Source organism: Polaromonas sp. P3_B4, assembly GCF_056402835.1.
The window spans coordinates 954,213-1,011,662 of record NZ_JBFUGQ010000001.1 but is presented as its reverse complement, the minus strand read 5'-3'; the positions used below and the strand labels follow the sequence as shown (position 1 = coordinate 1,011,662).

Genomic DNA, 57,450 nt, shown 5'->3' with positions numbered 1-57,450 from the left:
TATTGAATGAGCCCCTCACGCCCCTTTATCCTGCGCCCGGTAGCCACTTCGCTGCTGATGGTGGCCATCGTGCTGGCCGGCCTGGTGGGTTTCAAGTTTTTGCCGCTGTCGGCGTTGCCGCAGGTCGACTACCCCACCATCCAGGTGCAGACGCTGTATCCCGGCGCGAGCCCGGAAGTGATGGCGCAGACCGTGACAGCGCCGCTGGAACGCCAGTTCGGCCAGATGGCCGGCCTCTCGCGCATGAGCTCCACCAGCGCCGCTGGTGTCTCCATCGTCACGTTGCAGTTCGGCCTGGGCCTGGCGCTGGACGTCGCCGAGCAGCAGGTGCAGGCCGCCATTAACGCCGGCGGTTCCTTGTTGCCGGCTGACCTGCCCGCCCCGCCCGTCTATGCCAAGGTCAACCCGGCCGATGCCCCGGTGCTGACACTGGCCATCACCTCCGACACCATGCCGCTGACGGAGGTGCAGAACATCGTCAACACCCGGCTGGCCCTGAAGATCAGCCAGGTCAATGGCGTGGGGCTGGTGTCACTCAGTGGCGGGCAGCGTCCCGCAGTGCGCATCCAGGCCGACACGCGGGCGCTGGCTTCCTACGGCCTCGGGCTTGATTCACTGCGCACTGCGATCTCCGCAGCCAATGCCAACGGCGCCAAGGGCAGCATCGACGGACCCACGCGGTCCTATTCGATCAATTCCAACGACCAGCTGGTCGCCGCGGCCGACTACAAAAACCTCATCATTGCCTTTCGCAACGGCGCGGCGGTACGCGTGTCCGACGTGGCACAGGTGGTGGACAGCGCCGAGAACATCAAGCTGGGCGCATGGTCTGGTCTGAAACCAGCCATCATCCTCAATGTGCAGCGCCAGCCCGGCGCCAACGTCATTGCCACGGTGGATGCCATCAAGGCACGCCTGCCCGAACTGCAGGCCGGCCTGCCCACCTCCCTCAGGGTCGATGTTCTGAGCGATCGCACGACCGGCATACGCGCTTCGGTGATGCATGTGGAAATTGAACTGCTGCTGGCCGTGCTGCTGGTCGTGCTGGTGATCTTTGCTTTCCTGCACAGCCTGCGCGCCACCGTGATCGCCAGCCTTGCCGTGCCGATTTCACTCGTCGGCACCTGCGGCCTGATGTACCTGCTGGGCTACAGCCTCAACAACCTGAGCCTGATGGCGCTCACGATCGCCACCGGCTTTGTGGTGGACGACGCAATCGTGATGATCGAAAACATCTCGCGCTACATCGAGGAAGGTGAAGAGCCGATGGCTGCCGCCCTCAAGGGTGCGACGCAGATCGGGTTCACCATCATCTCGCTGACGGTGTCGCTGATCGCGGTTCTGATTCCGCTGCTGTTCATGGGCGATGTGGTCGGCCGGCTGTTCCGCGAGTTTGCCGTGACGCTGGCCATCACCATCCTGATCTCGGCCGTGGTGTCGCTCACCCTCGTTCCCATGATGTCGGCGAGATGGCTCAAGCACGTGCCGGAAACGGCGGGCGAAGGCCGCATGGCCCAGGCGGGCGCGCGGCTCCAGCTTTTTTTTGACGACGTGATCGCACGCTACGACGTGTGGCTCACCTGGGTGCTCAAACGCCAGGGCGCCACGCTGCTGGTGGCGCTGGCCACCCTGCTGCTCACGGTGTTGCTGTATGTACTGATCCCCAAGGGCCTGTTCCCGACGCAGGACACCGGCCAGCTGCAGGCTCGCGTGGAAACCGCACAGTCGGTGTCCTACGACCGCATGGCCGCGCTGCAGCAGGCCACGGCCAAGGCCATCCTGGAAGACCCCGACGTCGAGACGCTGAGCTCCTTCATTGGTGTGGATGCGGCCAACAACACCATGCTGCATACCGGCCGCATGCTGATCAACCTGAAAAAAGAGCGCACCGGCAGCCAGCAGGAAACCATGGACCGGCTGCAGCGGCGAGCCGCCGCGGTAGCCGGGGTTACTCTGTACCTTCAACCCACGCAAGACCTGACCATCGACGCTGAAACCGGGCCCACGCAGTTCCGCGTATCGCTCGAAGGCTCGAACAACGCCACCGTAGTGGAATGGGCCAACAAACTCACGCAGCGCATGCGGCAGCTCGAAAGCCTGCGCAACGTGTCGTCCGATGCAGGCTCCAGCGGCGCAGGGGCCTACATCACGGTAGACCGCGATACCGCGTCGCGCCTGGCCGTCACGACCTCGTCCATTGACGACGCGCTTTACAGCGCATTCGGCCAGCGCATTGTCTCGACCATCTTCACCGAGACCAACCAGTACCGCGTGATCCTCGAAGCCATGCCCGACTCCTTGCGCACGCCCGCATCGCTGGGCAGCCTGCAACTCAAAACCGGCTCCGGCACGCCAACACCGCTGTCGGCCATTGCCACCATCACGGAGCAAGCGGCCCCGCTGCAGGTTACCCGCGTGGCCCAGTACCCGGCCACCACACTGGGTTTTGACACGGCGCCCGGCGTCTCGCTGGGCAAGGCGGTCGACGAGATCCGGGAGGCCGCCAAAGACATCGCCATGCCAGCCAGCGTGACCATGACCTTTCTGGGCGCGGCGGGCGCCTACCAGGCCTCGCTGTCCAACCAGCTCTGGCTCATCCTGGCGGCCGTGATCTGCGTCTACATCGTGCTGGGTGTGCTGTATGAAAGCTACATCCACCCGCTGACGATCCTCTCGACCCTGCCCTCCGCCGGCGTGGGCGCGCTGCTGGCGCTGATGATCAGCGGGTCAGGCCTCGGGGTGATCGGCATCATCGGCATCATCCTGCTGATCGGCATCGTGAAGAAGAACGCCATCATGATGATTGACTTCGCGATCGACGCCGAACGCAACCAGGACAAGTCACCGCAGGACGCCATCCACCAGGCCGCGCTGCTGCGCTTTCGGCCCATCCTGATGACGACGCTGGCGGCGCTGTTTGCTGCCGTGCCCTTGATGCTGGGCTTCGGCGAAGGCGCTGAATTGCGGAGGCCTCTGGGGTTGGCGATTTTTGGCGGGCTGATTGTGAGTCAGGTGCTCACGCTGTTTACGACGCCGGTGATTTATTTGGCGTTTGACCGGTTGGGGCGGAGGTTTCGGGGGAAAGGGAAAGAGAAGGAGGTTTCCGCGTGAGGCCTGTTGCTCTTTCGTTCTTTCGGGGTGTGCTTTGTCCCGGGGCCGGGGTTGCCGGCGGCAACTCACTTTCTTTTGCTTCGCCAAAAGAAAGTAAGCAAAGAAAAGGCGACCCTGGTTCCTGCGTCCCCTGCGCTTCGCTCCGGGGCAACCTGCGGTACTCGGTCCAGCCGGGGTCAAAAACAACTCGCCTTCGGCTCAAACAAGTTTTTGCCCTGATCCGTCTGGCCCTGCGCTCCTCGGCGCATCCACAAGGGGGTGGAAACAGAAATACCGAACAGCCCACTGCCGAATGCCGGAATCCGAACACCAGAAGAAACAAGGACACGCCATGGCGTGTCCTTGTTGGTATTTGTCTTCGGTCCCCGTTCCCGATCGCCCCTTCTGTATGCGCCGAGGAGCGCAGGGTCAGGCGGATCAGGGATCGCGATTGTCTGAGCCGAAGGCGAGTTCGAGCGAGACCCCGCCTGGACCGAGCACCGCAGGTTGCCCGTAGCGAAGCGGAGGGACGCAGACAGCAGGGTCGCCTTTTCTTTTGCTTACTTTTCTTTTGGCGAAGCAAAAGAAAAGTGAGTAGCCGCCGGGCTACCCCCGGCCAGCTACCCTCAGCAAAAATTCCCGCCGTTCGAACAAAAGTCACCTTCGTCACGGCCAGCGTGGGAGCCACGCCATGAACCTCTCCGAACCGTTCGTCCGCCGCCCGGTAGCCACAGTCCTCCTCACCATAGGCCTGGCCTTGGCGGGCATCGCCGCATTCTTCGTCTTGCCGGTCTCACCGCTGCCGCAAGTCGATTTCCCGGTGATCTCGGTCAGCGCCTCGTTGCCGGGGGCCAGTCCCTCCACCATGGCCAGCAGTGTGGCGACGCCGCTGGAGCGGCGCCTCGGCGTGATCGCGGGCGTCAATGAGATGACGTCCAACAGCAGCAACGGCTCAACCCGTGTCAGCCTGCAGTTTGACCTGAACCGCAAGATCGACGCGGCAGCGCGCGAGGTGCAGGCCGCCATCAACGCCTCGCGCGCCGACCTCCCTGCCACACTGCGCAGCAACCCGACCTACCGCAAAGCCAACCCGGCTTCGGCGCCGGTCATCATCCTGGCGCTCACGTCAAAGACTCGCTCACCGGGCCAGATCTATGACGAGGTCTCCAACCTCGTGCAGCAAAAAATCGCCCAGGTACCCGGGGTCGGCGACGTGGAGCTTGGCGGCGGCTCGTTGCCGGCGGTGCGCGTGGAACTGCTGCCGTTTGCACTCAACCGCTATGGTGTCGCCATGGAAGACGTGCGTGCAGCCCTGCAGGCATCGAACGCCAACCGGCCCAAGGGTGCGATCGAAGGCAACGGCCAGCGCTTCCAGATTTACTCAGGCTCCAACACCGCCAGCGGCGGGCTCAAGGCCGCCGACTACCGCAATCTCGTCGTAGCCTGGCGCAACAACGCCGCCATCCGGCTGCAGGACGTGGCCGAGGTACAGGACGGCGTGGAAAACATCAACACGCTCGGCCTTTTCAACGGCGAGCCGGCGGTGATCGTGCTGGTCACGCGCCAGCCCGATGCCAATGTGATTGCCACTGTCGACGGCGTGCGCGCCCTGATTCCCGAGCTGCAGGCCGCCCTGCCGCAGGACGTGCAGTTGCAGGTGGCATCCGATAGCACCAACTCCATCCGTGCCTCGCTGCACGAGATCGAAGTCACGCTGCTGATTTCCATCGTGCTGGTGGTGCTGGTGGTCAGTGCATTCCTGCGCAGCGCCCGTGCCACCATCATCCCGGCCGTGGCCACTGTCGTCTCCTTGCTGGGCACCTTCGGCGTGATGTACCTGCTGGGCTTTTCACTCAACAACCTGAGCCTGATGGCACTCACCGTGGCCACCGGCTTCGTGGTGGACGACGCCATCGTGGTTCTGGAAAACACCAGCCGACACATCGAGGCCGGCATGGACCGCTTCAAGGCCGCGTTGCTGGGTGCGCGCGAGGTCGGCTTCACCGTGCTGTCGATCAGCCTGTCGCTGGTGGCCGTCTTTATCCCGCTGCTCTTCATGGGCGGGCAGGTAGGCCGGCTGTTCCGCGAATTCGCAGTCACGCTGTCTGCTGCGGTGATGATTTCGCTGGTCATCTCGCTGACCACCACACCCATGATGTGCGCCTGGCTTCTGAGGCCCGACGCGCACGAGAAGAAGACCGGACGTTTTGCTTTTATGGCGCGCTGGTTCGAGCGTGCCTTCAACCGCGTGCACCGCAGCTACGAAGTGAGTCTGGACTGGGCCCTGCACAGCAAACTGCTGGTGATGCTGATTTTGCTGGCGGTGGTCGGGCTCAACGGGTTTCTCTTCGTCAAAGCGCCCAAGGGCTTCTTTCCGCAACAGGACACCGGGCAGATCAACGGCGGCCTGCGCGCCGACCGCAGCATTTCGTTCCAGGCGCTGCAGGGCAAGCTCAAGCAGCTGGTCGACATCATCCGCGCCGACCCGGCCGTGGACACGGTGGTGGGCTTTACCGGTGGTTCCCGTGCGGGCGGAGGCTTCATGTTCATCAACCTCAAGCCGGTGGGGCAACGCGACGTAGCCGGCCAGGCCGTGATTGCGAGGCTGCGCCCGCAGCTGGCACGGGTGACCGGGGTCAGCCTTTTCCTGAACCCCGTGCAGGACCTGCGCGGAGGTGGCCGCCAGACCAACTCGACCTACCAGTACACGCTCAAAAGCGACAACGCGGCCGACTTGCGCGTATGGGCCACACGCCTGGCAGACCAGATGAAACTGCAGCCCGCCCTGACCGACGTGGACACCGACCAGCAGGAAAACGGCGTGGAAACCATGGTCACCGTGGACAAGGAAAGCGCGGCACGCCTGGGCATCAGCTCACGCGATGTGGACAACGCACTCTATGACGGCTTCGGCCAGCGCCAGGTGGCCACGATATACGCCGAGCTCAACCAGTACCACGTGATCATGGAAGTGGCGCCGCGCTACACCCGCAGCCCCGAGTCGCTGAAAGATATTTACGTACCGGCCAAGGGGGCTGGAGGCAGCACAGCCAACAGCACCGGCACCCAGGCTGCAACCACGGTGGCCACCGCCACCTCTGTGGCCAATCCATCCCTGCGTGACTCTTCGTCGGGCCAGGTCCTGAGCGCCTCGGCCAGCACGATGGTGCCCCTGTCGGCCATCGCCACCTTCAGCGAAAACCCCACCGCCGCTTCGGTCAGCCACGAAGACGGCGAGCTTTCCACTACGGTTTCCTACAACCTCGCCGATGGCAGCACGCTGAGCGACGGCCAGGCCGCGGTGCACCAGGCGGAAGCCGACATCCGGCTGCCCAACAACGTGCGCGGCAGTTTTTCCGGCACGGCGCTCAATGCGCAGCAATCGCAAAACGAGCAGCCCCTCCTGATCCTCGCGGCGCTGGTGGTGATCTACATTGTGCTGGGCATCCTGTACGAAAGCCTGGTGCACCCCATCACGGTGTTGTCCACCCTGCCCTCGGCCGGTGTGGGCGCTGTGCTGGCCTTGCTGCTGTTCAAGCTGGATTTTTCCATCATCGCGCTGATCGGGCTGTTCCTGCTGATCGGCATCGTCAAGAAGAACGCCATCCTGATCATCGACTTCGCCCTGGAAGCCGAGCGGGCTCGTGGCCTTTCCGCGATTGAGGCTGTGCGCGAAGCCTGCCTGCTGCGCTTTCGCCCCATCCTGATGACCACGCTGGCCGCCATTCTGGGCGCGCTGCCGCTGGCCATCGGCTTCGGCGAAGGCGCCGAGCTGCGCCGACCGCTGGGCATCGCCATCATCGGCGGCCTGATCGCCAGCCAGCTGCTGACATTGCTCACCACACCGGTGGTCTATGTGCTGATGGACAAGCTGCGCCGGCGCAGTCCTTCCGAGCGCCAACTCAGCCGTCACCCGGACGAGTCCGATGCGCCGCCGCCCGGCGCCCCGCTCCAACTGCAATGACTGACAACGCCATGAAACACTTTTCCGACACTCACCCCGCATACCGTTCACGCTTTCAGCTTCGCCTGCTGTGCGCTGCGCTGGTGCTTGCCGTTGGCGGCTGCGCGGTCGGCCCCGACTACCAGCGCCCGGCCACGGTCGACGTGAGCACCTACAAGGAAGCGCAAGGCTGGGTCGCGGCAATGCCCGCCGATACGTTGGAGCGCGGCCCGTGGTGGTCACTCTTCAAGGACCCGGTACTGGACCAGCTGGCATCGCGTGTGGAAGTGTCCAACCAGAACGTGGCGGTGGCTGTTGCCGCCTACGCGCAGGCGCGCGCCCTGGTGCGCGAGCAACGGGCATCGCTGTTCCCGACGGTTTCGCTGGATGGCAGCGCCAGCCGCTCGGGCAGCAGTAGCAGCAGCACGACGGGCAACAATGTCGGTGGCCGCGTGGGCAACAACTACCAGCTCAGCATTGGCGGCAGCTGGGAACCCGATGTATGGGGCCGCCTGGGCCGCACCGTGGACGGCGCGAAAGCCAGCGAACAGGCAAGCGCCGCCGACCTGGCTTCGGCCAAACTGTCGGCGCAGGGTGAACTGGCGACCAATTATTTGTCCTTGCGCCAGACAGACGCACAAAAGGCGCTGCTCAAGGACACGATTGACGGCTACAAGCGCGCGCTGGACATCACGCAGAACCGCTACAACGCCGGCATTGCCGCCAAAACCGATGTGCTGCAGGCGCAAACACAGCTGGCCAACGCGCAGGCCGACGACGCCGGCCTGGTGCGCCAGCGCGCCCAGCTGGAGCACGCCATCGCGGTGCTGGTCGGCGAAGCACCTGGCAATTTTTCGATTGCCCCTGTGGCCTGGAACCCTTCAGTGCCTGACGTGCCGGTCGGCATACCGTCCGAGCTGCTGCAGCGCCGCCCCGACATTGCCGCCGCCGAACGCCGCGTGGCCTCTGCCAATGAACAGATCGGCATCGCCAAGAGTGCTTATTACCCCAGCCTGTCGCTGAGCGCATCGGCCGGCCAGGGCGCCAGCCGGGTGGCGGACCTCTTCAAGGCTTCCAGCAGCGTCTGGTCCATCGGCATCTCGGCCGCGCAAGTCCTCTTCAATGCGGGAGCCACCGGCGCACGCGTGGAAGGCGCCGAGGCATCCCACCAGCAGGCAGTGGCGCGCTACCGCCAGGCCGTGCTGGCCGCCTTCCAGGACGTGGAAGACCAGCTGTCGGCTACACGCGTGCTGCTGACCCAGCAGGAACTGCGCCGCCAGGCGTCACAGGCCGCCGACCAGGTCGAGCAGCAGGTGCTCAACCGCTACCGTAGCGGCCAGGTGAGCTACACCGAAGTCATCACCGCCCAGGCCACCGCGCTGAGCGCGCGCCGCGCACTGGTGCAAGCCATGGCCGACCGCCAGACCACGGCGGTGGCGCTGATTCAGTCGCTGGGCGGGGGTTGGCAAACGGGGCAATAAATTGCATGACCCAGCGGACCCAACAGCGTGCCGCGTTTATGCGGTGTGTTAAAGCGCCTGGCCATCAGAACAGCTCAGGCCACCGCAACCGTGTATGGTGTCCCTGGGCAAAGCTTGCGGCATGCTCACCACTCCCGTTAGCGGGTCGTAGCCAATACCGCGCAGATGCAGGGCCAGCGCGGCATCCATGGTCTGCGCATGCTGCGGAAACCACAGAGCGAGCTCCCTTGCCATATGGCGCAAAGACGTGAAATCCCCGGCCTGGGCCATGAGCAAGCCTTCTCGCATGACCTGCAGCACCACCTTGTGCTGCACAGTGTGGCAATTGGAGGATGAAAACCGCGTGTCCAGCATCCACCGGTCTTCGCGGCTGAAGTGCTCATCGGTGTGGTCCACCAGCGCTCGCCAGTGGCCCGGCAACGCATCGTCCGCCGCGTTTTCTGCCAGCGCAAGCAACTCGACAAACTCCCGGTGAGTGTCATCCATCAGGGGGAGTCCGAGCACGAGGGCGTCTGACCATTGAAGATTCGGCATGTGTGCTTCCAATGTTGGCAATACGCCAAGCGTAAGCAATGGCACGGGGCAAAAGCTTGATCCAGGTCATGGAGTGTTCATCCATGACCACACACGCCGATTTCAATTTCTGTTCTTCGCCGGCATTGACGCATATCTCATAGCGGCCGGCGCTCACTCCGTGGACCAAGGCCCGCAATTTTCAGGAAATTTCTCCGCAGCGGATTGCCATCGGCCTCCGGCGGCTATTTCTGGTGCAGCGCCGCCAGGAAAAACCGTGCCGCGTCGCTCATCGGCCTGTCCTTGCGGGTGATGGAGCCAAACGCTTCCATCTTGTGCTGGATGAAGCAGGGCAGGATCTTGAGCAGGCCATGCCGGGCGTAGTTCTCGGCAATCGACTGCGGCATGACGCCCACCATGTCGGTTTCGGCAATCAGGTTGGTCGTCGTGAGGATGGACGCGGTTTCGATCAGGCCCTTGGGCGTGGGCGCCTGCAACATGCGGAACTCCTGCTCCAGCACCTCACGCATCGGGCTGCCTTTGGGCTGCAATATCCATGGGTAGTCCAGCAGGCTGGCAAACTTCACCGCCTTTTTTTGCCCCAGCGGATGGTGCACGCCAGCCACCACGGCCAGCGCCTCATTTTCAAGCGGGGTGAAGGCGTAGTCAGCCCGGTGCTCGTCGCGAATGCGCCCGATGGCAACGTCAAGCACGCCTTCGCGCAGCAGCTCGAACAGCCGGTCGCTGGTGTCCAGCATGACATCGACCGACAGCAGCGGGTAAGCTTTTTTGAGCGCGATGATCGCGTGTGTCAACAAGTTTGGCGACGGCGCCATGATGCTGCCGACCGACACCCGACCGGAGCTGCCCAGCTGCAGCTCGGCCAGCTCACGGGTCATGGACTCGATGGAACCGCGCATGCCGCGGAAATAGCGCAATGCGCTGGCGCCGGCCGGCGTGAGCTTTTGCCCGCGCCCCACCCGCTCGAACAGGCGCTGGCCCAGCGCGGACTCCAGCTCCTGGATCATCTTGGTGGCGGCCGGCTGGGTCATGCCCAGTTCCGCAGAAGCTTTGCGCAAGGTACCGTGTTCACCCACGGCCAGGATGAGTGCGACCTGGCGCATGCGCAGACGGTTGAGCAGCTGGGGAATGGAGGAGCCAGGTGAAGTGTCGGGCATCGGCGGTCTTTCAGGGGGTCAATTCAATTGATCACCATAGGTTATCAAATAATCAGGTATTTTCAATTTACGTTAAGTGTTGCCATCCCTACCATCGAGGCATTCGTTCAAGCTTTCCCGCACAAAGACCCGGAGACAAAGACAATGCCCCGCCTGAAACCCTTTACATTCCTCCCGGCGCTGCTGGCGGCTGCCGCGATGGCCGCCGCCTTCCCCGCGCTGGCGCAAGACTGGCCCAGCAAGCCGGTACGCATCCTGGTGGGATCGGCCCCCGGCGGCGGCACCGACGCCATGGCCCGCGCGGTCGCAGACCGGCTGGGGCCCCTGCTCAAGCAGCCGGTGGTGGTCGAGAACCGCCCCGGCGCCTCCAACACGCTGGCGGCCGACCTGACGGCCAAGGCGACCGACGGCCATACCCTGCTGATGGGTGTTTCGACCGCGCATGCGATTGCCCCGCACCTGCTGAAACTCGGCTATGACAACAACAAGGACCTGGTGCCCGTGGTGTTTGTCGGCGCGGTGCCCAATGTGCTGGTGGTCAACAACGCCCTGCCGGTAGATTCGGTGCAGTCGCTCATCAAGCTGGCCAAATCAAAACCCGGCCAGCTCAACTACGCCACCAGCGGCTCGGGCAGCACGCAACACATCGCGGCCGAGCTCTTCAAGGACCAGGCCGGCGTTTTCATCACGCACATCCCCTATCGCGGCAGCGGCCCGGCGCTGATCGACCTCGTCGGCGGCCAGGTGCAGCTGAGCTTTGACACCATGCCCTCGGTGATCGGCCAGATCAAGAACGGACGCATCAAACCATTGGCGGTGGCCAGCGCGAAACGCAACCCGCAGCTTCCCAATGTGCCCACCATGGCCGAAGCCGGCGTGAAGGGTGTCGAGATGAGCGCCTGGTACGGCATCTACATGCCGGCAGCCACGCCCAAGGCGGTGCAGGAACGTGTCTACGCCGAGGTCACCAAGGTCCTGGCGATGCCGGAAACACAAGCCCGGCTGGGTGCGATCGGCGCGGACCTGACGCCCATGACGCAGGCGCAGTTCGCGCAATTTCATAATGACGAGAACAAGCGCTATGGTGACCTGATCGCCAAGAAAAACATCAAGCTGGACTGATTTTGATGATCCTGAACAAGGAAAAGATGACATGAGCAAGCAGCAGACAACAGAACCGGTGCCTGTCGTCGCACTGACACTGGGCGACGCGGCCGGCATAGGCCCCGAGCTGATTGCCCGGCTGCTGAGTCAGCCCGGCATCACGGCGGGCGCCAACATCGTGCTGGTGGGCGACGCCTGGCTCTGGCAACAAGGCCAGGCCACGGCCCAACAGGCGGTGGCAACGCAAGCCGTGAGCAGCTTGGCCGAAGTGCGCAACCGTGCCGACAGCAGCCTGCCCGCCTTCCTGGCCACAGACACGATTCAGCCAGCGCAAGTACAGCGCAGCCAGGCGCAAGCCGCCTGCGGCGCCGCAGTGCTGCAGGTACTCAACCTCTGCATGGACGGCGCCAAACGCGGCGAAGTCGACGCCATCTGCTTTGCCCCGCTGAACAAGCAGGCCATGAAGCTGGGCGGCCTGAAGCATGAAGACGAGCTGCACCACTTTGCCGAATACCTGGGCGTGACCGGCTACTTCTGCGAGTTCAATACCCTGGGCGACTTGTGGACCGCGCGTGTGTCTTCGCACATTCCGCTGAAAGACGCAGCGGCCATGCTCAGCAAGGAGCGCATCGTCGACGCGACCCGCTTGATTTACGCATCGCTCAAGGCCAGCGGCAACAACAGCCCAAAAGTAGCGGTGGCGGCGTTCAACCCACATGGTGGCGACGGCGGTGTCTGCGGCCGCGAAGAAATCGACATCATCGAACCGGCGGTGGCCGAACTGCGAGCCGGCGGCGTGCCGGTAGACGGCCCCTTCCCGGCCGACACCATCTTCCTGAAAGCGCAGGCCGGCCAGTACCAGGCCATCGTCACCATGTACCACGACCAGGGCCAGATCGCCATCAAGCTCATGGGCTTCAGCAAGGGCGTCACCGTGCAGGGTGGCCTGCCGGTGCCCATCACCACGCCGGCGCATGGCACAGCGTATGACATCGCCGGCCAGGGCGTGGCCGATGTCAACGCCACGCTCAACGCTTTTCGCATCGCCTGCCGCATGGGAGGACGCCTGGCGGCGCCTCCCCAAAGGGAGTAATACGGCTCACCCCACCCCAACCCTCCCCTTCCAGGGGAGGGCTCGAAAGATTCATCTCACACAGGACCTTTAAATGAAGATCAAATCAGTCCGCGCACGTGTATTCGAGTGGAAAGGCAAGACCGTTCCACCGCAAGGCAATTTCTGCTCCAACGCCATGGACCTCGTCTACTCAAAGACAGAGTCCATGAGCACCTTCCGCTTCCATTCGTGGACGGTGGTCGAGATCGAAACCGACGACGGCATCGTCGGCCTGGGCAACGTCGCGCTGGCGCCGCACATCGCCAAAGCCATCATCGACCAGTACCTCACGCCGCTGGTGCTGGGCCAGGACCCCTGGGACTACGAATACCTGTGGCAGCGCATGTACCGCAGCACCCACGCCTGGGGCCGCAAGGGCGTGACCATGGCCGCGATTTCGGCAGTCGACCTCGCCATCTGGGACATCCTGGGCAAGTCGGTCAACAAGCCGGTGTTCAAGCTGCTGGGCGGCCGCACCAAGGAAAAAATCCCCTGCTACTACTCCAAGCTCTACCGTACCGACATCAAGGCCATGCAGGACGAAGCGCAGAAATACCTGGACCAGGGTTTCACCATGTTCAAGTCGCGCTTTGGCTACGGCCCGGCGCACGGCACCAAGGGCGTAGCTGAAAACCTGAAAGCCGTCGAGGCGATCCGCGAAGTCATTGGTTACGACAACGACCTGATGATGGAGTGCTACATGGGCTGGAACCTGGAGTACGCCAAGCGCATGCTGCCCAAGCTGGAAAAATTTCAGCCGCGCTGGGTGGAAGAACCTGTCATTGCTGACGACATCGACGGTTATGCCGAGCTCAATCAGCTCACCAGCATCCCGATCTCAGGCGGCGAGCATGAATTCAGCCTTTATGGCTTCAAACAGCTGCTGGACAAGAAAGCCGTGTCGGTCGTGCAGTACGACACCAACCGTGTGGGCGGCATCACGGCGGCGCACAAGATCAACGCGTTGTGCGAGGCGTACAGCGTGCCGGTGATTCCGCACGCCGGGCAGATGCACAACTACCACCTGACCATGAGCACCCTCGCCTCGCCCATGAGCGAGTACTTTCCGATGTTCGACGTGGAAGTTGGCAACGAGCTGTTCTATTACATCTTTGACGGAGAACCGGTGGCGGAGAACGGCTTCCTGCAGCTCGATGACAACAAGCCCGGCCTGGGCCTGACGATGAAGACCGAGTTCCTCAAAGACTTCAACATCGTCGAATGATCGGCATGAAAGCAAGATACACGGGCGTGTTCCCGGTGGTTCCCACCACTTTCACTGATGCGGGCGAGCTCGATCTGGAAAGCCAGAAGCGCTGTGTTGATTTCATGATCGATGCGGGATCGACGGGCCTGTGCATCCTGGCCAATTTCTCGGAACAGTTTGTACTGTCCGATGACGAGCGGGAAGTCCTCACCGCGGCCATCCTCAAGCACGTAGCGGGCCGCGTGCCGGTGATTGTGACGACCACGCATTTCGGCACCCGGGTGTGCGCCGAACGCAGCCGCCGCGCGCAGGACCTGGGCGCGGCCATGGTCATGGTGATGCCGCCGTACCACGGTGCCACCATCCGCGTGACGGAAGAAAAGACTTATGAGTTCTTCGCCACGCTGTCGGCCGCCATTGACATTCCCATCATGGTCCAGGACGCACCTGTCAGCGGCACGACGCTGTCGGCAACCTTCCTGGCACGCATGGCCAAAGAGATCCGCAATGTGGCCTACTTCAAGATCGAAACGCCGGGTGCGGCCTCCAAGCTGCGCGAGTTGATTCGGCTGGGCGGCGACGCGATTGAGGGCCCGTGGGACGGCGAAGAAGCCATTACCCTGCTGCCCGACCTGGAAGCCGGCGCCACCGGTGCGATGACAGGTGGCGGCTACCCGGACGGCATTCGCAGGATCGTGGATGCATGGGTCGCCGGCAAGCGGGATGAAGCCATTGCCGAGTACACACGCTGGCTGCCGCTGATCAACTATGAAAACCGCCAGGGCGGCATCTTGACGGCCAAGGCCTTGATGAAGGAAGGAAGCGTGATCGCCTGTGAAGCGCCGCGCCATCCGTTTCCCGCCATGCACCCTGAGGTTCGCAAGGGGTTGATCGCCACCGCGCAGCGGCTGGACCCGCTGGTGCTACGCTGGGGCAGGTAAACGGCTTTGGCTGGCCCCTTCACGCGTTCTCTTTCTCTCTCTCTTTTTCTCTCTCTGTTTCCTTTCAGGCTCCCCCATCTTCAGGACAACCATGCCCCTTCGGGAAACACTCTTGCTGGTGCAGAAATGCGCCCATACCTTCAGCTTTTACGACCTGGCCACCGGCCAGACGGAAGAACACATCGTCTTGCCCAACTTTCCGCACGAGTTCACGGTAGACCCGGTGCGCCGGCTTGCTTACGTGGGCCACTACGGCATCGAAACCGCCAGCCATCTGGGAGACGCAGGTGGGCACTCGGTCTTTGTGATTGACCTGGACAAACGCGAGCATGTGGCCACCCTGAACCTTTGGCCGTATTACCGGCCGCATGGCTTAACAGTGGACGGCCAGGGCCGCCTGTTCGTGATGTCTGAGGCGCACAACGTGTTGCTGCGCTTTTCAGACCCGGCAAAGGTGCATGTACCGGACCTGGCTGTGTCTTCGGGCGGCTACAAGACGCACCTGTTTGCGCTGACGCAAGATGCACAGACAGCTTATGCACTGAACCTGCTGTCGAACACCGTCACCAAAATCAAGCCGAACGATCCGACCTTCACACCGGTCGCCATGATGCCCGGCCCGGTGCCCGAGGGCAATGTGCTGTCGGCTGACGAGTCGCTGCTGTACGTGGCCAACCGCGGAGACGACACCATCGTCGCGGTCGACACAGCCAGCATGAAAGTCGTAGCCTCAGGCAAGACACGGCGCGACCCCAACCGGGTCTACCGCTTCCAGGGCGCGCAAGGCCAGGACCTGCTGCTCACCACCAACTCGGGCGAGCATTCGCTGTCGATATTCGGCCTGGACCTGCAGGAGCAGCGCTGCTTTGCCTTGCCCAGCAACCCGCTGGCCTTGTCGTTTCACCCGGTGGACCGGGCGGTCTACATCTCGTTTCAGGACGAGACGGTGCGCCGCCTCAATCTGGACAGCTTTGCGTTCGAGCAGGAAATCAGGACGCTGCGTGAGCCTGATTCGTCCTACGTCTGGCGGCATTGATTCAGCAAGGTCTGTATCCACTCCCGGTTCATGAAGAGCACAGGCACATCGCCCACCTCACTGCCCGCACCTGTGAAGGCGTTTACAGGGCCCGTCGTCGACGCACATCACCACCTGTGGGACCTGTCGAAAGGCCACTACCCCTGGTTGCAGGAAGCGTACGATCCTGGCGCCTTCTTCCTTGGCGACTACCGGCCGATTTGCCGGGATTTCCTCGCAACGGACTACCGGGCCGCTGTAGGGCCTTGCGACGTGGTGGCAACCGTGCATGTGGAAGCCGAGCGCAGCCGCCTTGAGCAGGTTGCAGAAACTGCATGGCTGCATGAGGTCAACGCCAGGCACGGGTTTCCGAATGCCATCGTGGCGCACGCCTGGTTTGACCGGCCTGATAGCGGGGAATGCCTCCTTGCGCAGTCGCAGTTTCCGCTGGTGCGCGGCATCCGCAGCAAACCTGTCACATCGGCCGCAGCGGACCAAAGCGTCAAAGGGCAGGCAGGCACCATGCAACACGAAAACTGGCTGCGCGGCTTTTCATTGCTGGAGAAATTCGGCCTGCGGTGGGACCTGCGCGTGCCCGCCTGGCACTTGCCCGAAGCGGCTACCGTGGCAGCGATGTTTCCGAAAGTGCCCATCGCCCTGAACCACCACGGCTTTGCCTGGGACCGCAGCGAAGAAGGCCTCAAACGCTGGCGCGGCTGGATGGAAACGCTGGCCCGGCAGGAAAACGTACACGTCAAGCTTTCCGAGTTCGGCCTGCGCGGCCAGCCTTGGGACTGGCACGAAAACGCGCGCATCGTGCGCGAGACGGTGGCCATTTTCGGCTGGCAGCGCTGCATGTTTGCCAGCAACTTTCCGGTGGCGGGCCTGCGCATAAACTATCCGGACCTGGTTGGCAGTGTGGCCGGCATGCTGGACCACCTGCCGGCAAACCAGCAACATGCGATGATGTGCGATAACGCCTTGCGTTTCTACGCGATTGATGTGGCGCCGCCTGTGGCATTCCCGCAACCTGCGCGCCCTCTCGCCCCTGATCAACCCTGATTTCTTCTGGAGCCACCTCATGTCCACCAAACACGACAACCTCATCGCCGGCCAATGGCTGGCCGGCAGCAGCTACAGCCCGAACCTGAACCCCAGTAATCTCGCCGACGTGATCGGCGAGTACACACAGGCCGACGCCGCAGGGCTGGATGCCGCCGTGCAGGCCGCACAGGCCGCCTTCCCGGCCTGGTCTACCTCGGGCATCCAGGCCCGTTCCGATGCGCTCGACAAGATCGGCACTGAAATCCTGGCACGCCGCGAAGAGCTGGGCACCCTGCTCTCGCGCGAAGAAGGCAAGACCAAACCTGAAGGCATTGGCGAAGCCACCCGCGCTGGCCACATCTTCAAATTCTTTGCCGGCGAATGCCTGCGCCTGGGCGGTGAAACCATGCCGTCGGTTCGCCCGGGCATCGGCGTGGAAATCACGCGTGAACCCGTGGGCGTCGTCGGCCTGATCACGCCGTGGAATTTCCCCATTGCCATCCCGGCCTGGAAGATTGCGCCGGCGCTGGCCTTCGGCAATTGCGTGGTGCTCAAGCCGGCAGACCTGGTTCCAGGCAGTGCCTGGGCCCTGGCCGAAATCATCTCGCGCTCAGGTATTCCGGCGGGCGTGTTCAACCTGGTGATGGGGCCCGGCCGCGTCATCGGCGATGCGCTGGTCAACCATCCGGGCGTCAATGCCATCAGCTTTACCGGCTCGGTCGGCGTGGGCAGCCGCATTGCTGAGGTTTGCGCGAAAAACCTCAAGAAGGTGCAGCTCGAAATGGGCGGCAAGAACCCGCAGGTCATCCTGGACGACGCCGACCTGACCCAGGCCGTGGAACTCAGCGCACAGAGCGCTTTTTACTCCACTGGGCAACGCTGCACAGCATCAAGCCGCCTCATCGTGACCGAAGGCATTTACCCTGCTTTCGTCAAGGCGCTTCAGGAACGCATGGCCCGCATCAAGGTGGGCGACGCCCTGACTGCCGGAACCGACATCGGCCCGGTTTCTTCACAAGCCCAGCTGGAGCAGGACTTAAGCTACATCGCCATCGGCCAGCAGGAAGGCGCGACCTTGTCATTTGGCGGTGACCGCGTACGTTGTCACACCGGCAGCGGCGCCGAAGGCTACTTCATGACACCAGCGCTTTTCAGCGAAAGCACCGCCGGCATGCGCATCAACCGCGAAGAAATTTTCGGTCCCGTTGCCAGCATCATCCGGGTGAAGGACTACGAGGCCGCACTCGCCGCTGCCAATGACACGCCATTCGGCCTGTCAGCTGGCATCGCCACCACCAGCCTCAAATACGCGACCCACTTCAAGCGCCACAGCCAGGCCGGCATGGTCATGGTGAACCTCCCAACCGCCGGTGTGGACTACCACGTGCCGTTTGGCGGCCGCAAGGGCTCCAGCTACGGCCCGCGTGAGCAGGGCAAGTATGCGCAGGAGTTTTTCACGACGGTGAAGACGGCATATACGCTGGCTTGAGGATCAAGAAGAGACGATGCCCGGCGCGGCACCGTCTCTCCAGGACGTGTCGCAACGGCGCTTCAGCCAGCCGGTGCAGAGCGCTGAAATATCTGATGCGAGGTAAAAGCTCCATAGAATCGGTCAGATCACCCTTCAGCTGCTCAACCAACCATCGACTCGCCCATGAAAGAATCCCAGTTCGGTTTCCAATACTCGTGGGCCGACCTTCAGCCTGTTCGCGCATTGACAGTGATCGTGTTTGGCGCGCAGATTGCTGGTGCGCTTGCCGGCCTGGCATTTCCACAGTTCCCCCGTTGGTTTGAAAGTTTGTGGTTTGGCGCGGCTATTGCGACCTTCCCTGCTTTCCTGGTGGGACTGGCAGTTCAAGCCAGGCTTCGTCCCGGAAGCCTCGCCGAAAATCGCGTCATGGTTCGCCGCCTGGGCCTCATCGCACTGTTCTTGTCCGCTTTTGCCTTAGCCATGCCGCTTTTCGGATTCGGAAAATAGACGCGCGGGCTTACGCATCATCCATGTCGATCATTCAAAGAGTGCATCCATGCTCCAACTCAACCACATCCCAAAGATACTTCTCGCACTGACTACGGCCTACTTCCTCACCAGCCTTGGCCACTTCAGCCACAACGCCGAGTTCATCTGCGAATACCCCAACCTACCGGCCTGGCTGACACGCGCACAGGTCTATGCGGTGTGGGCGGCTATCACCTCTGTGGGTGTGGTCGGCCTGCTTCTGATACGCAAGAGATTCATGGCCTCGGGCCTTCTGCTGATGGCTGTGTACGCTGTGATGGGCTTTGATGGCCTGGGCCACTATGCACTGGCTCCCATCGAACTTCATCCCCTGATCGCCAACGTCACTATTCTTTCGGAAGTGGTTGCTGCTGCGCTGCTGTTACCGGTGGTGTTGTGGTTGCTGGCATCGCATACTTTTCGCCTAGACAGGAGCCTCACATGCTGTTCGTAATTGCGGAAGACGGCATGGTTGCAGTGCTGGAAAACGAGATAGCAGCAGAGCGTAGGTACGAGGCTATAGATGTCGAGAACGGGGTTTTCTCCTTCTATGCAGAAGACGGGTCGTGGCTGAAGCCGCGCTTTGTTCGACCCAATAAGCGAAGGCTGTTTGGCTTCGTTGTCGAAAATGGCGAATACAAACTTGAGCTCGCATCCGGTGAAGATCCAGTCATGGATACCTTTGAGGTAGCGATTGCCGAGGTACGCGGTATGGAGCCAAACCGGTACTTCAGTTCCCTATCGGAGATTGGCTTCCACGTGAAGAAGCGCCAGAATGCTTGCAAAGAGGATCAGTTCAAAAACAACAAGCTTCCTGAATGAACCATCCATTGCAATGCCGATGCGGCACCCTACGAGGCTACGTCAGCCACACCGAAACTGTCTGTAGAGGCGTCTGCTACTGCAAAGACTGCCAGGCCTACGCCCACTTTCTGGGCAAAGCCGACGAGATTCTGGATGAAATGGGCGGATCGGACGTGGTCGCCACGCTGCCCCAACACGTCACCTTCACCCACGGCCAGGAGGCGCTCACCTGCATGTCGCTCAGTGACAAGGGCATGTTGCGCTGGTATGCCAGCTGTTGCAACACACCGATCGGCAACACCTCGCGTGACTTCAAGGTCTCGCATGTCGGCCTGCTGCACAACTGCCTGAAAGATCCGTCAACAAGTCTCGACGCCGCCTTCGGCCTTGTGCGCATGAAAGTCGGCATGAAGAGCGCCAAAGGTAACCCCGAAGCCATGCCGGTCAGCACCACCGTGTCCATCCTCCGGTTCATGGCGACACTGATACGCACGAGGCTCAATGGCGGCTACAAGATCACGCCCTTCTTTAACCCGGATGATGGGATGCCACGCGTATCACCCAAGGTGCTCACGCCGGATGAGCGGGCCCGCTTGATGGAGGCCGTAGAGGCTTCCTAGCCTGTTTTACGAGGCGCTATAGATTTAATAGCTGCCTGCGCCCGACCTTAAAGGATTGCAGCCGCTATTTCTCGGAATAAATCGCTCAGGACCGCACCGTATCCGCCACCCGCTCGGCGCAGCTTTTCGCCTGGGCCGCATCGCGCGCTTCGACCATCACACGCAGCAGCGGCTCGGTGCCACTGGCACGAATCAACAGGCGGCCGGTGTCGCCCAGCTCGGCTTCCACCGTTTTGGTCATGTCGGCCAAGGGTTTGCTGCTCTGCCAGTCCTGGTCGGGCTTGAGGCGCACGTTGACCAGCGTCTGCGGGAACAACACCACATCGCTGAGCAGCTGGGCCAGAGTTTTCTTGCTGCGCACACAGGCCTGCAACACCTGCAGCGCGCTGATGAGGCCGTCACCGGTGGTGTGCTTGTCGAGTGCCAGCAGGTGGCCTGAGCCCTCACCGCCCAGCAGCCAGCCACGTTTTTCAAGCTCCTCGAGCACGTAGCGGTCGCCAACCTTGGCGCGTACAAATTCCACGCCTTTGGCTTTCAACGCGACTTCCACGGCCATATTGGTCATCAGGGTGCCCACGGTGCCGGGTACTTTCTCGCCGCGCGCCAGCCGCTCGTTGACCATCAGATACAACACCTCGTCGCCGTTGAAAAGCCGGCCTTCGGCGTCCACGATCTGCAGCCGGTCGGCGTCGCCGTCCAGCGCAATGCCGTAGTCCGCCTTGCTGGCCTTGACCTTGGCTATCAGCGCCTCGGGGTGCGTCGCACCGACTTCGTGGTTGATGTTGAGGCCGTCGGGTGCGCAGCCGATGGCAATGACTTCAGCGCCCAGTTCATGAAAGACCATGGGGGCGATGTGATAAGCCGCACCGTGGGCACCGTCGACCACGATCTTCAGGCCGCGAAGCGTCAGGTCATTGGCAAAGGTGCTTTTGCAAAATTCGGTATAACGTCCTGCCGCATCATCAAGACGGCGGGCTTTGCCCAAAGTCGCAGAATCGGCCCAGACGGGTGGCTCGTCGAGCGCAGCTTCCACGGCCAGTTCCCACGCATCATCGAGCTTGGTGCCCTGCGCGCTGAAAAACTTGATGCCGTTGTCAGGGTAGGCGTTGTGGCTCGCACTGATGACGACCCCCAGGCTGGCGCGTTGGGCCCGCGTGAGGTAGGCCACACCCGGCGTAGGCAAGGGGCCGAGCAGCACTACATCGACGCCGGCGGAGTTGAAGCCGGACTCCAGCGCGCTTTCCAGCATGTAGCCGGAAATGCGGGTGTCCTTGCCGATCAGCACCGTAGGGCGGGATTCGGTCTTGCGAAGGACCCGGCCGACCGCGTGCGCAAGCCGTAAGACGAAGTCGGGCGTGATGGGCGGCTGGCCCACCGTTCCGCGAATGCCGTCGGTGCCGAAGTATTTTCTGGTCATGGAGTTTTGTCCCTGTGGAGCTTGTTGTTCTTGAAACAGGGGCCTATTTTAGGTGCCCCGTACAGCCCTTTGTCGGCCAAAGCCGCCATCTTTGCCGGATAGCGACAAAACTGCTAGCGCGCTGCCATCCATACCTTCAGGGCCTGCACAGTCTCACGCACATCATGCACACGCACGATACGGGCGCCTCGGTCCACCGCCAGCAAGGCGGCCGCTACGCTGGGTACCATGCGGTCGGTCACGTCGAGCTGGGCGACAGTCGCGAGCGAGGTGCTGGTTACGGCGGCCAAAGACGATTTGCGCGACCAGGCGGCCAGCAACGGATAACCGGTGGCGAGGAACTCCTGCTGCCGCGCGAGCAACGCGAAATTCTGCGCCACGGTTTTACCAAAGCCCACACCCACATCCAGCACGATGCGGGATTTATCAACGCCAGCGGCCTGCAGGCCAGATGCGGCGCTTTCCAGAAAAGCCATCACCTGCGGCACCACATCGCCCTCCATGGGGGCAACCTGCATGGTCTGCGGTTCGCGATGCATGTGCATCAGACAGACACCGCAATTCGGGTGCTGCGCCACCACCTGCACCGCACCCGGTTTGCGCAGGGCCCAGATGTCGTTGATGACATCGGCGCCCAGGTCGAGCACAGCCTGCATCACTTCAGGTTTGTACGTGTCGACCGACAGCGGCACACCGAGGCTGACCGCATGGCGAACCACAGGCAGCACCCGTTCAAGCTCTTCCTCCAGTGGTACGGGCGGTGCGCCAGGCCGGCTTGATTCACCGCCAATGTCCAGCATGTCGGCGCCATCCCGGATCAATTTCTCACAATGAGCAAAGACGCCTGAAAAACCACCACCGAGGGTGAAATACCTGCCCCCATCCGAAAATGAGTCGGGCGTGACATTGACGATACCCATGACGCGCGGCTTGGACAGATCAATCTGAAAGCGGGAGGTTTGCCAGATCATGGATGGATGTCCCGAAACGAATGAAGGGTTAAACCACAGGCCGGTAAGCAATGCAATACCGCGCAACGAACGGTGCGTTGCCGAAGCCATACAAAGTGGCAAGCCCAGGAGCCATGTTCTCCACCATGAAAAAACCGGGGACTGGCCCCGGTTGTGATGACTGCCTGGCAGTCGTCTTCATGCTTGTGGAGGAATCAGGCTACCGTAGGTGCCGGATCGGTACTGACAGCAGGTGTACCGCCGCTGGGACCGCTACCGCCGCCTACCGACGAATTGCGCGGCGTCCAGTCCTTGGGCGGCCGGGGTTCCTTGCCGGCCATGATGTCGTCCAGCTGGTCGCCGTCAATGGTTTCCCATTCGAGCAAGGCCTTGGCCATGGCATGCATCTTGTCCTGGTTGTCCTCGATCAGCTTGCGCGCCTGGGCGTACTGCTGGTCGATGATGCGGCGTACTTCGCCGTCCACCTTTTGCAGGGTCGACTCGCTCATGTTGTTGGTCTTGGTGACTGAACGGCCCAAAAACACTTCGCCTTCATTTTCCGCGTACACCATGGGGCCCAGGGCCTCGGTCATGCCGTAACGGGTGACCATGTCGCGGGCCAGCGCTGTGGCACGTTCAAAGTCGTTGCTGGCGCCCGTGGTCATCTGGTTCATGAAGACTTCTTCGGCGATACGGCCGCCAAACAGCATGCTGATCTGGCTCAGCATGTACTCGCGGTCATAGCTGTAGCGGTCTTGCGCCGGCAGGCTCATGGTCACGCCCAGTGCACGGCCGCGCGGAATAATGGTGACCTTGTGAACCGGATCGCACTTCGGCAGCATCTTGCCGAGCAGCGCGTGACCGGACTCATGGTAGGCCGTGTTGCGGCGCTCTTCTTCGGGCATGACCATGCTCTTGCGCTCGGGGCCCATCAGTATCTTGTCTTTGGCTTTTTCGAAGTCCTGCATCTCGACGGTGCGCGCGTTGCGGCGTGCAGCCATCAGGGCGGCTTCGTTGCACAGGTTGGCCAGGTCAGCGCCCGACATGCCGGGCGTGCCGCGGGCGATGACCCCGGGGCTCACATCCTGGCCGAGCGGAACCTTGCGCATGTGCACATTCAGGATCTGCTCGCGGCCGCGGATATCGGGCAGCGTCACATAGACCTGGCGGTCAAAACGGCCGGGACGAAGCAAGGCGGCGTCCAGGATGTCGGGACGGTTGGTGGCAGCCACCACGATCACGCCGACATTGGTTTCAAAACCATCCATCTCGACCAGCATCTGGTTCAGGGTCTGCTCGCGTTCGTCATTGCCGCCGCCCAGGCCCGCGCCGCGCTGGCGGCCGACTGCGTCGATTTCATCGATAAAGATGATGCAAGGCGCGTTTTTCTTGGCGTTGTCGAACATGTCGCGCACACGCGACGCACCCACACCGACGAACATTTCAACGAAGTCAGAGCCGGAAATCGAGAAAAACGGAACTTTTGCTTCGCCGGCAATGCTCTTGGCCAGCAGGGTTTTACCGGTGCCCGGAGGGCCAACCAGCAGCAAGCCACGCGGAATACGGCCACCCAGTTTCTGGAATTTGGCGGGGTCTTTCAGGAAGTCGACCACTTCCTTGACTTCTTCCTTGGCTTCGTCGCAGCCCGCCACGTCGGCAAAAGTCACTGGATTGGTGGATTCATCGAGCAGGCGCGCCTTGGATTTACCGAAGCTGAAAGCCCCGCCCTTGCCGCCGCCCTGCATCTGCCGCATGAAATAAATCCACACGCCGATCAGCAGCAGCATGGGGCCCCAGCTGATCAGCAGGGACGTGAGCAGGGAGGTTTCTTCGCGGGGCTTGACGTCAAACTTCACGTCGTTGGCGATCAGGTCGCCGACGAGGCCGCGGTCAAGGTAGGTTGCGGTGGTGCGAACCTTGCGATCATCCACCGTGGTTGCGGAAATCTCGGTGCCGCCCTGGCCTTCGGCGATGGTGGCCTGCTTGATGCGCTTGCCGCGCACCTCTTCCAGGAACTCGGAGTAACCCAGGTAGTTTGAGCCGGCGCTACCGCGTGGATCAAATTGCTTGAATACGGTAAACAGCACCATGGCGATAACCAGCCAGATTGCAATTTTGGAAAACCACTGATTGTTCAAGGACTACTCCGGTATAAGAACAAAAGTCACATGCGCCTGATTTTAGGCGTTTCAAGGGCAAAAACCGCGTAATCCCCTGCCAGCCCCATGTTTGAAGCGGGTTTAGGTGATTTTTGCCACCGTATCGCACTCATTGTGCAGCGTCAGCGCGCCTTTTAAGTCCTCTGCCAATCAGGAAAATCTCCGACGACCCGGGGCGCGAGGCCTTGGGTTTGAGGGGCTTGACCGTCTTGAAGGTGTCCTTGAAAAGCTTCACGAGCTGATCGTATCCACTGCCGTGAAAAAGCTTCACCACCAGCGTGCCATCCGGTTTCATCCGGTTCTGGGCAAATTCCACGGCCAGCTCTATGAGGTGGGCAATCCGGGCCGCATCGGCCGATTCAATACCCGACAGGTTGGGCGCCATGTCCGAGATCACAAGATCGACCCGGATCTGCCCTTCGGACGAGGCCAGCGCCTGCTCCAGCTTCTGCAGCACCTCCACCTCCCGGAAGTCGCCCTGGATAAAAGTCACCCCCTCGATCGGCTCCATGGGCAGCAGGTCCAGCCCGATGATGCGGCCGTTGAGCTCCCCCGCCGCCGCGCCGGTGGGTGACAGCTTGCGCCGCACATACTGGCTCCAGGCCCCGGGCGTGCTACCCAGGTCGACCACGCAGTCCCCCGGCCGGATCAGGCCGAAGGTTTCGTCAATTTCCTTCAATTTGTAAGCGGCCCTGGCCCGGTAGCCCTCTTTTTGGGCCAATTTGACGTAGGGGTCGTTGATGTGGTCGTGCAACCACGCCTTGTTGACCTTTTTCCCTTTCGCACTGGCTTTCGATACGGCTTTGGCAGCGGCCTTCGCGTCGGTCTGGGTGCCGGGTTTGAAGTCGGTCTTGGCATTTACTTTCATGGGGTCTATTGTCCTCTTCCCGACTCCCCCGATAATTGGGTCATGGCTCAAATACAACTTACCCCCGCCCAGCGCAAGGATCACCGCGCCGATGCCCATCACCTGAACGCAGTGGTGATGATCGGCTCCGATGGCCTGACCGCTGCCGTCAAGAAAGAAACCGAGGCGGCCCTGAACGCGCACGGCCTCATCAAGGTGCGGGTTCAATCAGACGACCGCGCCGGCCGAGAAGCGATTTTCCAGAACCTGGCAGATGAACTCAACGCCGCCCCCATCCAGCATATCGGCAAGCTGCTGGTCCTGTGGCGCCCAATGCCGGAAAAGGAAAAGAAGGTCAATGAAGACCGCATGCCCGGCCCCCGTGATGTCAAGGTACTGAAAAACAGCTCCCGCTACGGCCAGCGCCCCGAAGTCAAAACCCTGCGCGTGCTCGGCAACCAGCGCCTCACGCCCGGCGGCACCGTCAAACGCGCCAAAAAACCCCAATTGAAAAGCGTCAAGAAGAGTGCACAGGGCTGAGTTCCCCGCCCGCAAGGCACGGGGTAATTGCCCCGATAGCGCCCCGACAGGCACATTCTTCCTGGCCCGGTAGCCCCAGGCCTTTAGATTCGAGACTTTCGCCCACAGCTGTACGTCATGACCAATCCCCTTCTCGACTTCTCCGACCTTCCCCTGTTTGACCGGATTCAGCCCGAGCATGTGGCGCCAGCCCTCGACGAGCTGCTGGCCAAGGCTGAAAGCGCCCTTGAGCATGTCACGGCAGCGGATTTTCCGGCCTCATGGAGCGGTATCGCCGGCGTGCTGGACGTGGCCACCGAGAACCTGGGCCGCGCTTGGGGCGCCGTGAGCCACCTCAACAGCGTGGCCGACACGCCGGAGCTGCGCGCGGCCTACAACGCCGCCCTGCCGCGCGTGACTGAGTTCTGGACCCGCCTGGGCGCCGATGAGCGCCTTTACGCCAAATACAAAGCCATCGACGTGGCCACCCTGAACACCGAGCAGCGCCAGGCCCATAAAAACGCCATTCGCAACTTTGTGCTGTCGGGTGCGGAACTGAAGGGCGCCGACCGCGACCGTTTTGCCGAGATTCAGGAACGCCAGGCCGAGCTGAACCAGAAATTCAGCGAGAACGCCCTGGACGCCACCGACGCATTTGCCTATTACGCGACAGAAGCCGAGGTTGAGGGCATTCCTGCAGACGTGCTTGAAACAGCACGCAACCAGGCCCAGTCCGAAGGCAAGACCGGCTACCGCCTCAGCCTGAAAATGCCAAGCTACCTGCCTGTCATGCAGTTTGCCAAAAGCAGCAAACTGCGCGAAACCTTTTACAAGGCCTACACCACCCGCGCCAGCGACCAGGCCGCACCCGAGTTCAGCAAATTCGACAACAGCGCCATCATGAAGGAAATCCTTGCGCTGCGCCTCGAAGAGGCGAAGCTGCTGGGCTACCGTAATTTCGGCGAGGTCTCGGTGGTCGCCAAGATGGCCAAGTCCCCCGACGAGGTCATCACGTTTTTGCGTGACCTTGCCCGGCGCGCCCGACCCTATGCCGAAAAGGATGTTACCGACCTGCGCGCCTTTGCCACCACCCAGTTGGGCCTGGCCGACCCGCAAGCCTGGGACTACGCCTACATCGGCGAAAAACTCAAGGAAGCGCGCTACGCCTTCAGTGAACAGGAAGTCAAACAGTACTTCACTGCCCCCAAAGTGCTGGCAGGCCTCTTCAGGATCGTGGAAACACTGTTTGAAGTCGCCATCCGCAAGGACTCGGCACCCGTGTGGAAGCCTGGCGTAGAGTTTTTCCGTATCGAGCGCAACGGCCAGCTCGTGGGCCAGTTCTACCTGGACCAGCCCGCCCGCAACGGCAAACGCGGCGGCGCCTGGATGGATGATGTGCGCACCCGCTGGCTGCGCCCCGACAACGGCAAGCTACAAACCCCGGTGGCGCATCTCGTCTGCAATTTTGCCGAAGGCGTGGGCGGCAAGCCAGCCCTGCTCACGCACGACGACGTGACCACGCTGTTCCACGAATTCGGCCACGGGCTGCACCACATGCTCACCCAGGTCAACGAACGGGACGTTTCCGGCATCAGCGGCGTCGAATGGGACGCCGTCGAGCTTCCCAGCCAGTTCATGGAAAACTTTTGCTGGGAGTGGGAAGTGCTCAGGCACATGACCGCCCACGTGGACACCGGCGCTGCCCTGCCGCGCGAGCTGTTCGACAAGATGCTGGCCGCCAAAAACTTCCAGAGCGGCATGCAAACGCTGCGCCAGGTCGAGTTTTCACTATTCGACATGCTGCTGCACACCTCTCACAACCCAGCCGACGACCTGATGGATCTCCTGAACGAGGTGCGCCGCGAAGTCGCTGTCATTGCGGCCCCGGCCTACAGCCGTACTGCGCATACATTCAGTCACATTTTTTCCGGTGGTTATGCGGCCGGGTATTACAGCTACAAATGGGCCGAAGTCCTGTCTGCCGACGCTTATGCCGCGTTTGAAGAGTCCGCCCATCCTGCAGCCGATCCGGGTACAAACACTGACGCCGGCACAGGATCGGGTACCGTTAATGTAGAAACAGGCCGAAAATACCGGCAAGCCATCCTGGAAGCAGGGGGCAGCCGTCCGGCCATGGAATCATTCAAGGCCTTCCGGGGCCGGGAGCCAACGCTGGACGCGCTGATGCGCCACCAGGGTATGGCTTGAAACACCTGAGCCAAGCCACTTCAATTCAAATTCAAGACTGACTGGGGAAACCATGAAATCAAACGCTGTTAGATCCTTCTCTCCTAACGCCCTGCTGGCCATGCTGCTGCTTGGGGGAAGCTTAATTTTTATGGCGCTGCCGTCACACGCGCAGCAGGTCTACCGCATCGTGGGACCCGACGGCAAGGTCACCTTTTCCGACCAGCCACCGCCGGCGGCAAGTAGCGGCAAGGTTAGCGCTGCCAACGCAGCGTCAAGTGGTGGAGCAGCATCCGGAGGTCTTCCTTTCGAATTGCGACAGGTTGTCAGCAAATACCCGGTCACGTTGTACACCAACGAAAAATGTATTCCCTGCGGTTCCGCTCGTGCCATGCTGATAAGCCGTGGCATTCCCTTCAGCGAGAAAACCGTTAGCACCAATGAAGATATTGCGGCCCTGCAGCGGGTGAGCGGCGATGCATCGCTACCCTTTCTGACCATAGCCGCCCAGCAACTCAAAGGCTATTCGGACGCAGAGTGGACGCAGTACCTGAATGCAGCGGGCTACCCTGCTGCGTCCATATTGCCAGCCACCTACCAGCGCCCCGCGCCTACACCCCTGGTCGCCGTGAGCAAATCTCCAGCAGCGGGCACCGCCCCAGCCGCTCCTGCCGCACCATCCCAACAGGCTGCTCCGGCGGCACCACCCGCCGCCACGGCCAACAACCCTGCCGGCATCAAATTCTGAGCGGGCTCTGAAAATGCAAAACGCCGGGTACCAGCCCGGCGTTTTGCTTTCTGGGGCTAGAGCAGCCTAGAACACCAGCGTCTTCACCCCGCCCGGCGCACCCAGCAGGCAGACATGCGCCTTCTGGTGGGCGAACACCCCCACCGTCACCACGCCCGGCCACTGGTTGACCTGCGACTCAAAACCCAGTGGGTCGGCGATCTTCAGGCCAGTCACGTCCAGGATGTGCTGGCCGTTGTCGGTGACCAGCGGTTTGCCGTCCTTGAGCCGCAGGTTGGCCGTGCCGCCCATGGCCGCAAACTGCCGCGCGATGCGCCTGGCCGCCATCGGAATCACCTCAACGGGCAGCGGAAAGTTGCCCAGCACCTGCACCAGCTTGGACTCGTCTGCAATGCAGACAAACTTGCGCGACTGGGCCGCCACGATCTTTTCGCGCGTCAGCGCCGCACCGCCGCCCTTGACCATATAACCCGCGTTGTCGATCTCGTCGGCGCCGTCGATGTACACCGCCAGCTCGTCCACCTCCGTCGCGTCAAACACCTTGATGCCCAGCGCCTGCAGGCGTTCCGTCGAGGCCACCGAGCTCGACACGGCACCGGCAATGCGCCCCTTCATGGTGCCCAGCGCGTCAATGAATTTGTTCACAGTCGTGCCGGTGCCCACTCCCACAATGCTACCTTCCTCGACATAGTGAAGGGCTGCCTGGCCGACCAGGGTTTTGAGTTCGTCTTGGGTCATGGCTTGAGTCATGGAAGTGTTGAAGAGTGTTTGGGGGGTCGGGCCGGGGCGAAACGGGTTTTGCGACAATCAGGCTTCATGCCCGGCCTGCCCGGGTGGTTCATCGCCTCATCGCCAACAGCCGAATTATCCAATGTCCCTGCTCCCCTACGCCCTGGCCCGCCCTTTTTTATTTGGGCTTGACCCCGAAACCGCCCACGAGCTGACCATGGCTTCGCTCGCGCGTACCCAGGGCACGCCGCTGTCGCTGGCGTATTGCGGCAACCGCGTGAGCGATCCCGTCGAGCTGGCCGGCCTGAAATTCGCCAACCGCGTGGGTCTGGCCGCCGGGCTCGATAAAAACGCCCGTTGCATCGACGGCCTGGCCGCCATGGGTTTTGGTTTTGTCGAAGTCGGCACCGTCACCCCTCTGGGCCAACCGGGCAACCCCAAGCCGCGCATGTTCCGCCTCACCGAAGCCAACGCGCTCATCAACCGCCTGGGCTTTAACAATGAAGGGCTGGCCGCTTTTCTGGCCAATGTGCAGCGATCCAGCGTGCGCAAGCAAGGCGCGCAAAACAGCCTGCTGCTGGGCCTGAACATCGGCAAAAACGCCGCCACGCCGATTGAAAACGCGGTGGACGATTACCTGACCTGCCTGGACGGTGTCTACCCGCACGCGGACTACGTCACCGTCAATATCTCCAGCCCCAACACCAAAAACCTGCGCGCCCTGCAAAGCGACGAAGCCCTGGACGCCCTGCTCGGCCGCATCGCCGAACGCCGCGAGACCCTGGCCAAACAGCACGGCAAGCGTGTGCCGATTTTTGTGAAGATCGCACCCGACCTCGATGAAGCCCAGGTCGATGTGATTGCCGCCACGCTCAAGCGCCACGCCATGGACGGCGTCGTCGCCACCAACACCACGCTGAGCCGCGACGCGGTGAAAGGCATGCGCCATGCCGAAGAGGCCGGCGGCCTGAGCGGCGCCCCGGTGCTGGAGGCCAGCAACCGCGTCATCGGCCAGTTGCGCGCGGCACTCGGCAAAGGCTTTCCCATCATCGGCGTGGGCGGCATCATGAGCGGTGCGGACGCCGTCTCCAAGATCAAGGCCGGCGCCGACGTCGTGCAGATCTATACCGGCCTCATCTACAAAGGCCCTGAACTGGTGACTGACGCCGCGACTGCGATCAAAAACAGCCGCTAGACCAATAGGGACTTGCGCAGGCAGCTATTGAATTAATAGCAACGAATCCGCAAGGCACGGCATTGGCTTACGGAGCTTTTTTGCGCGGCACCGCTGCCGCTCGCGGCCTCGCCACTTTGGCCACCTTCTTCTTCACCGCGCCCGCAGCTTTACGCGCCACACCCAGCTCCACCCACACCGGCGCATGGTCGCTGGCGTGCTCCTGCCCGCGCACCCAGCTGTCTACCCCGGCAGCTTTCAGACGCGGCGCCAGTTCAGCGTTCAGCAGGATGTGGTCGATGCGCAAGCCCGCGTTGCGCTGCCAATGCTGGCGAAAATAGTCCCAGAAGGTGTAGACGCGTTCGTCCGGATGCAAATGCCGCAGGCTGTCTACCCAGCCTTGCCCCAACAGCTTTTCATAGGCCGCCCGGCTTTCGGGCTGCAACAAGGCGTCCTTGCGCCAGGACTTGGGGTTGTAGATATCAAAGTCCGTCGGCACCACGTTGAAGTCACCCGCCAGCGCCACCGGGTGCCCGGACGCATAAAGCCCCGCCGCGTGCTTCTGCAGCCGCTCAAACCAGGCCAGCTTGTAGTCGAACTTGGGGCCGGGCTGCGGGTTGCCGTTGGGCAGGTACAGGCAGGCCACGACGATGCCGTCCACCGCCGCCTCCAGATAGCGGCTGTGGTCATCTGACGCATCGCCGGGCAGCTCACGCCGTATTTCAACCGGCGCCTCACCCCTGGCCAGAATCGCCACACCGTTCCATGAACGCTGGCCTTTCCATAAAGCGCTGTAACCCGCTTCCCGCAGGTCGGCCTGGGGAAACACACTGTCCAGCGCCTTGAGCTCCTGCAGGCAGACCACGTCGGGCGACTCTTTGGCCAGCCAGTCCAGCAACTGCGGAAGCCGCGTCTTGATGCCGTTGACGTTAAAGGTCGCGAGCTTCATCAAACCCCGATCAAACGCCGGGCGAAGGCTTACCCCGGCCCGGCCCGCGCCGGAAAGCCTCGGCACCGCCGCTACCGCCGCCGTCAGGAAAGCTGTGCTGCTTGAGCTTGCCGGCCTTTCCGGGCTTCACCGGGTTTTCAATCAAGGTGCTGGCATCGTTGCCATCCGCTTCATCGTCCGGCTCGCTGTGCGGAGGATGCGGCACCGTCGCGCCTTCGCCGGTTTTGGCGCGTGTCGGGCTGGTGTTGGTTTTTGCCATGAGTGCTCCAGAAATCGAAGCTTCAAAGTACCAGCACAGGCTGCGGGCGGGTGTCGGACAACACCGCAAGGCCGCTGCCCCGATACCCTGAGGGCACCAGAAAAGGCGATGCAAAGCGAGCCGGCCAGGCCAGCATGAGCCGCGGAACCGGCTTCGCCGGGCGATCTATAAGCCACCCCCGTCCAGGCTCACTGCGTGTAGCCTGTTCCCCCTCGAGGGGGCGGCGCCTGCGGTCTGGCAAAGCCAGTCCCGCGGCCCCCACTGGTGAAATACGCCCACTGGTTACGCCGCTGAACTCTTCATGCAAGCAGGGGCCGCGGAACCGGCTTCGCCGGGCCGCGGGCGCAGCGGCCCCCTTGGGGGCAGGGAGCTACACGAAGTGAGCGACCGTGGGGGCCCGGGTTAGCCCGAAGGCGGCGTAGAGCCTGTCCCCTAGAGTACCCGGCGCGCTGTGCCGCCGGCCCCGCAGCGACTACCATGCAGGCAGTTTTGACAGGAGACCTGCCTTGGCCGCGACCCCCACTTCGGCGACGACGCCCCCTTCCCTTGCGTCTTCCTCTTTTTCCCTGGACCCCGCTTCCCCCTACCCCCACCTGCTCGCGCCGCTGGACCTGGGCTTCACCACGCTGAAGAACCGCGTGCTGATGGGCAGCATGCACACCGGCCTGGAAGACGGCCGCAAACACTTCCCCGCCATGGCCGCCTACTTTGCCGAGCGCGCACGCGGCGGCGTGGGCCTCATGGTTACCGGGGGCTTTGCGCCCAACATCGCCGGCTGGACCAAACCTTTCGCCGGCATGCTCGCCAGCTCAGGCGCTGCGCGTCGCCACAAACAGGTCACCGACGCCGTGCACACCGAAGGCGGCAAGATTGCCCTGCAAATTTTGCACACCGGCCGCTACGGCTACCACCCGCTGTGCGTCGCGCCCTCGCGCATCCAGAGCCCGATCTCGCCATTCACCCCGCGCGAGCTTAGCTCCGGCGGCGTCGAGCGGCAGATTCGCGCCTTCATCCGCTGCGCCATGCTGGCCCGCGATGGCGGCTACGACGGCGTCGAGATCATGGGCAGCGAAGGCTACTTTATCAACCAGTTCCTCGTTACCCACACCAACCAGCGCACCGACGAGTGGGGCGGCAGCTATGGCAACCGCATGCGTGTGGCCGTGGAGATCGTGCGCCGCACGCGCGAAGCCGTCGGCCGCGACTTCATCATCATCTACCGCCTCTCGATGATCGACCTGATTCCCGGCGGCAGCAGCTGGGAAGAAGTCGTGCTGCTGGCCAAAGCCGTTGAAGCCGCCGGTGCCACGCTCATCAACAGCGGCATCGGCTGGCATGAGGCGCGTGTGCCGACAATCGCGACGTCAGTACCACGCGGCGCCTTCACCTGGGTCACCAAAAAGCTGCGAGGCGACCTGCGTGCCGCCGGCCTCACGATTCCTGTCATCACCAGCAACCGCCTGAACATGCCCGAAGTGGCCGAACAGGTGCTGGCCGACGGCAGCGCCGACATGGTCAGCATGGCCCGCCCCTTCCTGGCCGACCCCGAGTTCGTCAACAAGGCCGCGCAAGGCCGCCGCGATGAAATCAACACCTGCATCGCCTGCAACCAGGCCTGCCTGGACCACGCCTTCCAGGCCAAGCTGGCAAGCTGCCTCGTCAACCCCCGCGCCGGGCATGAAACCGAACTTGTCATCCGCATCGCTCCCGCCCAAAAACGCGTTGCCGTTATAGGTTCAGGCCCCGCGGGTCTGGCCGCCGCCACCACTTTGGCCCTGCGCGGCCACAGCGTTGACCTGTATGACGCTGCCGACAAAATCGGCGGCCAGTTCAACCTGGCCAAGCGCGTGCCCGGCAAGGAAGAGTTCGAAGAAACCCTGCGCTACTTCGGCCAGCGCATCACCGGCACCGGCGTGAAGCTGCACCTGAACACCCGCGTCTCGGCGGCCGACCTCATTGCGCAAAAGTTTGACGAAGTCGTGCTGGCCACCGGCGTCACGCCGCGCAACCCGCGCATTCCCGGGCAAGACCATCCCAAGGTGCTCAGCTACATCGATGTGCTGCTGGGCCGCCAACCCGTGGGCGAGCGCGTCGCGCTCATAGGCGCAGGCGGCATCGGCTTTGATGTCGCCGAATTCCTCGTCACACCCACCGGTCACTCCACCGCACTCGACCTGCCCGCCTGGCTCGCCGAATGGGGTGTGGCCGATCCCGGCGAAGTGCGCGGCGGCGTCGTGCGCCCGCAGGTCACGCCGCCGGCGCGCCATGTCACCCTGCTGCAGCGCAAGCCCGGCAAGCTGGGCGCGGGCCTGGGCAAGACCACCGGCTGGATCCACCGTGCCGCGCTGAAAATGAAAAACGTCGAAATGCTTTCAGGCGTCAACTATGAACGCATTGGTGAAAACGAAGGAGGCTCAGGCCTCAGCCTCTTCATCACCTTCGGCGAAAAGCGGCTGGACGGCACCGTGCTGTCAGTCGACAACATCGTGCTGTGCGCCGGGCAGGAACCCCTCCGCGAACTGCTGGAGCCGCTGCGCGCGGCCGGCGTCAAGACGCACCTGATTGGCGGCGCAGATGAAGCCAGCGAACTCGACGCCAAACGCGCGATTGACCAGGGGACGCGGCTGGCGGCGATGGTTTGATCCAGGCCCCACTCACGCAGATGCGTCAGGTTCGTCCTTGCGCTCCAGCAGCAGGCGAAGCATGCGCTCCGGGTTTTGCAAAAAATCGCGCGTAACCCGGTAGTGCTCAGTCTCGGCGTACTGAATGCGCTCCAGGCCGGACTCCGAGCACGCATAAATCCAGGCGTCCGGGTAAGCCATCAGGATGGGCGAATGCGTCGCGATCAAAAACTGCGACCGCTCCAGCACCAGGTCATGCATGCGCGACAACACCGCCAGCTGGCGTTGCGGCGACAGGGCCGCTTCCGGCTCGTCAAGGATGTACATCCCTTCCGGGCCGAACCGGTGGTTGAGCAGCGACAGAAATGACTCGCCGTGAGACTGCTCATGCAACGAGCGCGAGCCATAGAAAGTGATCACCGGCGGCCCCATGGAAGGTTCTGCGTCCAGGTTCTCGATCTCCGTCGCCACATTGAAGAAGCTCTCTGCACGCAGAAAAAAGCCGGTCTTCGGCCGCTTGAAGCCTTTGGCAACGCGAATGTATTCGTTTAGCACCGAATGGGAAACGCGTGTACCGAAACGGAAATTTTTGGTACCGCCTTCTGCGTTAAACCCCAGCGAAACTGCAATTGCCTCCAGCAGCGTCGACTTTCCCGAGCCGTTTTCACCCACAAAGAACGTCACTTTCGGGTGCAGGTCAATATGCTCCAGCGTGCGGATGGCCGGCAGGTGAAACGGGTAGGCCGCGAAAGACTCCACCTTGTCGCGCACCAGCGTGACGCGGCTGGCAAACTGGCTGGAGATGATCGATGACATGACCGGAGTTTAAGGTGGCGGCGACGCTGGAAAATAGCTGACGAAGACCCGCCCGGTCTGGGGCACTTCCCCGTCAAGCATCAAGCCTGTGGCGAGAATATTTGCTGCCCAAACACAAAGAGAAGCCTGTCGCCATCATCCACCGCGTACGGCGGCCGGGCGACAGTACTCCCTGCATTCAAACAGGCATCTTCTACTGCCAGTTTGCAGCAATGACCGGTGACAAGTTTGTTTGATAGCCAGCCGGCAATGTGGTCTCACCTGCCGCCGGTGGCGAGAACGCCGCCATTGCATCAACCAGGTTTTGCACCTGACTGTCCAGCAAACGAGTCCCGTTGGCCAGCTCAAATATTTCCACATGGTTGCCGGCGCCCTGGTACCAGTTGGTGACAGCCACTTTGTCCGTTGTGCCTATGACAGAGACCTCCAGATTGAGCCCTACCTGCTGAAACCAGAGCTGGTCGGCAGCAACGCTGGCGTCAAACCTCAAGGTGTCGGTCACACCCGCAGTGGCATCTGTGTCTGTGAGGACGTCAGCGCCGTCACCCCGCGCAAACAGGTAGGTATCAGCGCCTGAGCCACCAAAAAGCTGGTCATTTCCAGTGCCCCCCGTCAAGGTGTCGTTGCCCCCCAGGCCGCGGAGAATATCGTTGCCGGCCAACCCATTGAGCGTATCTGCCGAGGTATTGTTGCCAATCAGGCTGTCCGCGCCGGTCGTAGCTGTCCCGAGGATGCCCCCGTTCAACAAAATGGCATCGATGTCTGCAGGCCTCCACACCGTGCCATCGCCGAACGCGATTTCCTCAACGGACCAGGGTGTCACCGAGTTGTTGGCCAGGTAGTTGCTCACCGTCAGGGTGTCGGTCGTCCCCGTGATTCTCAAAACGAGATTGTTCCCGCTGCGAGTTACCGTGATACCGGTAGGTGTAATACCCGCGTCAAATTCAATCCGATCAATGTTTCCCGCGGTCCCATCGTTGTCATAAATGGTGTCCTGGCCGCCGCCCACTCCGAAGCGATAGATGTCGTTGCCCGTGCCGGTGTAGACGCCGTTCCAGGTGTCATAGATTCCACCCGCCAGGATGTCGTTGCCCGATCCGCCCACCAGAATGTCGTTACCGGCGCCGCCTTGCAAGGTGTCACCATCGGCACCACCATTGAGTGTGTCGTTGCCGTTGCCTCCACTCAGGGAGTCGCCGCCGGCCTCGCCCAGCAGCATGTCGTTGCCGTCTTCCCCGTTGAGGGTGTCGACGCCATTGCCGCCGTACAACGTGTCGTTGCCGGCCCGGGCGCTGATGGTGTCATTGCCGTCATTCCCCACGAGCACATCATCGGAGGCATAGCCGGTCAGGGTGTCATTGCCTGAGCCGCCCGTCAGCGCCATCAGCTTCACATTTGCAACTGACCAGACCGTGTTGACATCATCAGTGAAGCGGATCTCTTCAACGGCCCAGCCTCCGGCTCCATCCCCGCTGAAATAGCCGTTAACCGTGATCTGGTCGGCGGTGCCTTGAATCTTCAGGACCAGGCTGTCGCCCGATCGCGAAGCCAGCACGCTGGCGGGCAGGATTCCAGCCTTGAAGACGATCTTGTCGACAACGCCAGCGGTGCCGTCGTTGTCGTAGATCGTGTCCTGGCCATCGCCCAAGCCGAACAGGTAGGTGTCGCTGCCCGCGCCGTTGTAATTGCCGTTCCAGGTGTCGTACACCCCTCCGGCCAGGATGTCATTGCCGGCACCACCCTCCAGGGTGTCATTGCCTGATCCGCCTTGCAAGGTGTCCACATCGGCTCCGCCATTGAGCGTGTCGTTACCGTTACCGCCGCTCAGGGAATCACCACCGGCCTCCCCCAGGAGCACGTCGTTGCCGTCCTCCCCGTTGAGGGTGTCGGCGCCATTACCGCCGTACAGCGTATCGTTTCCGGCCCGGGCGCTGATGGTGTCATTGCCGTCATTGCCCACGAGCACGTCGTCGGTGGCGTAGCCCGTCAGGGTGTCATTACCGGCCGTACCGACCAGAGCCATCACCTTCACATTGGCAATCGACCAGACCGTGTTGACATCATCGGCGAAACGGATCTCTTCCACCGCCCAGCCGCCGGTGCCGTCCCCATTGAAATAGCCATTGACCGATATCTGGTCGCTGGTGCCGATGATTTTGAGCACAAGAATATCGCCGGAACGGGAAACCAGGACATCTCCGGGGAGCACCCCGGCTTTGAAGATGATCTTGTCAATGACGCCAGCAGTGGAGTCGTTGTCGGAGATCGTGTCCTGTCCATCACCTCGCCCGAACAGATAGGTGTCGCTGCCGGTTCCGGTGTAAACGCCATTCCAGGTGTCGTACACGCCGCCGGCCAGAATGTCGTTGCCCGACCCGCCATCCAGGGTGTCGTTCCCGGCACCTCCTTGCAGTGTGTCGACATCGGCACCGCCGTTCAAGGTATCGTTGCCGTTGCCTCCGTTCAGGGAGTCGCCGCCTGCCTCACCCAGAAGCAGGTCGTTGCCGTCTTCTCCGTTAAGCGTGTCCGCGCCATTGCCGCCGTACAGCGTGTCGTTGCCGCCACGACCACTCATGGTGTCATTGCCATCGTTGCCCGCCATCACGTCGTCGGTGGCATAGCCAATCAGCGTGTCATTGCCAGCGCCGCCCACAAGCGCCGCCATGTTCTTGACGTTGGCCACAGACCAGACCGCATTGACGTCATCAGTGAAGCGAATCTCTTCGATGGCCCAGCCGCCGGCGCCATCCCCATTGAAATAGCCGCTCACCGATATCTGATCGCCGGTGCCGATGATTTTGAGCACCAGGGTATCGCCAGAGCGGGAAACCAGGACATCCCCCGGGAGAACTCCGGCTTTGAAAATGATCTTGTCAATGACACCTGCGGTCGTGTCGTTGTCGGCGATCGTGTCCTGCCCGTCTCCGCGCCCAAACAGGTAGGTGTCGCTGCCTGTGCCGGTGTAGACACCATTCCAGGTGTCGTACACGCCGCCGCCCAGCAGATCATTGCCGGCCCCGCCTTCCAGGATGTCGTTACCCGACCCGCCCTGCAATGTGTCGCCATCGGCGCCTCCGCTCAGCGTATCGTTGCCGTTGCCACCGCTCAGGGAATCACCGCCGGCGTCACCCAGAAGCAGGTCGTCGCCATCTTCCCCGCTGAGGGTGTCGGCGCCATTACCGCCGTACAACGTGTCGTTGCCAGCCCGGCCGCTGATGGTGTCGTTGCCATCATTGCCCACGATCACGTCATCTGTGCCGTAGCCGACCAGTGCATCGTTGCCGGCACTGCCGACAAGGGCCATTGTCCTGACGTCGGAAACCGTCCATACCGTATTCAGGTCGTCCGCAAAACGGATTTCTTCCACGGCCCAGCCGCCAGTACCGTCTCCATTGAAATAACCGTTGACCGTTACCTGGTCGCTGGTACCCTGGATCTTCAGAACCAGGCTGTCACCCGAGCGCGAGATCAACACGCTGCCTGGCAAGATGCCAGCCTTGAAGACGATCTTGTCGACGGCACCGGCCGTCGTGTCGTTGTCGGCGATCGTGTCCTGGCCGTCGCCCAAGCCGAACATATAGGTGTCGCTTCCCGCTCCGTTGTAGTTGCCGTTCCAGGTGTCGTACACCCCGCCGCCCAGCAGGTCGTTGCCGGCTCCGCCTTCCAGGATGTCGTCGCCGGCGCCACCTTGCAGCGTATCGTTGTCAGCCCCACCCAACAGGGTGTCAACACCGTTGCCTCCGATCAGGGAATCCGCACCGGCATCGCCCAGGATCAGGTCGTTGCCATCTTCACCGCTGAGAGTGTCAGCGCCATTGCCGCCATACAGTGTGTCATTGCCTGCCCGGGCGCTGATGGTGTCGTTGCCGTCATTGCCCACGATCACGTCATCGGTGGCGTAGCCGGTCAGGGCATCATTGCCGGCACTGCCTACAAGGGCCATAGTCTTGACGTCTGTCACTGTCCAAACCGTGTTCAGATCATCGGCGAAGCGAATCTCTTCGATGGCCCAACCGCCCGCACCGTCTCCATTGAAATAGCCGTTGACCGTTACCTGGTCACTGGTGCCCTGGATTGCCAGGATAAGGCTGTCGCCCGAGCGCGAGATCGACACGCTGGCTGGCAGGATGCCCGCCTTGAAGACGATCTTGTCGATAACGCCTGCGGTGGTGTCGTTGTCGGCGATCGTGTCCTGACCATCGCCCAGGCCGAACAGGTAGGTGTCGCTGCCCGCACCGTCGTAGTTGCCGTTCCAGGTGTCGTATACCCCTCCACCCAACACGTCGTTGCCGGCGCCTCCATCCAGAACATCGTCACCCGCTCCGCCCTGCAAGGTGTCCCCGTCGGCGCCACCATTGAGGGTGTCATTGCCATTGCCGCCGATCAGGGAATCAGCACCGACGCCGCCCTCCAGCACGTCGTTGCCGTTGCCGCCACTGAGCGAGTCGGCTCCGACTTCTCCGTTCAATACGTCATTGCCGTCATTGCCGGTCACGGTGTCGTTGCCGTCCCCGGCATTGATCGTGTCGTCGGTGGCATAACCCTGAAGCGTGTCGTTGTTGACCGTTCCAAGCAAGGCTTGCGCCTTCACGGTGGCGATGTCCCAAATCGTCGCCGGATCGTCGACAAACTGAATCTGCTCAATCGCCCAACCTCCAGCACCGTCCCCGCTGAAATAGCCGTTAATCGTTATCTGGTCGCTGGTGCCCTGAATCTTCAGCACCAGGCTGTCGCCCGAGCGGGAGATCAGCACGCTGGCAGGCAGGATGCCTGACTTGAAAACAATCGTGTCGATGGCTCCGGCGGTGGTGTCCTGGTCAACAATTGTGTCCTGCCCATCACCCAGGCCAAACAGATAGGTATCGCTGCCCGCGCCGTTGTAGTTGCCGTTCCAGGTGTCGTACACGCCCCCGGCCAGGATGTCGTTGCCGGCGCCCCCTTCGAGCACGTCGTCGCCGGATCCACCTTGCAATAGATCACTTCCTGCACCGCCGTCCAGCCAGTCACCGTCGGCGCCGGCACTGAAAGTATTTGCAGAGGCATCTCCCAAATAAATATCGGAACGGCTGCTTCCGCTGGTTGCCAGCCCCGAATACACATCCAACGATGCGAGCTCCCCCCTTAACGGTGAGTCCACGGCCAAAGCATCAATCCAGTTGCGCAACATTGATATTCCGCCAAACCCGACAGCAGATAGTGCTCCGGCCGTATAGTGGTGAAGCTCAACCAGGTCGATAAGTGCGTTGCGTTCATCTGCGGCTCTATGGTTTGTAAGCGCAGTAGTTAGTCCAGTCGTGTTAAACGAAATTCCAGTCCCACTAATAGACAATCCAATGCCGTCCAAATAGGGCTTAAGCCTCGTCTGCACTACCAATGCGCCATAAACACTTTCCTTGAGCGCGCTATAGGCTTGCTGCAACAGGTCTACCTGTGCGGCCGGCGGACTGACGATGTAGTGGTACACCACGTTTCCAGTATTCGGATCGGTGTTGCTGCTGATGGCAAACCCCGCTGGGCGAGGCCCACCATTTTCATCGCCGTAAAAACGGCTGCCATTGAACGCCTCGAGCACATAGATAAGGTTCTTGTACTCGGCTTCAGTCACGCCGGTCGGCAAGTTGTAGGTCACGTTGGCATTGAGGCCGTAAAGCACGCCATGCGAATAGGTAGAGGTGTTAGCCCACAGATTGACAAGGTTATCAAGCTGGCTGCGCTGGCCATCACGGGTAGGGGTAGTTGCAAAGGTCTGCAGGGCATTGGCGAAGTCGCTGTCCAGGCTAGCTGCGGCCCGCATATTTCGCACCATGCCGGAACCATCCATCTGCGGAAGTGCCTGGGCTTGCTCGGTGATAGGAACAGGGTTGCCGGCTTCATCCACCACTTCGGGTGGGAACTCGGTAAAGAAGTTATTGGTCTCGAGGTCGATCGCACCGACGGTGTGCGTCTGACCGTTCTGAGTGAACGTCGTGCTCAGGGCAACAGTGTTGTTGTTGATCACCTGCCCCGCTTGTGGGCCTGTGCTGCTGCCGTTGACACCAATGCTGGTGATGTTGAGCTCGGACAGGGTCTTGACCTCTCCACTTTGGGTAATGCCATCTTGATTGGCGTCTTGCCATATCTTGAGTTCCACATATGCGGCATCTGCATTGGTGATGAACCCATCGCCGTTGGCATCCAGGTCACGCAACGCATCGAAGCCGTCAGCAGCCAATGTGCTGTTGCTTTTGATGGTGTCTACACCAAAGAGCTCACGACCTGTGTCTATCGTGCCGTTGCCATTGAGATCGCGAACCAGGAAACCGTCATCCGGCCTGGCCCAGCCGGTGCCGGTTTTGATACCGTCGGCGTTGTGGTCAAAAAGGGTAGCGCCGCTGGCGCCTGCCAACTCCAGACCATCGCCATCTAAATCTAGAACAAGAGGATCGCGACGCAGAACAAAGTTGCGGGCGTCGTTAAAGCGTCGACTGGTGTCAGAGCCAACATCCTGCCCTGGCCACGGCATGCCTGTAAAAGGATCACCGTCCGGCAAGGGAACAGGGCTGCCATCACGATTTGGAATATCAATAAATTTTCTTTTAAAGTAAAACGCTATCCACGCGTGCTCAGCGGAGATGGGGTCTGCAACGCCCGTCATTGGCGTTCGTAAAAGACCTTCCAAATCGGCCATCAGCTTTTCATCAACTTCAGTGATTTTCCTCCAGTAATCTGCTGGATCACCAGTCTGAGCTTCCCAATATCCTCTATCGTGATCTTTAAAGGTTTGATCTAGCGGATCCGTTGCCGGATACGACCAATCCGGCTGCTCCCCGGGTTGGATATCCCTACCGCCCGACCAATAACGGCCACCCCAATTACCATAGAAAAATCCCATTACAAGTTCTCCTTATGTTTACTAAGATTTGCGCAAATCCCACTACCAAGACCAAGCAAAACCAACATCGGCCTGCCTTGACTACTTTGTGCGCCAACTATCAGCGCATTTTTTCCATCAGAAGTAATAGAAATGTTTCCCACCCACCGAGGAAGATCGTTGACCTCGCAGCTTTCCGAACCGGATACTCGCATCACTTTAAAAAAATAACCGTCTTTATCCAGGTAGCGATTTAGCTGCAAACAAGTTCCAACAACACGATCGCAAACCAGGCTCGTAGTGTCTGGCTTAACGTATCTCTTTACATCGGGTTTCTCGCCGTTGGGAAATTCAAACAGTCGAATTTTTTTATCTCCAGCGGCGTCAGTGACGATAAAAAAACCAGATTCGTTGACCAAGCTCACGTTGCTGTATGGCGGGCCAAACTCTTCCCCCACTTTTATTGGTATTCCTTCAGATTTAATCATCAGCCAATGATGAATCGGGTAACCATCGGGTGTTGTTCTAGCCACCGCTTGGACTAGATATTTTCCAAAAGAAATTTCTTTGGGGAATGACAGCCCGCCACCGGAACGGTATAGCTCTGTTAGTTTCTGTCCGTCGTCAAGACTCAGTTTCGCAAGCATGCTTTGCTCACCTTGGCGGTAGGTAATCAACAGGCTATTTTCCGAATCCATGAAACCATATGAATTGATGCCGGAAGGGACAGAGAGCTTTGTCCAATCTGATGTGCCACTTTTTTTGATTTTTAGTGCGGCAATTCCGGTCTCAAACGTTAATAGCGCAAGAGTTGAACCATCTGGGCTTATTTTTGCGTCATATGGGAAGTTAGATCGAGTGGTGTTGCACGCGGAAAAAAATAATAGAAGGCAAGTTATCGTGCACAGTCGGATCAAATACTTTGAAAAATACTTGGGTGTGTTGTCTCTCATGCCGTCTTTCTCATATCTTTACTACTTTTCGGTGGATCAAACTTAAAGGTTACTTAAACAAATGGCGACTCGCTGTGGTTTTCTGTAGCTATCAATTTGCGCCGACAGAGTAGAAATAGCTGTGAGATTCGTTTTCAGGACGCAGGAATTACGATCTTTCCGAGACCCTTTTCACAGGAAAATTTTTCCGGTATTCGATGCAAGAGCAAGTCATTTAAATTCGCTATCTTCCTCTCAAACTCTCACTACCCGCCCGCTGAATCGAGTTCAGCAATATTCAATCCCACGTCACTGCCCGGTCTTGATATCCGCAGTCATGTTTATGCCGGATACCAGCTGAATCATCTTTCCGTCAATGTCGATCTGCTTAGTCTTCAGGGCCGGTACCACCGGGAAAAATCGTGCCGGGCTTTTTTGTCATGGACCGCATCGACCGTCACTCGGTCAACCAAGGCTCGAACAATGGGCACCCGCAGCATTCAAATTTTGGAAGCTGTATCAGGGCAAGCGGATCTTTTTCGGTCGCGTACCCGGCTTATCAGTCGTCCCTCTACTCATAACCTCCCTTCTCATTTTTATTTAGCTCGGCGACACTAAGCGAACAGATTGAACCAGATGTTGTGAATTTGTAAGCCGTCCACAGAAGTGCGAGCGATTAGCAAATCAATCTACGCGAATCAAATGACAATTTGAAGTGACACCCCTGTCACATATAACAGGGTGGCCGGGTAAACACCGACGCGCCCACAACGCCTTGAACAATTTAGTTCTAAGCTACACGATGGAAAAATCTATCGGGATCAAAAAATTTGTGATTTCTGACCACTCCATCCACGCAATGCAACACTCATTCAAATCTCGATAGATGAGCAATGCATCCATATCCAATCAAGGAGGTTTCGATGACGGCCACTCTTCGTCAAGCCCTGGTTCATATGCGCTCAGGCCAATGGAACGAGGCACACGGTATCGTGCAAAGTGATCAATCGCATTTGGCCGCCTGGCTGCACGGCATCCTGCATATTCAGGAGGGCGACCTGGGAAATGCGGAGTACTGGTACGGCCAGGCAAATCGGGATTTCCACAGCCGTGGAACAGTCGATGAAGAGCTGGAACGTTTCGAATCGGAGTTACCTGAATAGAGGCCTGCCAGATTAAAGGTGGCCGCTTTTAAATCGAAACCTAACCCACCTGGGTCATGCGCCTCGCCGGTTTGAAAGCCGGAGAACCACGGGTGATACCTTGTTTCGGCTACTCATAAATACCCTTGATCACTTCAGATCGGGGGGGTTCCATCTCGGCCGGCAACAGGCGCATGCTGCGCCATCAGCCCGGCTACCCATTCGATGAACACCCGCAGTTTGGCGCTGACATGCCGGTTCGGCGGAAAGGCCACATACAGGGGCATGGGGTCAAGGCGCCAGCCCTTGAACAGGGGCATCAGTTCGCCGCCAGCCAGGTGCGCCTTCGCCATATAGTCCGGCAGCCAGAGGACTCCCAATCCCGCCAGCCCGGCCGCGAGGTAGGCATTGCCGTCATCGAATGCGAACAGGTGGCGGCCTTGCACCTTGATGCTCTCGCCCTTGCAGTGCATGGCGTACGGAAAAGCCTTGCCGGTGCGCGCCCACAGGAAACCCACGATGCGGTGATGCGTGTCTTCCAGCTCTCGCGGGTGCAACGGTGTGCCCGCGCGCTCCAGGTAAGCCGGGGCGGCGTATACCCCCAACTGCAGGTCACCCACCTTGCGGGCCATCAGCGACTGATCGGTTAGCTCGCCGCCGCGCACGACGCAGTCCACGTTGTCGCCGATCAGGTCCACCATGCGGTCGCTGACACCCATGTCGAGCTGGATCTCAGGGTAGCGCGCATGAAATTCCGGCAAGGCCGGCACCAGGATCATGCGGGCCAGGGGGCTGGGTACATCGACCCGCAACCGGCCCCTGGGCGATGCTGATGCGCTGGACAGGCTGGTCTCGGCATCGTCCACCTCGGCCAGGACGCGCACCACCCGGTCATAGTAGGCAGCGCCATCGGCAGTGACATTGACCTTGCGTGTGGTCCGGTTGAGCAGCTTGACCCGCAGCCGCGCTTCCAGCTGCTGCACCAGCTGTGTCACGCTGGTCTTGCTCATATGGAGTGTCTCGGCCGCCTTGGTGAAGCTGCCTGCTTCCACCACGCGGGCGAATGCCTGCATTGCATCGAAACGGTCCATCTCTGCTCCAAATACGGTGACGTTGATGATTGTTTGGATTTTACGAACAGTGATGGTTAGCCTTGCCTGTTTATCCGAAAGGCGCAGCCTTTTAAAGTTCTTTCATCGTTAACCACGGGCCGACCATGGCCCTTTATGAAGGAGATTTTTATGACCCAGCGTGAAGTCGTTTTTCCACCCGGGCGCCAGGCCCTCTATGAACGCAACCGGTATTCGCCGGCGGTGAAGTCCAACGGCTTCCTGTTCGTTTCAGGGCAGGTGGGCAGCCGCGAAGACGGATCCCCCGAGCCCGACCTGGAGGCTCAGGTCCGGCTCGCCTTCGACAACCTGAACGCCATCCTCAAGGCCGCAGGCTGCACCTTCGACGACGTGGTCGACGTCACCGTCTTCATGGTGGATCCGGAATCGGTGTTCGAGACAGCCTGGAAAGTGGTGCCCGACTACTGGGGCAACGCACCGCACCCTACGCTGACGGGTGTCGGCGTGACCTGGCTCTATGGCTTTCAGTTTGAGATCAAGGTGATTGCAAAGCTTCCAGAGTCTCGCGGTGATTGAGTGACTTGACTACCGCCGCAGCGGATCCAGCAGCGGCTTCAACCCGTTGTGGTCGATCTCCTGCATCAACTGCAGCAGGCGGCCGATTTCGCCTTTGGGGAAACCTTCGCGGGCGAACCAGTTGAGGTAGTTGCCGGGCAGGTCGGCGATCAGGGTGCCCTTGTGTTTACCGAAAGGCATTTCGCGGGTCACCAGCAGCTGAAGGTCTTCGGGTTTCATGCCTAACCCTAACCTCCTGCCCGCTTGGGCGCGTAACCCTGTTTTTGCAGGGCCTGCATGACGGTGTCGCAGTGGTCGCCCTGCACTTCAATGATGCCGTCTTTGGCCGTGCCCCCCGAACCACAGGCGGCTTTGAGCTGTTTGCCCAATTGCGCCAGGGCCAGCGCGTCCAGCGGCAGGCCCTTGATGACGGTGACAGTTTTTCCGCCGCGGCCTTTGCTTTCACGCATGACGCGCACCACACCGTCGCCCTTGGGTGTTGCCTGCTGCTTGCACGTGCACGCGGACACCGGCTGGCGGCAGCCAGGGCACATGCGTCCCGCGTCGGTGGAATACACGAGGCCGCCGCTGGTGGGGAGTTTCTTCATGGAGTTTAAGGAGGGGATGCGTGGAAAGTGGCTCTGGCCGGGTAACACCGCAGTGTGGTCACCACGGCCGGGTCAGCACGGCCTAATACGAACGTTCACAAATGTTCTGGGCCATATTGCCGAAAAATGAAAAATGTACCTTATAAACACGGCTGGGATTTTCAGCCAGCGCCGCGCAGCCGCTCAGGGTCATACACCCATATCACAACAGGCAGCGCATCGGCCCGGCACATCAACGCAGTACCAGCACCAGGACAGCACCATGACCGGCACCTCTTTTTTGATCGGCTTCTTTATCTTTGTGGGCAGCGTGGCCCTGGGGGCGCTGGGCTATGAACGCTGGCTGTCGCATGTGGTGTCGGCCCGCAAGAAGGTGGCGCGCAACCACGCGCTGCGCCGCAAGCCGCTCACCAGTCGCGACGAGCTCGCGGTGTGGCGCTGGCTGGCAGACATTTTTCCGGACCACCATGTATTGATCAAGGTGCCCTTTACCGGCTTTATTGAACCCAACAGCCGCGGCGGCGACGCGCACTGGCAGGCGCTGCTGAGCACCGTGAGCTTTGCCTGCGCCGTGGCCGACCGCAAAGGCGCTGTGCTGGGTTGCGTCGATGTGCTGGGGCGCGGCGAGCAGGCAGACCGCAAGCATGCTTTCAAGCGCGAGCTGCTGGGCCGCGCCGGCATTCCCTACTGGATTGTGGACAGCCAGCGGCGGCCCGAGGCCACGCTGCTGCGTGAAAAGTTCACCGGTGCTGCCGCCGAGCAGGCGGCGATCAAAAAGACGCCACGCTCAGCCATGCCCCGCAAACCCGTCACCGCGCTGGAGCAGCGCCGCCTGTCACGCGTGTCCAACAACGCATCGGACCTGACCCGCACCGGCATGACGCCGCTGCATCTGAAGTCCACGCTCAAGCTGAAGGCACTGGCACGGGCCTTTGCCTGGCGCCTGGCCGGTGAGCCGCCTTCTTACAGGCCACGGAGTTCGCGCAGGCCCATGGGCTTTCCCACCACCAGCATCAGCAACTCGACCATCTGAGCGAGCCTGCACGCCGCCCGGCCCGCTCAGGCTTCGGCGCTCTTGAGCAAAAACTCCATCTCGGTTCCGGCCAGGTTCAGTATGTCGTGGTGGGCCAGCGGAATCGCTTTCATGCCGATCGGTTTGCCGTTGCAGGTCGGCGGCTTTTCGCCGTCCATGTGCGCCACGTAGTAGCCGTCGCGCCGGTGCGATATCGACACCACGGCCACACCGGGCTGCCCGAAGGTGGTAACGGCCTTGACCACCGGCACCTCCAGCCCCGCTGACGAACCCGACAACACCTTCAGGCTCGCGTGCATCGTGCCGCTGGTGCCGGGCAGGCCCATCGCGTCCAGCGCCATGGCGGTGGTTTGATGTTCGCGCGGAGCCTCTTCTTCATGCCGCGAGGTGGCCAGGTACTGGATGCGGAAGTTGCCGATATTGATGATGTCGTTGTCGTGCAGCAGCTCACGCGACTTGACCATGTGGCCGTTGAGGTAGGTGCCGTTGGTGCTGCCCAGGTCTTCAAGGTACACGTCCGCAAGGCCTTTCAGCAGGAACACGCAGTGCTCGCCGCTGACCACCAGGTTGTCGAAGATGATGTCGTTGTAGGGCCTGCGGCCCAGCGTGGTGCGGTCGTTCGTCAGGTACACGTGCTTGATTTCGACGCCTTCGACCGTTGCAATGAGTTGCGGCATGCAAGACCCTTCTTCAAGATAGTCGCCGGAGCCCCATGCGTAAGCGACAAACCATCGTAGCCCGAGCGCCCTAAAGGCACAAGCGGGGCACAACCCGCCAGCGCCGCAGCATGGCCGCTAATTGGTGGTAATTTTGCCGGTTTCGCATGCAGCGCGAATGATGCGCTGGGTCGGGTTGGGCGTCACGTCGCGGAACTCCATGGGGCGCACCACTTCGTTGGGGTAAGTCACTGTTTTGTACGGCTCACCCTTCCACAGGGGCTGCACGTAAAACGCCAGCGTGACGTACTTGGCGCTCTTGTCAGCGCAGTCAAACAACACGGTGGAAACATACGAACGGTAAGGCACGCCGTCCCAGCTGGTGCGTTGCAGCGCGCGGCTTACGCGTACCTGCATGGCCCGCATGTCGCCGTTGGCGGCAATGGGGGTCGGGTCTACCTCAATGGTGTTGACGGCCGGGTCAGCCGGGTCACCCATCACGGTAAACCATGTGGTGGGGGCGGCTGGCGCGCCCCACAGGGAAGCCCCGGACACCAGGGCCCCTAAAACGATGGCTAATTTCTTCATATGACTTTTTTCTTCCTTCCTCCACTGCACGGTCACTTCAAAGCACAGTCCATTGTCTGCAATGCCAGTTTAATCCTGACGCAACGAACGTTCTGTTGCAACTGTTTCCCGACCCGTAGCAGGCGCGCGTCGAAAGGCCCTGTAGGCACACACCCACACGGCTATGGGCCCGATGCCTTCGGCGCGGTCTGGGCCGGCGGGCTATCTTGAACTGCATGGAATTTTCCATGACGCAACTCTCTGAAAGGTACATCCCATGAACAAGGACCAGGTCAAAGGCAAGATCAAGGAAGTTGCCGGTGAAGTGCAGGAACACACCGGCAAGCTGGTCGGCAATGCCGGGCAGCAGGCCAAGGGCCATGCCCGTGAATTCCAGGGCAAGGCACAAAAGGCCGCCGGCGACGCACGTGAGAACGCAGAAGACATCCAGAAGGATCTGGACAAAGACCGCGACCCCCTGGGTCGCTAAGCAGCAATAAAACGCTGCAAACCCACCATCGGCCGGCTCTTTCCGGCCGTTTTTTTGCGCGCAAATCACCGCGTACACCAGCCATTGGCTGACGCGTTCAGGCGCGTTGGCTGATAGCCGGCGGCCTGCCGCGCCCGCATGATGAAACCTTTCACCACAGCACCACACGCCCCCACATGCCGCGCAAAGCCTCCCCCGCTTCCCTGCCTCATGACCTGTTGCACGGTCAGCTGAAGCTGCCTGCCGTGACGATCAACGGCTACAGCCTGGAACTGCACGACGGCGAGCGCTTTCTGGGCGACACCGTCAGCCGCGTTGCCTACAGCGAAATGCTGGACGTATGGCGCCGGCTTTTTCGCCGCATCAGCGGCGAAGACGTGCTGGGCACCAAGCCCACACCCGCCATCAGCAAAAAGCGGCTCGACCTGCTCCTTCAACGCGACGGCAAGGCCGCCGCCGTGATTTCCGCGGCATCGGAAGACTACGCCTGGCAACTGGTGCGTGTGGTGCGGCGTTTTCTGGCGCATCCCACATGGCACGGCGTGCAGCGCATTGTGGTGGGCGGCGGCTTTCAGCAAAGCCTGGTGGGCGAACTGGCCATCGACCGCGCGGCCGAATTGCTCTACCAGCAAAACGCCCGCGTGCATTTGATGACGCTGCGCCACCACCCCGACGAAGGCGGGCTGATCGGCTGGGTGCACCTGGCGCCGCCCGAACTGTTGTCGCAATACGGCGGTTTCCTGGCGGTAGACATTGGCGGCACCAACGTGCGCTGCGGCATTGTGCGGCCACGCCTGAGCAAGTCGCCCGACCTGTCGGATGTGCGCGTGGCGGGCCTGGAAAAGTGGGGCCACCGCGGCGACGACGACGTGACCCGCCGCGAACACCTGGTGCAGGGCATTGCCGCCATGCTCAAAAAACTCAAACGCCTGGCCGACAGAAAAGGCATCACCCTGGCGCCGTTTGTCGGCGTGGCCTGCCCCGGCATGATCTGCGACGACGGCTCCATCGCCACCGGCGCGCAGAACCTGCCCGGCAACTGGGAAAGCCCGCGCTTTAACCTGGCGCATGACCTCAGCGAACTGCTGCCGCGCCAGGACGGCCAGACCACCCAGGTGCGGCTGCACAACGATGCGGTGGTGCAAGGCCTGTCTGAGCTGCCCTTCATGCAGGGCGTGAAGCGCTGGGCCGTGCTGACGGTGGGCACCGGGTTGGGCAACGCCAGCTTTGTCAACACCGGCCCGCACGCGGTGCGCAAAACGAAACGCTGACGCCGCGCGCTGCGTTGCAACAATTCAAGAGAAAAAGGCCTGAAACCCAATCAGTAATAGCGCAAGCAGCTATCTATTTAATAGCAGTCTCACGCACCGCGCACAGTGCTAGCGCGGAGCGATGGGCGCACCCACCACCACGCCCGGCACGGCGGTGTTTTCCGCCGCAGCATCGGGCTGCACACGCCGCGGCTGCTCGGGTGGCAGCACCACGCCCGGCGTGCCGTCTGCGGCAGGCCCGTTCACGGTGATGTACTTGATCACCGGCGCCGGCTGCCACACGCGCGGCGGGCCGCCCTCGGTGGCCGGCCCTCCCGCAGCGCCTGACATGCTCTGTTGCCCCAAAGGCTGGGGCATGCCGCCGTCACCGGTCTGGCCTGGCTGGCTTTCCTGCGGCGGCTCGGCGCCATTGAGCAGCGCTTCAATGCGCTGCCGCTCCTGGTCCGTCACGCCTGCGCCTTCCGGCGCGGGGAAGCGCAGGGCTACGTCGATCACTTTTGCCTTGATCGCGCCCTGGAAAAACTCACCCACCATCGGCAGCGCGCTGCGGGCGCCCTGCCCATAGCTGTCAGCCATGGTCACGCGGTTGTCGTTAAAGCCCACCCATGCGCCGGCCACCAGCTGCGGGTGCATCATGATGAACCAGCCGTCGGTGTTGCCCTGTGTCGTGCCGGTCTTGCCGGCCACGTCGGCCTGGATGCCGTAGCGGCTGCGAATGGCAGCGCCCGTGCCCTGGTCGATCACGCCGCGCATCACGTCCAGCAGCGTCTGCGCCACCGTGGCCGGCATCACGGTTTCAGCCAGCTTGGGCTCAAACGCTTCCAGTACCTTGCCGTTGCGGTCTTCTACCCGGGTAACGATCACGGGCTCTATATAACGGCCGTCATTGGCCAGCGTGCCGTAGGCCGCCACCATTTCCCTCAGCGTGACAGGGCTGGTGCCCAGCGCAAGTGAGGGCACTTCTTCCAGCTTGCTCTGGCGCACGCCCATGGCCTTGGCCAGCCTGGCCACATTGGCCGGGCCCACCGCGTGCATGACCTGTGCGGTGATCGTGTTCTTGGAAAACATCAGGCCCTGGCGCAGCGTCATCATCTCGCCGCTGGGGCCGCCGCCGTCGGTCGGCCGCCAGAAAGCGCCGTTCCCCAGCGGGATTTCCACCTCACCGTCCAGGTACACGTCGGACGGCTTGGCGCCGTTTTCAAACGCCGCGCCATACACAAAGGGCTTGAAGGTCGAGCCCGGCTGGCGGCGCGCCTGCTGCACGTGGTCAAACTGGTCGCGCGCAAAGTCGCGGCTGCCCACCCAGGCCCTGACCTGGCCGTTGGTTGGGTCCAGCGCCATGAAGCCGGCCTGCAAGCGCGTTTTTTCGTCCTTCAGGTTTTGCATGAACTCCGCGTCCGCCAGCAGCGCCTTGGTGGCCTGGTCGTCGGCCTGCCCCTTGGTGCGCAGGGCCTTGTATTCGGCGGTGTCGCGTATGAAGGCCAGGGCCAGCTCGCGCGGCGCGCCGCTCTTGGCCTTCCAGCCCGAGTTAAAGCGCCAGTCACCTGCGACCGTCTTTTGCAAGCGGTCTACCTGCACCGCCAGCGCCTTGTTGGCCATGTCCTGCAGGCGTGAATCAATGGTGCTGCGCAGCACCAGGCCGTCGGCATAAATGTTGTAGTCGTTGCGGTCGGCCCATTCAATCAGCCAGCGGCGCAGCTGCTGCGCCAGGTGCGGCGCCGAGCCCAGCTCTTCGTCCTGGCGCTCGAAGTCGATGCGCAGCGGCTTCTTTTTCAGTGCCTCCAGCTGGGCTACGGGCAGCTTCTCGTGCTTGACCATCTGCGCCAGCACCGTGTTGCGGCGCTGCATGGCGCGCTCGGGGTTGTTCACCGGGTTGTAGTAGGCCGTGCCCTTGAGCATGCCCACCAGCGTGGCGCTTTGCAGCACGTCCAGCTCGTTGGCGGATTTGTCGAAGTAGGTGCGCGCCGCCATTTCAATGCCGTAGGCGTTGTACAAAAAGGGCACGGTGTTGAGGTAGCTCTCCAGGATTTCGTCCTTGGAATAAACCGCCTCTATCTTGAAAGCCGTGATGGCTTCTTTCAGCTTGCGCGTGATCGACAACGAACGGCCGATTTCTTCCGGGTAGAGGTTGCGCGCCAGCTGCTGCGTGATGGTCGAGCCGCCCTGCGTCTTGCCGGCGGCCGTGTGCAGCACGGCCGACACCGTGCGCTTGATGTCCAGGCCGTGGTGGTCGTAAAAGCGGTGGTCTTCCGTGGCGACCAGCGCGTCCACCACGCTGGGCGAAATGTCTTCGAGCTTCACCCAGTCGCGGTTGGCCCGCTTGAACACCGCCAGCACCTGGCCGTCAGACGACATCACCACCGAGGGCTTGGCGGTTTTGGCTTTCAGCAGGTCGTTGATGCTGGGCGTGAACGGAATCAGGATCAGCACATACAGCAACACCAGCGCCGGAATGGCCGCCAGGGTCAGCAGCACGCCGCGTTTGGTGGGGTGGCGCAAGCGGTCAGGAATGGTGGCCGCAAAGTCGCGAAGTTGGGTCAGGAGCTGTTTCATCATTGCCTGCAAGTCTAAATGGGAGGCGTAAACGGGCCTGTAGGACTGCGGCGCTGCGGAAAACGCACGCCATAGGGAAGCGCCGCTTCGTGGCGTGCAGGAGGCTATTTTTCAAGTACCTAATCAGCCTCCAGCCCAATAGGTACGAGCGCAAGCAGCTATTGTTTTGATAGTGCCCTGCAGGGCAGTTTTGGAGGCATTTTGGGCCTTTTTTTGCCCTGTTTTTGCCCCTTTTTTGCCTGTTTTCAGCCGTTTTGGGCTCTGCGGTCACTTTTGGGGCCAATTTCGACGCTCACAGCGTCATTTTCAAGCATCAAATCGGCCTCCAGCCCAATAGGGACAAGCGCAAGCAGCTATTTTATTGATAGCAAATTCAACCTGCCCGTCTTACTCACCCTCCCGGAACTGAACCGGCTCGGCGTCATCCAATCTTTCGCCCAGGCCGTCATCGTCCGTAAGAAACGCCTCGCCACGCCGACCAACCGTCATACCTCCAAGCCATACCAACCACCACAGCAAAAGGCCAACGCATGATGACCCGCAGAAACTCCCTGCTCCAACTGGGCGCCCTCTCCGCCGCCATGGCCGCCGGCCTGCGCGGGCTGCTGGCGTCGGCACCCGCCCACGCGGCCGCGCGCGCTTATGAAGTCACCCGCACCGAAGCCGAATGGCAAAAGCTGCTGCGGCCCGACCAGTACCGCGTGCTGCGCAAGGCCGGCACTGAAACGCCCTTCACCAGCCCGCTCAATAAAGAAAAGCGCGCCGGCGTTTTCAGCTGCGCCGGTTGCGACCTGCCCCTTTTCGCGTCAACCACCAAATTCGACAGCGGCACCGGCTGGCCCAGCTTCTGGCAAGCCATGAGCAACGCCGTGGTCGAAGAAACCGACACCACCCTCTTCATGAAACGCACCGAGGTGCTGTGCCGCCGCTGCGGCGGGCACCTGGGCCATGTGTTTGACGACGGCCCCAAACCCACCGGCCTGCGCTATTGCATGAACGGCGTGGCCCTTAACTTCAAGGCAGCCTAAAAATGAACAAATACCTTTTCACCCTGGGCGCTGTGGCATTGGCCGCGTGGGCATTCATTGGCGGGGGCATGGGCACCAGCGCCCGCGCTGCGGAAGAAAAAGCCGTGAAGCTGCCCGCGCCTGCGGTGGACGCCACAGCCACCGCACAGGCGGGCACCGCCACCGCCGTGTTTGCCGGCGGCTGCTTCTGGGGCGTGCAGGCCGTGTTTCAGCACACCGACGGTGTGCTCAACGCCGTCTCGGGCTATTCAGGCGGCGACAAAGCCACTGCCACCTATGAGCAGATCGGCTCGGGTCGCACCGGCCACGCCGAGGCCGTGCAAATCACCTACGACCCGAAAAAAATCAGCTACGGCAAGCTGCTGCAGATTTACTTCTCTGTGGCGCACGACCCCACCACACTCAACCGCCAGGGCCCCGACAGCGGCACGCAATACCGCTCTGCCGTGTTCTACAAAGACGCCGAGCAAAAGAAGGTGACCGAAAGCTACATCGCCCAGCTCGACGCCGCCAAGGCCTTCCCGAACAGGATCGTGACGCAGCTCGCGCCGCTCGCCGCCTTCTACCCCGCAGAAGCCTACCACCAGGACTACGCCACCCTGCACCCCAACCAGCCTTACATCGCAAGGTTTGACTTGCCCAAGATCGCCAACCTGAAGACCGTGATGCCCGAGGTCTACCGCGAGAAGCCCGTGCTGGTATCGCAGGCCGGCAAGTAGGCGTAGCAAAGGGCCGCACGCCGCCGTAGCGGGCGCGTCTTCTCGCCGTTTTTCGGCCATTTCCCGCCGGCAATGGCCGCATAGCGGTTATTGGCCGACGATGCGACCTGCATTCACCCCTTGCTGATGTCGGCAATGGCCTACAAACGTATGGTTCTGAGCGCGTTAATGTGGTCTTTTACCTTAGCTGGAAAGGAGCGGACCACCATGACGAGTACCCACCAGCAGCCAGGCGTACAGCCCGACCGCATCAACCTGAACGACAAACCCGGCACCGAACAGTGGATGAAGAAGCTGGACGTAACCAACGACCAGCTCCGTGAAGCCATCGCCGCCGTGGGCGACAAAGCCGCCAACGTAGAGCTGCACCTCAAGGGCGCCCGCAGCACCACCAACGCAGACCGCGTGCATGAGTTGAGTACAGACAAGTGAGCTTGATGGCGGCGCGCATTGCCGCCAAAATGCCAGAGAGACACCACCCTTCACCGCCGTTCACCGTGTTCAGCGCATGCAGCAAGATGCGCAGGAGGTTTTGCCATGGCATTGCAGACACCCGCTTCATCCCACGCTCCTCAACAATCAGACGCAACCCAGATCAACCGGCGCACCGCGTTGGTGGCCCTGCCCAGTTTGGCGGCTCTGGCCGGTTTCAGTTTGCCGGCCGCCACCCATGCGCAAACACCCGGCACCGTGCGCCTGCAATCGTGGCCGCTCAACGCCCGCACCTTCACCGGCATTCACGACATCGCACCCGCACCCGACGGCGGCGTGTGGTTCTCGGCCCAGCGCAGCGGCCACCTCGGCTGGTTTGACCCACGCACCGGCAAGTCAGACCTGGTGGCTTTGGGCAGCGGCTCATCACCCCACGGCGTCATTGCCGGGCCCGACGGCGCAGCCTGGCTGACCGACGGCGGGCAAAACGCGATTGCCCGCGTGGCCTGGCCTACGCGCGAAGTCAAAGTCTTCCCCCTGCCCGCCGGCACACCGTACGCCAACCTCAACACTTGCGCTTTCGATGGCGACGGCAACCTCTGGTTCACCGGCCAAAGCGGCTACGTCGGCAAGGTAGAGGTGCGCGCCGGCACCGTCACCGTGAAAGAGTCCCCCCGCGGACGCGGCCCCTACGGCATCTGCGCCACACCCAAAGGCGATGTGTGGTGGTGCTCCCTGGCCGGCTCCTTCATCGCGCAGCTGGACCGCAAGACAGGCGAGTCACGCATCGTCGAGCCACCCACCCCACGCCAGGGCGCCCGCCGCGTCTGGTCAGACAGCAGGGGCCGCATCTGGGTATCGGAATGGAACAGCGGCAACCTCTCAATGCACGACCCCGCGCTGGGCACAGGCCCCAGCAGCTGGCGCGCCTGGAAGGCACCCGGCACCGAGCCGCATATCTACGCTGTGTACGTTGACCACAAAGACATCGTCTGGGCCTCAGAGTGGAGCAGCAACGCCCTCTTGCGCTTTGACCCGGCGACGGAGAAGTTTGAGGTGATCACCATGCCGCGTTCTGCGGCAAGTGTGCGGCAGATACTGGGCCGGCCCGGGGAGGTTTGGTTGCCTGAGAGTGGGACGGAGTTTGTGACGGTGGTTAAGACGGGGTGAAAGGCCGAGCAACCAAAAAAATCCCCCTAGGCTACATCAGAAAAATCTGGCGCTAGGAAATTCTCAATATGCCCTACGAATTCTGAAAGATGAGGCATTTTCCCTGCACAAGTTAGATATAGATCCTCGTAATCAAGTGCCCCAATTGTCCGTTGCACATGATTGCGAGTTTTTTTATACGCCTTACCTGCGCTGGAATATATAGAGTGCAGCAATTGCGCGGGGGCTAAGACCGACTCAGCGCAGTCTGTCAAAGGATCAAACCCAAATTTAGCTTTGAATGTCTTAATGTCCAGCGATGAATCAATTTTGGCGTAATGAGTGGCCTCCTGAAGAAACCAAGCCTCGATCTCAGTAACCGCCAAAAGCATATGTGTAGGGACATCCGCGGTCGGAACGCCATAGCTCAATCGAGCTTTAACACGACCCAATTCCGCTAGCGACTTGGGATAAAGATCCCGAAGCCCCAGAATCATCGAGTATCCAGCACGGACAAGATTGGGTCGATGCTCGAGAAGGACTGATTTCACCACTTCGTCACCACGGCAGTCGTAGATTAAGACTTTGTGTCTCTCTCCGTGCACCTCTTTCAGTTGCTGCAACCTCAAAATTGAACCTGAACTATGGCATTCAAAACCAATATTTCCTTGACCCGCGATTTGGTCAATAAACTCCTTAAGAAATAACTGCTCTGTCTGACCTTCAACAAATACAGCCATTTTCTTTGTAGTCACTTCAATCCATCCTCAAAAAATTCAGTGGCAAAAAAATCAAAATTATTGAGGCCAAGATCGCTGAAATCTTCAAAGACTTTTGGTGAATTCTTCTTGTTAGTAAGGTGCACTGTAGAGCCGACGCGTTTTATGACACCCCAGTAATCCAGAGGAACGCCATTCATTACGAATCGGTCATTTGAGGTCATCACCAGTTGAAGTGCATTTGCTTT

Annotated in this window: 48 protein-coding genes (1 of these 48 cut by a window edge); 28 read left to right on the top strand and 20 right to left on the bottom strand. The window is 61.3% G+C overall.

Annotation, left to right across the window (positions count from 1 at the left end):
• Window positions 1-6: 6 nt before the first annotated feature.
• From AC1DVV_RS04925 to AC1DVV_RS04915, 3 genes are all read left to right on the top strand, one after another.
• Window positions 7-3,111, top strand: coding sequence for an efflux RND transporter permease subunit (locus AC1DVV_RS04925; protein ID WP_457278709.1), 3,105 nt, complete (start codon window positions 7-9; stop codon window positions 3,109-3,111).
• A 670-nt stretch (window positions 3,112-3,781) separates the two neighbouring features.
• Window positions 3,782-7,054: an efflux RND transporter permease subunit gene (locus AC1DVV_RS04920; RefSeq protein WP_457278710.1), complete on the top strand. Its 3,273-nt coding sequence runs from the start codon at window positions 3,782-3,784 to the stop codon at window positions 7,052-7,054.
• An 11-nt stretch (window positions 7,055-7,065) separates the two neighbouring features.
• Entirely contained in the window at window positions 7,066-8,514 is a 1,449-nt protein-coding gene (locus AC1DVV_RS04915) for an efflux transporter outer membrane subunit (protein ID WP_457278711.1), read from the top strand.
• Window positions 8,515-8,562: 48 nt separating this feature from the next.
• Here AC1DVV_RS04915 and AC1DVV_RS04910 read toward each other — a convergent pair whose 3' ends face one another.
• On the bottom strand, window positions 8,563-9,048 hold the full coding sequence (locus tag AC1DVV_RS04910; protein WP_457278712.1) for a hemerythrin domain-containing protein: 486 nt from the start codon (window positions 9,046-9,048) through the stop codon (window positions 8,563-8,565).
• A gap of 224 nt (window positions 9,049-9,272) precedes the next feature.
• On the bottom strand, window positions 9,273-10,205 hold the full coding sequence (locus AC1DVV_RS04905; protein WP_457278713.1) for a LysR family transcriptional regulator: 933 nt from the start codon (window positions 10,203-10,205) through the stop codon (window positions 9,273-9,275).
• A gap of 144 nt (window positions 10,206-10,349) precedes the next feature.
• On the opposite strand from AC1DVV_RS04905, the gene AC1DVV_RS04900 reads away from it, so the two are divergent.
• The 11 genes from AC1DVV_RS04900 to AC1DVV_RS04850 all read left to right on the top strand — a co-directional run bounded on the left by AC1DVV_RS04900 (window position 10,350) and on the right by AC1DVV_RS04850 (window position 20,053).
• Window positions 10,350-11,327, top strand: a complete 978-nt coding sequence (locus tag AC1DVV_RS04900; protein WP_457278714.1) for a Bug family tripartite tricarboxylate transporter substrate binding protein — start codon at window positions 10,350-10,352, stop codon at window positions 11,325-11,327.
• Between the two features lie 31 nt (window positions 11,328-11,358).
• A complete protein-coding gene (locus tag AC1DVV_RS04895; protein WP_457278715.1) occupies window positions 11,359-12,402 on the top strand; it encodes a 4-hydroxythreonine-4-phosphate dehydrogenase PdxA in 1,044 nt (347 codons plus the stop codon).
• Between the two features lie 73 nt (window positions 12,403-12,475).
• Window positions 12,476-13,648, top strand: a complete 1,173-nt coding sequence (locus AC1DVV_RS04890; RefSeq protein ID WP_457278716.1) for an L-rhamnonate dehydratase — start codon at window positions 12,476-12,478, stop codon at window positions 13,646-13,648.
• Between the two features lie 5 nt (window positions 13,649-13,653).
• Entirely contained in the window at window positions 13,654-14,571 is a 918-nt protein-coding gene (locus tag AC1DVV_RS04885; protein WP_477702121.1) for a dihydrodipicolinate synthase family protein, read from the top strand.
• Between the two features lie 91 nt (window positions 14,572-14,662).
• Window positions 14,663-15,607 (top strand): YncE family protein, encoded by a 945-nt coding sequence (locus AC1DVV_RS04880; protein WP_477667188.1) that lies wholly within the window; start codon window positions 14,663-14,665, stop codon window positions 15,605-15,607.
• A 30-nt stretch (window positions 15,608-15,637) separates the two neighbouring features.
• On the top strand, window positions 15,638-16,648 hold the full coding sequence (locus AC1DVV_RS04875) for an amidohydrolase family protein (protein ID WP_477667187.1): 1,011 nt from the start codon (window positions 15,638-15,640) through the stop codon (window positions 16,646-16,648).
• A gap of 19 nt (window positions 16,649-16,667) precedes the next feature.
• Window positions 16,668-18,119 (top strand): aldehyde dehydrogenase family protein, encoded by a 1,452-nt coding sequence (locus AC1DVV_RS04870; protein WP_457278720.1) that lies wholly within the window; start codon window positions 16,668-16,670, stop codon window positions 18,117-18,119.
• 165 nt (window positions 18,120-18,284) lie between these two features.
• Window positions 18,285-18,608 (top strand): hypothetical protein, encoded by a 324-nt coding sequence (locus tag AC1DVV_RS04865; protein ID WP_477667186.1) that lies wholly within the window; start codon window positions 18,285-18,287, stop codon window positions 18,606-18,608.
• Between the two features lie 49 nt (window positions 18,609-18,657).
• The gene (locus AC1DVV_RS04860) at window positions 18,658-19,083 is read left to right on the top strand and encodes a hypothetical protein (protein WP_477667185.1); all 426 of its coding nucleotides are present in this window, start codon (window positions 18,658-18,660) and stop codon (window positions 19,081-19,083) included.
• On the top strand, window positions 19,071-19,451 hold the full coding sequence (locus AC1DVV_RS04855) for a hypothetical protein (protein ID WP_477702122.1): 381 nt from the start codon (window positions 19,071-19,073) through the stop codon (window positions 19,449-19,451). Before AC1DVV_RS04860 ends, AC1DVV_RS04855 begins: the two co-directional genes overlap by 13 nt.
• Entirely contained in the window at window positions 19,448-20,053 is a 606-nt protein-coding gene (locus AC1DVV_RS04850; RefSeq protein WP_477702123.1) for a DUF6151 family protein, read from the top strand. The genes AC1DVV_RS04855 and AC1DVV_RS04850 overlap by 4 nt, the downstream gene beginning before the upstream one ends.
• An 85-nt stretch (window positions 20,054-20,138) precedes the next feature.
• Here AC1DVV_RS04850 and glmM read toward each other — a convergent pair whose 3' ends face one another.
• From glmM to AC1DVV_RS04830, 4 genes are all read right to left on the bottom strand, one after another.
• Window positions 20,139-21,470: a phosphoglucosamine mutase gene (gene glmM, locus AC1DVV_RS04845; RefSeq protein ID WP_477702124.1), complete on the bottom strand. Its 1,332-nt coding sequence runs from the start codon at window positions 21,468-21,470 to the stop codon at window positions 20,139-20,141.
• Between the two features lie 113 nt (window positions 21,471-21,583).
• Window positions 21,584-22,441 (bottom strand): dihydropteroate synthase, encoded by an 858-nt coding sequence (folP, locus tag AC1DVV_RS04840; protein ID WP_457278726.1) that lies wholly within the window; start codon window positions 22,439-22,441, stop codon window positions 21,584-21,586.
• 194 nt (window positions 22,442-22,635) lie between these two features.
• Complete coding sequence (ftsH, locus tag AC1DVV_RS04835; RefSeq protein WP_457278727.1) at window positions 22,636-24,558, bottom strand: ATP-dependent zinc metalloprotease FtsH; 1,923 nt, start codon at window positions 24,556-24,558, stop codon at window positions 22,636-22,638.
• A 130-nt stretch (window positions 24,559-24,688) separates the two neighbouring features.
• Window positions 24,689-25,447 carry an RlmE family RNA methyltransferase gene (locus AC1DVV_RS04830; RefSeq protein WP_477667181.1) on the bottom strand — a complete coding sequence of 253 codons (759 nt, stop codon included), beginning with the start codon at window positions 25,445-25,447 and terminating at the stop codon, window positions 24,689-24,691.
• A 42-nt stretch (window positions 25,448-25,489) separates the two neighbouring features.
• Between AC1DVV_RS04830 and AC1DVV_RS04825 the strand changes: the two genes are divergently transcribed.
• The 3 genes from AC1DVV_RS04825 (at window position 25,490) to AC1DVV_RS04815 (ending at window position 28,880) form a co-directional block, all read left to right on the top strand.
• The gene (locus tag AC1DVV_RS04825) at window positions 25,490-25,966 is read left to right on the top strand and encodes a YhbY family RNA-binding protein (protein WP_477702125.1); all 477 of its coding nucleotides are present in this window, start codon (window positions 25,490-25,492) and stop codon (window positions 25,964-25,966) included.
• A gap of 117 nt (window positions 25,967-26,083) precedes the next feature.
• Entirely contained in the window at window positions 26,084-28,153 is a 2,070-nt protein-coding gene (locus AC1DVV_RS04820) for a M3 family metallopeptidase (protein WP_477702126.1), read from the top strand.
• A 52-nt stretch (window positions 28,154-28,205) separates the two neighbouring features.
• Window positions 28,206-28,880: a glutaredoxin family protein gene (locus AC1DVV_RS04815; RefSeq protein ID WP_457278731.1), complete on the top strand. Its 675-nt coding sequence runs from the start codon at window positions 28,206-28,208 to the stop codon at window positions 28,878-28,880.
• A 66-nt stretch (window positions 28,881-28,946) separates the two neighbouring features.
• Here AC1DVV_RS04815 and rpiA read toward each other — a convergent pair whose 3' ends face one another.
• The gene (rpiA, locus tag AC1DVV_RS04810) at window positions 28,947-29,618 is read right to left on the bottom strand and encodes a ribose-5-phosphate isomerase RpiA (RefSeq protein WP_477702127.1); all 672 of its coding nucleotides are present in this window, start codon (window positions 29,616-29,618) and stop codon (window positions 28,947-28,949) included.
• A 133-nt stretch (window positions 29,619-29,751) separates the two neighbouring features.
• Here rpiA and AC1DVV_RS04805 point away from each other — a divergent pair, with 133 nt between their 5' ends.
• Complete coding sequence (locus AC1DVV_RS04805) at window positions 29,752-30,804, top strand: quinone-dependent dihydroorotate dehydrogenase (protein WP_477702128.1); 1,053 nt, start codon at window positions 29,752-29,754, stop codon at window positions 30,802-30,804.
• Window positions 30,805-30,871: 67 nt separating this feature from the next.
• Here AC1DVV_RS04805 and xth read toward each other — a convergent pair whose 3' ends face one another.
• Together xth and AC1DVV_RS04795 are read right to left on the bottom strand one after the other, a co-directional pair.
• Window positions 30,872-31,732, bottom strand: coding sequence for an exodeoxyribonuclease III (gene xth, locus AC1DVV_RS04800; RefSeq protein WP_477702129.1), 861 nt, complete (start codon window positions 31,730-31,732; stop codon window positions 30,872-30,874).
• Window positions 31,733-31,742: 10 nt separating this feature from the next.
• Entirely contained in the window at window positions 31,743-31,991 is a 249-nt protein-coding gene (locus tag AC1DVV_RS04795; protein WP_457278734.1) for a hypothetical protein, read from the bottom strand.
• 566 nt (window positions 31,992-32,557) lie between these two features.
• Between AC1DVV_RS04795 and AC1DVV_RS04790 the strand changes: the two genes are divergently transcribed.
• Window positions 32,558-34,633, top strand: a complete 2,076-nt coding sequence (locus tag AC1DVV_RS04790; protein ID WP_457279767.1) for an oxidoreductase — start codon at window positions 32,558-32,560, stop codon at window positions 34,631-34,633.
• Between the two features lie 12 nt (window positions 34,634-34,645).
• Here AC1DVV_RS04790 and AC1DVV_RS04785 read toward each other — a convergent pair whose 3' ends face one another.
• The 3 genes from AC1DVV_RS04785 to AC1DVV_RS04775 all read right to left on the bottom strand — a co-directional run bounded on the left by AC1DVV_RS04785 (window position 34,646) and on the right by AC1DVV_RS04775 (window position 43,231).
• Window positions 34,646-35,419 (bottom strand): AAA family ATPase, encoded by a 774-nt coding sequence (locus AC1DVV_RS04785; protein WP_477702133.1) that lies wholly within the window; start codon window positions 35,417-35,419, stop codon window positions 34,646-34,648.
• Window positions 35,420-35,621: 202 nt separating this feature from the next.
• A complete protein-coding gene (locus AC1DVV_RS04780) occupies window positions 35,622-42,299 on the bottom strand; it encodes a calcium-binding protein (RefSeq protein WP_477702130.1) in 6,678 nt (2,225 codons plus the stop codon).
• Window positions 42,299-43,231, bottom strand: a complete 933-nt coding sequence (locus tag AC1DVV_RS04775; RefSeq protein WP_477688995.1) for a hypothetical protein — start codon at window positions 43,229-43,231, stop codon at window positions 42,299-42,301. Before AC1DVV_RS04775 ends, AC1DVV_RS04780 begins: the two co-directional genes overlap by 1 nt.
• Before the next feature lie 902 nt (window positions 43,232-44,133).
• Between AC1DVV_RS04775 and AC1DVV_RS04770 the strand changes: the two genes are divergently transcribed.
• Window positions 44,134-44,373 carry a hypothetical protein gene (locus AC1DVV_RS04770; protein ID WP_477688994.1) on the top strand — a complete coding sequence of 80 codons (240 nt, stop codon included), beginning with the start codon at window positions 44,134-44,136 and terminating at the stop codon, window positions 44,371-44,373.
• A 134-nt stretch (window positions 44,374-44,507) separates the two neighbouring features.
• Here AC1DVV_RS04770 and AC1DVV_RS04765 read toward each other — a convergent pair whose 3' ends face one another.
• A complete protein-coding gene (locus tag AC1DVV_RS04765; RefSeq protein ID WP_477702765.1) occupies window positions 44,508-45,443 on the bottom strand; it encodes a LysR family transcriptional regulator in 936 nt (311 codons plus the stop codon).
• Between the two features lie 150 nt (window positions 45,444-45,593).
• Between AC1DVV_RS04765 and AC1DVV_RS04760 the strand changes: the two genes are divergently transcribed.
• On the top strand, window positions 45,594-45,998 hold the full coding sequence (locus AC1DVV_RS04760) for a RidA family protein (RefSeq protein WP_477649267.1): 405 nt from the start codon (window positions 45,594-45,596) through the stop codon (window positions 45,996-45,998).
• Window positions 45,999-46,007: 9 nt separating this feature from the next.
• Here AC1DVV_RS04760 and AC1DVV_RS04755 read toward each other — a convergent pair whose 3' ends face one another.
• The gene (locus AC1DVV_RS04755; RefSeq protein ID WP_431096799.1) at window positions 46,008-46,217 is read right to left on the bottom strand and encodes a DUF3820 family protein; all 210 of its coding nucleotides are present in this window, start codon (window positions 46,215-46,217) and stop codon (window positions 46,008-46,010) included.
• Window positions 46,218-46,225: 8 nt separating this feature from the next.
• Window positions 46,226-46,585: a translation initiation factor Sui1 gene (locus AC1DVV_RS04750; protein WP_477667169.1), complete on the bottom strand. Its 360-nt coding sequence runs from the start codon at window positions 46,583-46,585 to the stop codon at window positions 46,226-46,228.
• Window positions 46,586-46,847: 262 nt separating this feature from the next.
• Here AC1DVV_RS04750 and AC1DVV_RS04745 point away from each other — a divergent pair, with 262 nt between their 5' ends.
• Window positions 46,848-47,618, top strand: coding sequence for a DUF2726 domain-containing protein (locus AC1DVV_RS04745; protein WP_477667168.1), 771 nt, complete (start codon window positions 46,848-46,850; stop codon window positions 47,616-47,618).
• Between the two features lie 26 nt (window positions 47,619-47,644).
• Here AC1DVV_RS04745 and AC1DVV_RS04740 read toward each other — a convergent pair whose 3' ends face one another.
• Window positions 47,645-48,295: an FHA domain-containing protein gene (locus AC1DVV_RS04740; protein WP_457278741.1), complete on the bottom strand. Its 651-nt coding sequence runs from the start codon at window positions 48,293-48,295 to the stop codon at window positions 47,645-47,647.
• Window positions 48,296-48,412: 117 nt separating this feature from the next.
• The gene (locus AC1DVV_RS04735; protein WP_457278742.1) at window positions 48,413-48,862 is read right to left on the bottom strand and encodes a surface-adhesin E family protein; all 450 of its coding nucleotides are present in this window, start codon (window positions 48,860-48,862) and stop codon (window positions 48,413-48,415) included.
• 256 nt (window positions 48,863-49,118) lie between these two features.
• On the opposite strand from AC1DVV_RS04735, the gene AC1DVV_RS04730 reads away from it, so the two are divergent.
• A complete protein-coding gene (locus tag AC1DVV_RS04730) occupies window positions 49,119-49,331 on the top strand; it encodes a CsbD family protein (protein ID WP_477702764.1) in 213 nt (70 codons plus the stop codon).
• Window positions 49,332-49,507: 176 nt separating this feature from the next.
• Window positions 49,508-50,602 (top strand): ROK family protein, encoded by a 1,095-nt coding sequence (locus AC1DVV_RS04725; protein ID WP_477702763.1) that lies wholly within the window; start codon window positions 49,508-49,510, stop codon window positions 50,600-50,602.
• Between the two features lie 108 nt (window positions 50,603-50,710).
• On the opposite strand, the gene AC1DVV_RS04720 is transcribed toward AC1DVV_RS04725, so the two are convergent.
• A complete protein-coding gene (locus tag AC1DVV_RS04720) occupies window positions 50,711-53,155 on the bottom strand; it encodes a penicillin-binding protein 1A (protein WP_477707120.1) in 2,445 nt (814 codons plus the stop codon).
• 530 nt (window positions 53,156-53,685) lie between these two features.
• On the opposite strand from AC1DVV_RS04720, the gene msrB reads away from it, so the two are divergent.
• The 4 genes from msrB (at window position 53,686) to AC1DVV_RS04700 (ending at window position 56,504) form a co-directional block, all read left to right on the top strand.
• A complete protein-coding gene (gene msrB, locus AC1DVV_RS04715) occupies window positions 53,686-54,183 on the top strand; it encodes a peptide-methionine (R)-S-oxide reductase MsrB (RefSeq protein WP_477688988.1) in 498 nt (165 codons plus the stop codon).
• A gap of 2 nt (window positions 54,184-54,185) precedes the next feature.
• A complete protein-coding gene (gene msrA / locus AC1DVV_RS04710; RefSeq protein ID WP_477688987.1) occupies window positions 54,186-54,902 on the top strand; it encodes a peptide-methionine (S)-S-oxide reductase MsrA in 717 nt (238 codons plus the stop codon).
• 207 nt (window positions 54,903-55,109) lie between these two features.
• Window positions 55,110-55,334 (top strand): DUF3606 domain-containing protein, encoded by a 225-nt coding sequence (locus tag AC1DVV_RS04705; RefSeq protein WP_477702761.1) that lies wholly within the window; start codon window positions 55,110-55,112, stop codon window positions 55,332-55,334.
• 105 nt (window positions 55,335-55,439) lie between these two features.
• Window positions 55,440-56,504, top strand: a complete 1,065-nt coding sequence (locus AC1DVV_RS04700) for a Vgb family protein (RefSeq protein ID WP_477702760.1) — start codon at window positions 55,440-55,442, stop codon at window positions 56,502-56,504.
• A 26-nt stretch (window positions 56,505-56,530) separates the two neighbouring features.
• Here AC1DVV_RS04700 and AC1DVV_RS04695 read toward each other — a convergent pair whose 3' ends face one another.
• On the bottom strand, window positions 56,531-57,238 hold the full coding sequence (locus AC1DVV_RS04695) for a hypothetical protein (RefSeq protein WP_477702759.1): 708 nt from the start codon (window positions 57,236-57,238) through the stop codon (window positions 56,531-56,533).
• A protein-coding gene (locus AC1DVV_RS04690) for an AAA family ATPase (protein ID WP_477707119.1) crosses the window boundary here: on the bottom strand, window positions 57,235-57,450 show its 3' portion. It continues 987 nt past the right edge of the window; the window shows 216 of its 1,203 coding nt (coding positions 988-1,203); its start codon lies off the right edge, out of view; it ends in the stop codon at window positions 57,235-57,237. The genes AC1DVV_RS04695 and AC1DVV_RS04690 overlap by 4 nt, the downstream gene beginning before the upstream one ends.

What these genes read in the sequence shown, in the direction of transcription:
- AC1DVV_RS04925 (WP_457278709.1), top strand. Translation starts at nt 7, where the DNA reads ATGAGCCCCTCACGCCCCTTTATCCTGCGCCCGGTAGCCACTTCGCTG.
- AC1DVV_RS04855 (WP_477702122.1), top strand. Translation starts at nt 19,071, where the DNA reads ATGCTGTTCGTAATTGCGGAAGACGGCATGGTTGCAGTGCTGGAAAAC.
- AC1DVV_RS04765 (WP_477702765.1), bottom strand. Translation starts at nt 45,443, where the DNA reads ATGGACCGTTTCGATGCAATGCAGGCATTCGCCCGCGTGGTGGAAGCA.
- folP (WP_457278726.1), bottom strand. Translation starts at nt 22,441, where the DNA reads ATGATCTGGCAAACCTCCCGCTTTCAGATTGATCTGTCCAAGCCGCGC.
- AC1DVV_RS04735 (WP_457278742.1), bottom strand. Translation starts at nt 48,862, where the DNA reads ATGAAGAAATTAGCCATCGTTTTAGGGGCCCTGGTGTCCGGGGCTTCC.
- AC1DVV_RS04830 (WP_477667181.1), bottom strand. Translation starts at nt 25,447, where the DNA reads ATGAAAGTAAATGCCAAGACCGACTTCAAACCCGGCACCCAGACCGAC.
- AC1DVV_RS04720 (WP_477707120.1), bottom strand. Translation starts at nt 53,155, where the DNA reads ATGAAACAGCTCCTGACCCAACTTCGCGACTTTGCGGCCACCATTCCT.
- AC1DVV_RS04825 (WP_477702125.1), top strand. Translation starts at nt 25,490, where the DNA reads ATGGCTCAAATACAACTTACCCCCGCCCAGCGCAAGGATCACCGCGCC.
- AC1DVV_RS04700 (WP_477702760.1), top strand. Translation starts at nt 55,440, where the DNA reads ATGGCATTGCAGACACCCGCTTCATCCCACGCTCCTCAACAATCAGAC.
- AC1DVV_RS04890 (WP_457278716.1), top strand. Translation starts at nt 12,476, where the DNA reads ATGAAGATCAAATCAGTCCGCGCACGTGTATTCGAGTGGAAAGGCAAG.
- AC1DVV_RS04865 (WP_477667186.1), top strand. Translation starts at nt 18,285, where the DNA reads ATGAAAGAATCCCAGTTCGGTTTCCAATACTCGTGGGCCGACCTTCAG.
- msrA (WP_477688987.1), top strand. Translation starts at nt 54,186, where the DNA reads ATGAACAAATACCTTTTCACCCTGGGCGCTGTGGCATTGGCCGCGTGG.
- AC1DVV_RS04705 (WP_477702761.1), top strand. Translation starts at nt 55,110, where the DNA reads ATGACGAGTACCCACCAGCAGCCAGGCGTACAGCCCGACCGCATCAAC.
- AC1DVV_RS04780 (WP_477702130.1), bottom strand. Translation starts at nt 42,299, where the DNA reads ATGGGATTTTTCTATGGTAATTGGGGTGGCCGTTATTGGTCGGGCGGT.
- glmM (WP_477702124.1), bottom strand. Translation starts at nt 21,470, where the DNA reads ATGACCAGAAAATACTTCGGCACCGACGGCATTCGCGGAACGGTGGGC.
- AC1DVV_RS04860 (WP_477667185.1), top strand. Translation starts at nt 18,658, where the DNA reads ATGCTCCAACTCAACCACATCCCAAAGATACTTCTCGCACTGACTACG.
- AC1DVV_RS04760 (WP_477649267.1), top strand. Translation starts at nt 45,594, where the DNA reads ATGACCCAGCGTGAAGTCGTTTTTCCACCCGGGCGCCAGGCCCTCTAT.
- AC1DVV_RS04920 (WP_457278710.1), top strand. Translation starts at nt 3,782, where the DNA reads ATGAACCTCTCCGAACCGTTCGTCCGCCGCCCGGTAGCCACAGTCCTC.
- AC1DVV_RS04730 (WP_477702764.1), top strand. Translation starts at nt 49,119, where the DNA reads ATGAACAAGGACCAGGTCAAAGGCAAGATCAAGGAAGTTGCCGGTGAA.
- AC1DVV_RS04850 (WP_477702123.1), top strand. Translation starts at nt 19,448, where the DNA reads ATGAACCATCCATTGCAATGCCGATGCGGCACCCTACGAGGCTACGTC.
- rpiA (WP_477702127.1), bottom strand. Translation starts at nt 29,618, where the DNA reads ATGACCCAAGACGAACTCAAAACCCTGGTCGGCCAGGCAGCCCTTCAC.
- AC1DVV_RS04880 (WP_477667188.1), top strand. Translation starts at nt 14,663, where the DNA reads ATGCCCCTTCGGGAAACACTCTTGCTGGTGCAGAAATGCGCCCATACC.
- AC1DVV_RS04870 (WP_457278720.1), top strand. Translation starts at nt 16,668, where the DNA reads ATGTCCACCAAACACGACAACCTCATCGCCGGCCAATGGCTGGCCGGC.
- AC1DVV_RS04905 (WP_457278713.1), bottom strand. Translation starts at nt 10,205, where the DNA reads ATGCCCGACACTTCACCTGGCTCCTCCATTCCCCAGCTGCTCAACCGT.
- AC1DVV_RS04910 (WP_457278712.1), bottom strand. Translation starts at nt 9,048, where the DNA reads ATGCCGAATCTTCAATGGTCAGACGCCCTCGTGCTCGGACTCCCCCTG.
- AC1DVV_RS04885 (WP_477702121.1), top strand. Translation starts at nt 13,654, where the DNA reads ATGAAAGCAAGATACACGGGCGTGTTCCCGGTGGTTCCCACCACTTTC.
- AC1DVV_RS04725 (WP_477702763.1), top strand. Translation starts at nt 49,508, where the DNA reads ATGCCGCGCAAAGCCTCCCCCGCTTCCCTGCCTCATGACCTGTTGCAC.
- AC1DVV_RS04900 (WP_457278714.1), top strand. Translation starts at nt 10,350, where the DNA reads ATGCCCCGCCTGAAACCCTTTACATTCCTCCCGGCGCTGCTGGCGGCT.
- AC1DVV_RS04895 (WP_457278715.1), top strand. Translation starts at nt 11,359, where the DNA reads ATGAGCAAGCAGCAGACAACAGAACCGGTGCCTGTCGTCGCACTGACA.
- AC1DVV_RS04795 (WP_457278734.1), bottom strand. Translation starts at nt 31,991, where the DNA reads ATGGCAAAAACCAACACCAGCCCGACACGCGCCAAAACCGGCGAAGGC.
- AC1DVV_RS04915 (WP_457278711.1), top strand. Translation starts at nt 7,066, where the DNA reads ATGAAACACTTTTCCGACACTCACCCCGCATACCGTTCACGCTTTCAG.
- msrB (WP_477688988.1), top strand. Translation starts at nt 53,686, where the DNA reads ATGATGACCCGCAGAAACTCCCTGCTCCAACTGGGCGCCCTCTCCGCC.
- AC1DVV_RS04815 (WP_457278731.1), top strand. Translation starts at nt 28,206, where the DNA reads ATGAAATCAAACGCTGTTAGATCCTTCTCTCCTAACGCCCTGCTGGCC.
- xth (WP_477702129.1), bottom strand. Translation starts at nt 31,732, where the DNA reads ATGAAGCTCGCGACCTTTAACGTCAACGGCATCAAGACGCGGCTTCCG.
- AC1DVV_RS04805 (WP_477702128.1), top strand. Translation starts at nt 29,752, where the DNA reads ATGTCCCTGCTCCCCTACGCCCTGGCCCGCCCTTTTTTATTTGGGCTT.
- AC1DVV_RS04875 (WP_477667187.1), top strand. Translation starts at nt 15,638, where the DNA reads ATGAAGAGCACAGGCACATCGCCCACCTCACTGCCCGCACCTGTGAAG.
- AC1DVV_RS04750 (WP_477667169.1), bottom strand. Translation starts at nt 46,585, where the DNA reads ATGAAGAAACTCCCCACCAGCGGCGGCCTCGTGTATTCCACCGACGCG.
- AC1DVV_RS04820 (WP_477702126.1), top strand. Translation starts at nt 26,084, where the DNA reads ATGACCAATCCCCTTCTCGACTTCTCCGACCTTCCCCTGTTTGACCGG.
- AC1DVV_RS04775 (WP_477688995.1), bottom strand. Translation starts at nt 43,231, where the DNA reads ATGAGAGACAACACACCCAAGTATTTTTCAAAGTATTTGATCCGACTG.
- AC1DVV_RS04770 (WP_477688994.1), top strand. Translation starts at nt 44,134, where the DNA reads ATGACGGCCACTCTTCGTCAAGCCCTGGTTCATATGCGCTCAGGCCAA.
- AC1DVV_RS04745 (WP_477667168.1), top strand. Translation starts at nt 46,848, where the DNA reads ATGACCGGCACCTCTTTTTTGATCGGCTTCTTTATCTTTGTGGGCAGC.
- AC1DVV_RS04740 (WP_457278741.1), bottom strand. Translation starts at nt 48,295, where the DNA reads ATGCCGCAACTCATTGCAACGGTCGAAGGCGTCGAAATCAAGCACGTG.
- AC1DVV_RS04755 (WP_431096799.1), bottom strand. Translation starts at nt 46,217, where the DNA reads ATGAAACCCGAAGACCTTCAGCTGCTGGTGACCCGCGAAATGCCTTTC.